The following is a 57,671-nucleotide window of genomic DNA, read 5'->3' as shown; positions in this document are numbered from 1 at the left end:
TATACGGTTATCGCGTCGCCAGAATTGGACTGCAATACCGCGTTGTTCAACCGGTCAGCTATCAAGGTGAACATATTGGGGTTGTCCAGTTCGGTCTAGACAATAATTTACTGTTGGATGCCATTTATGAAAAACTGAATATCCCTGTTGGTATCGTTATCCCCAACAAAAAGTTTGCGTTTGTCGACGAGGCTTCTGATGATTACCTTGTCGGGCCAAACCACACGATTAGGTCTGCGCAACTAGAGCTGTTCAGGGAAAGTTTTTCGCATATCGATTGGCGTCTTGATCAACAGGAATTCGTTTCTGGCGGGAAAACATACATTATTGCCAATGCGGTTGATCTGCTCAATTTTGAGCAACAGCCGGAAGCCAAAGTTTTTGTTGCTCTCGATATTTCTGCTGCACTGGAAAAGCTTCAGTCGCATATTATTTTTATCCTGTCGGTTTCAGCCGGCTTATTGCTTCTATCCTTTATTCTTCTGTACACAAGTTATGGTGCCCTGGTTCAGAAAATTGTCATGCTAAACGAGTCTCTTGAAGAAAATAACCGGGAACTTGAAAGGCGTGTTTCCGAGCGGACCACGAAGTTGGTAGAGAGCGAACAACGCCTGAATCAGATTCTTGACCATGCACCATTGGGAATACTGATTGCGGATAACGAGTCCCGGTCTTTTCAGTTCGCCAACCCGGCAATCTGTAAAATGCTTGGTTACTCACGGCAGGAACTGGAATCCGTGGGGGTCGAAGCACTTCATCCTGATGACAAAATCGACTTTGCAATAGAGTCTTTTACAGCTCAAGCGAGGGGCGAAAAATGGCTGACGACCGATATCCCGTTCAAAAGAAAAGATGAAGAAGTCGTTCTTGCAGATGTCTTTTCTGAACCGGTGACAATTAATGGTCGAGATTGTGTGGTTGGTTTTATCGTTGATCAGAGCGAACGAAAAGAATTGGAGCAAAAACTTAATCGGGCCCAGAAAATGGAAGCTGTTGGCACCATGGCAAGTGGTGTTGCTCATGACTTGAATAATATCCTGGCTGGTATCATCAATTATCCAGAGTTGCTCTTGAGAAAAGTGCCGGAAGAGAGTGGTTTGCGTCAATCTCTGGAAGCCATTCGCGATTCCGGACAGCGTGCCGCTGCAGTGGTTGCAGATCTACTGACTGTTGCCAGGGGAGTTGCCAGTGTCAGGGAAGCTCATGATGTTCATGGTCTGATACGAGAATATTTTGATTCCCCAGAGTGTGACAAAATCAAGGGCTCTCACCCTGAAATCCGTTGCGTTCAGGCACTTGACGCAAAAAACTCAGTTGTCGATTGTGCACCGATGCAGCTAAAGAAAGCCCTGATGAATTTGACCTTAAATGCTGCTGAGGCAGCAGGTGAGGATGGACAGGTTTCAATTGTCACTGCAAATGAGACGATTGAGGATTCTGAACAGGGGCTCGCTCCAGGTGAGTACTTGGTTTTATCAGTCATAGATAACGGGACGGGAATCGCTCAGGCTGACTTGGAACGCATTTTTGAACCCTTCTACACGAAAAAAGAGATGGGGCGCAGTGGGAGCGGGCTTGGATTGACGGTGGTCTGGAACATGGTGCAGGACCACAGAGGGAAGGTGCAGGTAGAAAGTAGTGAGTCGGGCAGTTGTTTTAAGATTTATTTGCCTTTAAGTACGGATCAGATTATCGCTGAGAAGACTGATGAAAATGTTGAATATCTGGTTGGCAACGGTGAGCGCATTCTGGTTGTTGATGACGAATCACATATGCGCGATATCGCTTGTCAAATGTTGAGTGAACTTGGATATAAAGCGGAATCTGTCTCTTCAGGCGAGAAGGCTCTTGAGTTCCTTAAAACGCATAAAGTGGACCTGATCGTTATTGATATGTTGATGGCACCTGGTATGAATGGACGGGAAACTTATGAAGAGATTATCAAGCTATACCCTGCACAAAAAGCTGTCATTGCCAGTGGTTACTCTGAAAGTGCTGAAGTTAAAGATGCCATGAGGCTTGGTGCTGGCGCTTTTATCGGTAAACCATATTCAATTTTTCAATTGGGTAAGGCGGTAAAGCAGATACTTGAAAATTAACGTTGGAATAAGCAAAAAAGAAAAGGCTTCACCGTACTTGGTGGAGCCTTTTCTTTTTGTACGCTATTTCAGGTTCTTCTTACTTCTTAACTGGCAGATCGTGTACGTCTAAGTGGCACATGAGGCAGTTCGGGAACTGCTCCAGCATCTGCGGGGCATGCCCCTTCGGAGCAACGTGGCACATGCTGCACTCAGGGATCTTGGCGTGTGCAGTATGGCACTCAGCGCAGCCCACCTGGGCGTGCTTGCTCTTGCCTCCCTGCCACTTCGCGTAAATGTCACCGTGACAGGCGTTGCAGGTTTCCAGCTCAATCTCGTTTTCAAAGACAATCGTGCGTGGCTGGTGAACCGGGTGGCAGGTCATACAGGTTGCTTCGGCCTGAGTGGCAAAGTGCGGTTGATGGCACTCGGCGCACTGCGGAATGTAGCCGTGGCGGTTGTGGTGACAGCTGTTACATGCCTGCTCAGTGTGTTTGCTTGGGAACTGCTGCAACTCCTGTGCTTCCGGAGTGTGGCAGTCAGCACAGATACCAGCCAACATATGGCTCATCTTGACGCTGGTCGGTGCGTGCGGGTTCTCGTGACAGTTCAGGCATTCAACATGCTTGGTGCCGTGAGGTTGACCATGGCAGGTGTAGCACTGTGGCATGATTTCCGCGTAATTTTTTTTCAGTGGGTTGTAGGCATGGAAAACTTCATGACATTCGCGGCAATCGAACTGGTGTTTTCCACCGGCGTTTTTGAGGTCACCGAAATGCTTAGTATGGCACTGCCCACACTGTGCCATAGTTAACGGCTGCGGGTCTTCAGCATAAAGGCTGGCGTCCTGCGGCGGCAGATCTTTTCTGGTCTGGGCCAGGGCGGTCGAAACCGCCCCGGCGAAGAGTAGAAAGACTGCGACAAGTGCGATAATTCTGATTTGATTTTGAATATTGCTACTCATCGGATGTCCTTATTTATATTTATTTTGCAAAGTTATTCAGGTCGTGACCAGTGTTGTGACAGCTGCCACATTCCGGGAACTTGGCGTGGATGCCTTCTGCGTGCGGCAGATCGTGACAATCACTACAGGCCGGAACGGTCTTGTGCTTGGTCGCGTGGCAGGCAACACAGGCAACGTCATGGTGCTTGGTCTTGCTGGCCATCAACTGATCGTAGGCAGTCTGGTGGCAGGCAGCACAGTGAATGTTCGGAGTGGTGTCCGGATATTCAAGCACCAGTGGCATGTGGACATCGTGACAGATGAAGCAGTCCTGCTGGGTCTGGGTCGGGGCATGAGATTCATGACATTCGGAGCATTGTGGAATGTTGCCGTGGGTGTCCGAGTGACAGAGGTTACAAGCGACGTCGGTGTGCTTGCTCGGGTTAGCGACAAGTTCTTCGTTCTGCTCGGTGTGGCAGGTCAGACACTCTGCTTTCAGATCGCCTTGGAGAACAACGCGCAACGGCTGGTGCGGATTGTGGCAGCTCATGCAATTCGCAAGCTCGTAGTGAGGTGTGCCTTCGTGGCACATGCTGCACTCGGGAATGTTGTTCGGGCTGCTCGGGCGGTGGCCAGTATGGCAGCCGAGACAGTCGGTATCGGTTTTGTGCTTCGCACCGGCTTCCTCAACTTCGGCCGGCTGTTGTTCGTGACATTTTGCACAGTCGTCAATGCTCAGCTCAGGTTGAGCAAAAGCAGGGGCTGCAGCCAGCAGAAGTCCGCAGACAACAAATGCCAGCAACGAGGTCAGGGATAAAGGTTTAGTACGCATTGTGCCTCCTGATGCAATGGATTGAGTCATGTAAATTCATGACGCGGATGTTAAAAATTACAAGATTTAATATACAGCTGCTTTTAAGTAGATGATGGCAATAAATTACATATACAAACGAAATTTATAGCAAGGCTGTGTGGTGAATTCAAGCTTTTTCAAGGTGTGGGTAACATCTTGTTTATATAGGATTTTTTATATATCGAGAGGCGGTTTAAAAGGGGTCGAAATTGTTGATTTTTTTGTATACAGTATGCATTGAGGGGAAAATAAAAGCGGCGGCGCTTTTAGGCGCCGCCGCTTGAGAATCAGGCTGCAGTATTGCTGACAACGTGAATGTCCTGTTGCGGGAAGGGGATGGAGATGCCTTCCTGGTCAAATCTTGTCTTTATTTCCTCTTGCAGTGTAAACAGGGTTGGCCAGTAATCACCGGTTTTGACCCAGGGACGCACCGCAAAGTTCACGCTGCTGTCAGCCAGTTCCAGCAGTCCGATGGTTGGCTCCGGATCTTTTAAAACCCGTTCTTCCTTGGCGAGCACATCTTCGAGAACAGCGCGCACTTTTTTCAGATCGTCACCGTATCCGACACCAATAACCAGGTCGATCCGGCGGGTATCTTTTGCCGAATAGTTAATAATCGTGCTGCCTGTGATTTGACCATTGGGGATGATTATTTCCTTGTTGTCACCCGACTTCATTTTGGTACTGAATATCTGAATTTCTTCGATGACTCCAGACTGGCCACCGGCTTCGACAAAGTCACCGACACTGAAGGGGCGAAAGATAATCAGCATGACACCTGATGCCAGGTTGCCGAGAGTGCCCTGCAGTGAAAGGCCGATGGCCAAACCGGCTGCCGCGATGATGGCAGCGAAAGATGTTGTTTCCACGCCCAGCTTGTCAAGCGCGGCGAGAATGACAAAAGCCATTAGGGCGATGTAGGCCAAGCTCTGGACGAATTTCACCAGTGTTTCGTCGACGCGACTTTTCACCATCATCTTGCCAACGATTTTCGTCAGTATTTTCGCGACGATCCGACCAATGATAAAAATGACCAACGCCCAAACCAGAGGAAGGGCATAGGTTTGAAAGAGAGAGGTGAGTTGTTCCGGGGTTAGGTTCTGAAGATCCATACGGCCTCCATTGCGGATAAAAGTTTATGGAATAAAAAAGCCTCCGCCAATGCTGATGACGGAAGCTCTAATGATAGCAGGAATAACCTGATTTTCAGTTTTACAGATCTGTTTTTTTATAAAAAAACTATCGTGCGTGTTTTTCAACAAAGGCTTTGATTTCCTCTGTTTTAGCAGCGATCACTTCAAGTTTTTTGGGTTTTTTCTCGATGCCCTGGAAAACAGTCGGCAACTCCGGGTCTTGGCCGATGGCAGATTTAACAGCACTGCCGAATTTTGCAGGATGTGCTGTCGATAGACAGACCAGTGGCAGATTCTTATCGCGGGTTCTGCAACCTGCCTCAACACCGACGGCAGTGTGTGGGTCTAAGGTATATCCAGTTTCTTTATGGAATTTGGCGATTGCCTCAATGGTTTCTTCGTCATTGACCGCAGAGGCCGTAAATGTGCTTTGAACCTGTTGCAGTTGCTCGTCGGTAAAATTGAGAATGCCACTCTTTTTGAAATCATCCATGGCTTTGCAAACTGCCTCGCTGTCTTTCCCGTACAAATAAAAGAGGTAACGCTCAAAATTGCTGGCAACCTGAATGTCCATCGAGGGAGAGAGTGACTGGTGAACCTCTGCAGCCGAGTAATCGCCGTCATTGACAAAACGGCTCAAGATGCTGTTGGCGTTGGTTGCCAGGATCAACCGTTTGATCGGAACTCCCATCTCTTTGGCAACGTAGCCGGCGAAGATGTCGCCGAAGTTGCCGGTCGGAACCGAAACCTCAATTTCTTTACAGCCAGTTTCCTTGTTGACCTGAAACCAGGCATAGAAATAGTAAACAACTTGGGCGAGGACGCGGGCCCAGTTGATAGAATTGACAGCACCAAGTGCATGCTTTTCTTTGAAATCGAGATCACCGAAGATTTCTTTGACGATCGATTGGGCATCATCGAATGTTCCTTCGACAGCCAGGTTGAAAACATTCTCGTCAGTGACGGTCGTCATCTGCAATTCCTGGATCGGTGAAACCCGGCCCTTTGGGTGCAATATGAAAATGTTGATGTTTTTACGCCCACGGACTCCATAAATGGCAGCGCTGCCGGTATCACCGCTGGTGGCACCGATAATGTTCATTCGGCACCCCGATTTGTCGAGCAGGTATTCGAACAGGTTGCCGAGAAACTGCAGAGCGACATCTTTAAATGCCAGAGTCGGGCCGTGGAACAGTTCAAGAATATAGATACCGTCCTGCTTGACGATTGGTGTTGTGTCCGGGTGCTCAAAGCTGCTGTAGGCCGTATCGATCAATTTTTTCAGATCAGCGGCTGGGATATCGTCGACGAACCGGGAGATGACTCGAAATGCGAGGTCAGGATAGGAGAGCTCACCCAGTTCAGCCAATTCGTTTGCTGAATAAGTGGGGATTTCTTCGGGCAAAAGCAGGCCGCCGTCGTCGGCAAGGCCCATCATAACCGCATCGCTGAAACTCAATCCTTTAACCTTGCCGCGGGTGCTGCAATATTTCATGGATACTCCTTTTATTCTGGATTCGGAGCGGCATCTTAGCAGGAACTGCAGTCGATTGGAAGTCCGGCAAAAAACGAAAAAAGAGGGAACGATCGCGACAGATCACTCCCTCTTTTTCGTGTTCATTGGAAATGAAGGTTAACGGTTGGCGGCATCCTGTGCATCAACCACAGCAACAGCTGCCATGTTGACGATGTCAGAGACGTCGTCACCACGTTGCAGAACATGAACCGGCTTCTTCATGCCCATCAGAATCGGACCGACAGCTTCAGCTTCGCCGAGCTTGTTCAGCAATTTGTAGCTGATGTTGCCCGAATTCAGGTCGGGGAAGATAAAGACGTTAGCGTCGCCTTTAAGGCCCGAGAAGGGGTACTGGGCCTCAGTCAGTTCCGGATCGAGTGCAACGTTAGCCTGGACTTCACCGTCGACGATCAGGTCGGGGGCTTGTTCCTTAACAAGAGCGGTTGCCTTTTTCACTTTCAGACATTGCGGATGATCGGAGCTGCCATAGTTAGAAAAGGAGAGCATGGCAACTTTTGGCTCAACGTCAAACTGCTTGGCTTTTTCTGCCGTCAGAATGGCTGTCTCAGCCAGTTCCTCTGCGGTAGGTTCAATGTTGACCGTGGTGTCAGCAAAGAAAACAGCTTGTTTTTTGGTGACCATCATGTAGACACCGTGGACTTTGGACAGGCCATCCTGTCGACCGATAATTTCAAGGGCAGGGCGGATCGTCTCGGGATAGTGGTGATTGATACCAGAGAGAACAACGTCGGCGTCGCCCTGGTCAACCATCATGGCTCCGAAATAATGACGGTTGTTTTTCATCTTGCCTTTAGCTTCGGCACGGGTAACACCCCTGCGCTGGCGTTTTGCAAACATGGCATCAATGTATTCGCTGCGTTTCTCAAACGTTTCCGGATCAACAATCTCAACACCATTGAGGTCAAGATTGAGCTCAGAAATCTTGTTGCGGATTTCAGCTTCATTGCCAAGCAAGATCGGCTTGGCGATGTTTTCGTCAACCAGAATCTGCGCTGCGCGCAGGATTTTCTCTTCGTCACCTTCCGGGAAGACCAGGCGCTTAGGATCGTTTTTCGCTTTGTTGATCATGCCGCGCATAATCTCTTTCGAACGTCCCTGCATGGCTTCGAGGCGTTCGAGGTATTTGTCCATATCTTCGATCGGGCGACGGGCAACGCCACTGTCCATTGCCGCCTTGGCAACAGCCGGAGCAAGGTAGAGCAGTACGCGCGGGTCGAAAGGTTTCGGGATCAGGTATTCGCGTCCGAACTTGATTTCTTCACCACCGTAAGCGCGACGTACAGAATCAGGAACATCTTCTTTGGCCAGTTTGGCCAGAGCATGAACACAGGCAAGCTTCATCTCGTCGTTGATTGCACTGGCATGGGTATCGAGTGCGCCCCGGAACAGGAACGGGAAACAGAGAACGTTGTTGACTTGGTTGTTGTAGTCGGAGCGGCCGGTCCCGATGATAACGTCGCCACGAACTGCCTTGGCCTCATCCGGGGTGATTTCCGGGTCCGGGTTTGCCATGGCGAAGACGATCGGATCCTTTGCCATCGATTTGAGCATGTTCGGGGTCAGTGCACCTTTTGCGGAGACACCGAAGAAGATGTCGGCATCTACCATGGCATCTTCTAGGGTGCGGGCGTCGGTTTCTGCGGCAAGGCGCTCTTTGTATTCGTTCATGCCGTTGGTGCGGCCTTTGTAGATAACGCCCTTAGTGTCACAAAGAATGACATTGTCTTTATTTATACCCATGGTGATCGCCAGATTGGCGCAGGCGATACCAGCAGCACCGGCACCATTGACAACGATCTTGACGTCTTTAATGTCTTTACCGATTATCTCCAGCGCATTGACCATGCCGGCAGCAGAGATGATTGCTGTACCGTGCTGGTCGTCATGGAAAATTGGAATGTCGCAGATCTTCTTCAGCTCTTCTTCAATATAGAAGCACTCCGGACCTTTGATATCCTCAAGATTGATCCCGCCGAAAGTCGGTTCGAGTAGTTTTACCGTGCGAATCAGTTCATCTGAGTCTTTTGTGTTCAGTTCGATGTCAAAAACATCAACATCGGCAAAACTTTTAAAGAGAACACCTTTGCCTTCCATAACCGGCTTGCCAGCCATGGCGCCGATGTCACCAAGGCCAAGGACTGCGGTTCCGTTGGAGACAACTGCAACTAGGTTGCCTTTTGCGGTATATTCATAAGCCATGTCCGGGTTTTTTTCGATTTCAAGACAAGGCTCAGCGACACCTGGGCTGTAAGCCAGGGAAAGGTCGCGGCTGGTATTGCAAGGCTTCGTGGTGATAACTTCGATTTTACCTTTTCGCCCTGTACTGTGATAATCAAGGGCTTCTTGACGTTTCGACATGGATCTCTGTCCTCCTACTAGGATATTTGGATTTGCTGCTAAAAAGATTGAAGGAGTGCTAGATAATTACGTGAGGTCTCTCTCCTCGGCCAAACACTGATATTTTATTCAGCGTTAAAATTTAAAGTTTGGATAAAAAAACTATAGTTGAGATAAATAAAAGTCAATTGGAATCGCACCTAATTCAGTAACTATATCCCTTTTTTTTGTAGACGCAATGCCAATGCCAACTTTCTTAAAACTTAAATAATCTAAAAAAAGCAGTAGTTTATAATTCACTGTAGAGATATGTGGTATTAATTGAGATGAAATTGACGTTGAAAATGGACAATATGCGGCGAAAAATCGCCAACAATCTGCCAACACTGTTTGTTCAGGCAAGCACAATATGGAATTTGGGAGCTTGAAATTGCTAGTAGGAGTTTTATCAGATACGCATCTGCATCGAGTGGATGAAGCAGAACGCCTGGCAGCCGTTTTGCTGCGGGGAGCTTTTGCCGAAGTTGAAGCGATTTTGCACGCAGGCGATGTCGTGTTGCCGGCTTTAGAAGATTACTTTTATCCTTTGCCCTGGTACGGAGTGCGAGGGAACATGGATCACTCGTTATCAGACCTGCCGATCAGCCGCATCGTAACTCTGCAAGAGAAACAAATTGGAATGATTCACGGATGGGGGAGTGGGGTCAATTTTGAGCAGCGGGTGCAGGCTCACTTTGCAGACAAACAGCTTGATGCCCTTGTTTTCGGCCATAGTCACGCACCACTCTGTAAAAGGGTCGGTGACCTTTTACTCTTCAATCCTGGAAGTGCAACCGACCGACGCAGCGCGCCAGAACATACAGTGGGATTACTGAAAATAGAAAAAGGACAACCGATCACTGGGCGTATTATCCCAATCGATTAGCACATTCTACTCTTGGTCGCTCAACCTCTTTGTGTTATCTTTTTTAAAATCTTCTGATGTTCCTGGGAATTGGTCGAAATGATTGAAATTTTTCTAAAAGGTGGACCGCTCATGTACCCGATCCTGATCTGTTCGGTCATCGGTTGGGCAATATTCCTGGAGCGGGTCAAGCATTTCTATACCATTCGCCGCACAATCGCGCCTTTGTTCAATGAAGTCAGCAGCTTGATAGACACACAAAAGTTTGAAGAGGCGACATTTCTTTGTCAGACACAAAAGAATTCACTGGCTAAAATATTGACAGTTGTTTTGATGAACCGTGGTGCAAACCGATTGCAGCTAAAAACAATGGCGGAAGAGGTCGGTAGCCGTGAAGCGGCTTCATTGCAATGTTATCTGAATTTGCTGGCCACTATCGCCAACATCGCTCCATTGCTCGGCCTGTTGGGAACCGTTTTGGGCATGATTGAAGCGTTCAACGTTATCGCGATGGAGGGGGTCGGTACCCCGATGACTTTGGGTGGTGGTATTTCAGAGGCTTTGATCACGACAGCAGCCGGGCTTTCCGTTGCTGTGCCGATGATTCTTTTGCATCGTTATCTGGCTAGCCGGGCAGAGAATATTCTGCTTGAACTGGAAGAGTCATCGATGAAGATTGTCGACCTGCTGGGGGAGTAAGTCATGGGCTTCAAACGCCGCAGCTTTGATTCTCCCCGGGTTGACCTGACCCCGATGATCGATGTCGTTTTTCTGCTGCTGATCTTTTTTATGATTTCCACGACATTTATCGAAAAGCCGGGCATGAAAATCGATCTGCCTGAAGCTTCCATGCAGCATTTAAACAGTGAAGATAAAGAGGTTCAGGTTTACCTGACAGCGGATGGCCAGATTTTTCTGCAGCGAGAGCCTGTGACTCTGGCCCAACTTGCAGATCATTTGTCAACTTATGGTGTGGCCGGAAAACAGATGACCTTTATGCTTATGGCGGATAAAGATGCTCTGCATGGAAAAGTGATTGCCTTGATGGATTTAGCAAAAACAGCTGGTTTCGGTAAATTGGCTATAGCAACGGACAAAGAAAAAGACAAAGTAGATGAGTAAAACTATTGCGATTTTAACAGGTGGCGGAGATTGCCCCGGCCTCAATGCCGTGATTCGTGGAGTGGTGCGTAGCGCTGTCAACAAAAACGGTTGGCGTGTTCTGGGCATCGAGGATGGTTTCGAGGGCTTGGTCGGTGAGATGCGTTATCGAGAGCTCACGCTCGATTCTGTGCGTGGTATTTTGCCACGTGGTGGCACTATTATCGGTACCAGCAACCGCGGTAACCCCTTTAGTTACCCTGTTGAAGTTAATGGAAAGCTTGAATTGCAGGATGTCTCAGATTCCGTCATTGAGGCATTTCGGCAGACTGGAGCCGAAGTTCTTATTGCTGTTGGTGGCGACGGAACTTTGAAGATCGCTCATGGATTGTATGAAAAAGGCTTGCCGGTCGTGGGTGTGCCCAAAACAATTGACAACGATCTGCGTGCTACCGATGTCACTTTTGGTTATCGTACAGCGGTTGCTATCGTCACAGAAGCCTTGGATCGTCTACATTCAACCGCGGAAAGTCACCATCGGGTTATGGTTGTCGAAGTTATGGGACGTGACGCGGGGTGGATAGCGCTTGAATCTGGAATCGCCGGTTCGGCTGATGCCATCCTGATTCCGGAAATTCCCTACAGTGTAGAACGTCTCTGCCAGGCGATAGATAAACGTCGGCAGCGCGGCAGCCGTTTTTCCATTGTTGTCGTCGCCGAAGGAGCGACGGTCGTAGATGGGGAAAAGGTGCTGCAAAAGAGCGCTGAAGAGAATCTCGGAGTTGAGAGACTCGGTGGAATCGGGCATGATGTAGCGCGGCAGATTGGTGGCTGTCTCGATATGGAAACCCGGGTCGTCACCTTGGGACACTTGCAACGGGGGGGATCTCCTGATGCTTATGATCGTATTCTGGCGTCACGCTTTGGCGTCAAGGCCGTCGAATTGATCGAGCAGCAGAAGTACGGCCGTATGGTTTCTTTACGAGGTCAGAATGTGGTCGATGTCGAGCTGGAAAAAGCCATTTCCAGTCAAAATCTGGTTGATCCGGCGGGTGAATTGGTACAAACGGCAGAATCGCTAGGAATCATGGTTGGACGCTAAAACCACAAAGGGCGGGTGACAGGACATAGTATGAACATCTTTTCCCTGATTATAGAAAAAAGCGGAGCCGGGGTATCCGGAAAACCTGGCAACTTTGATCGGAGTGTCATTTATGCGGTCGGGGGGTTGTTGTTGGGTATATCAGCGCCGATAGGCTGGATGCTGGTACGGACCATTCTGTTTTATAACGAACATCTATCGATTTGGTCACAGACCATCGGCAACATCCTGATTAACAGGCAGCAGCTTGCTCTCTTTGTTTACATGGGGGGCGGGACCGCGGTGGTGTTGGGGACGTTCGGCTATTTTATCGGCCGTGCAGCCGAACAGATTCACTCGCGCGCCGCTCGCCTGAATGAGATGAATCTGGCTGTCGAAAGCCAAAAAGAAGAGTTTGAACGCAAATATCGGGAATTGAATAACCGAATAACCGATTTTCACTCCATCAGTGCCCGTATCCAGAAGACTATGGACATCAAGGAACTGCTGAGTCTGACCGGGGACGGGTTGCATGAAGTTATCGACTTCGACCGGGTTAACATTTTACAGGTTAAGCATGATACGGATGAGATGGAGCTTGTTGTCAGCCTTGGAGACAATGCTGCATCAAATGTCTCTGCAATCTTGCCTTTGGATGATCGCGCTGGAGTGCTCTATAAAGCGGTGACCGAACAGCGTGATTATCTGGTCGATGATATCGACCTGATGCCCAATGATTTTCGCCTACGCCCACCTTGTGACGGGCTCAATGCGTTGCGTTCCAACAGCTTCCTGGTTTGCCCGGTCATTGTTAATGGTCTGGTTGAGTTGGTACTTGCAGTCGACAACAAATCATCCGGCCGCAAAGTTGTTGAAGATGATGCCGATACTCTGAAACTTTTTGCGGCGCAACTTTCAGCCAGCATCATCCGATTACGTTTGTTCAGTGCTGTTGACAGCCTTACGCAAGAACTGGAGCGGACTTTTACTCAGTTTATGAAGTATCGCCAAGACTACCAGTTGTTGCTGAAAACTCTGAAGCGTGCTTCTGCATCGACGATTAGGTTGGTCGCTGATATTGCCAACTCGGCAGACGTGGTTCGAGATGCAGTCAACTCGACACAGTCTGCGTCAACGCAGATTTCCGTTTCGATTGATGAGGTCGGTACCAATATCAATCAGTTGTCCGAATTCATGGACAAGTCGATTTCGGCCATGACAGAGATCGCTGCCACGATCAAGGAAGTTGACGATAACAGTGTCAGCTCACACAAGATGTCGGAACAGGTTCTGGAGCATGCCGAAGGTGGTGTCGATTCGGTTCAGGAAACGTTGGCTGGGCTGGATGGTATTGCCAAGGGGGTAGCAACGGCAGCTGAGACGATATATCATCTTTCAATCCATGGTGAGGAGATCAGCACAATCACTTCGGTTATAACGGAAATCGCGCAAAAGACAAACCTGCTGGCTTTGAATGCCGCAATTATCGCTGCCCAAGCGGGGGAGCAGGGTCGTTCCTTTGCGGTAGTCGCCGAAGAAATTCGCAGTTTATCGCAAAAAACAGCCAATTCCTCAGGTGCGATAGCTCAACTTATTCGTGATATGCATGCCAAGACAACGGAAGTCGTTTCACAAATTACCAATGTCGAAGCTCTGGTTACCCAAGGGGGAGTTCTGGGGGGCAAAACTGAGAAATCACTCAGCCAGATTCTTGCCAGTGCGACTTCGGCAAAAGACATGTCACAGAATATTCGTCATGCGACTCGCGAAGTGTCCCGGTCGGCTGAGTTTGTCACCCATTCAATCGAAGAGCTTGGTGAGATGACAGAGCAGGTCTCAACGGCCTCACGTGAACAGGCTCAAGGGACACACGGCATTGTCAGGTCGATTGAAGATATTCGCGACATGGCAGACGAGATGGCGAATGTTGCGATTCAGCAAAGGCAGGATAGCCGCGATATCGAAACTGCTGTCGAGTCGGTCGCCGACATGGCTGAGCGGATTTTTGATGAGATGGATGCACGTAGCGAGCAGAGCCGGATGGTCATCAACCAGCTGAGGCAGTTCAAGGAAACCGAATAAGTTTTACGACGATAAACGCAAAGAGGCAGGTCCGTACTATGTGGGCCTGCCTCTTTGCGTTTGGTCGTTTTTTCTAATTTGTTTTGGCGGGTTTGAATTTTAACAGCAGCAACGCCAGCAGGGTGAGGTTGGCAAACATCGCCACCAGCATGGCCAGCCCGGTAAAGAGACCGAAATAGATGGTCGGATTGAAGTTTGATAAAGACAAAATCGAAAAGCCGATAATGATGGTGATTGATGTGTAATACATTGCGCGGCCGACAGAGTCATGGCAACGCTTCATCGCCGCAAGATAATCGCCATCGACCTCAATTTCTTCGGTAAACCGGTGGACGTAATGAATGGTATCATCAACGGCAATACCGATGGTGATCGCTGCGATGGTGATCGTCATGATGTCGAGAGGAATGCCGAGCAGACCCATCAATCCGAGTACAGTCCCGGCCGAGATCAGGTTCGGGATGATGGCGATAACGGCCAATCGCAGAGAGCGGAACTGGATGACAAACATTCCCATGATGACCAGGAAGACCACACCGATGGTCATAATCTGTGAGCTGAACAAGCTCTGCAGCACGTTGTTGTAAAGCACGAACATTCCGGTCAGGTGAATCTGCTCATCCTTCAGGCCAAACTTTTCTGTCAGGTCGAGACGAATTTTCTGCAGAAGTTTGTTGCGCTGAAGATGCGGGTCGGAGTCGATGACCCGCAGGCTGAAGCGGAGTTGGTTGCCATCCTCCGACATGTAGGGATGAAAAAGGGCTGTGGCAATCTCATCCGGCAGTTTTTTGTGAATAACCGCGAGAGAAATGTTGTCGAGGGGCTGATCTTCATTGACCATCTGCATCATGTCCATGGTGGTCGCCATAGACAACACTTTTCCGCTTTCCGGCAATTGGTCCAGGTAGCTGTGAATCTTTTTCATTTCCGGTATCTGGTAGCTGTTGTACCAGTAACTGCTGCCTGAAAGCCCTGCATCCGCATCTTCGTCGGCGAAAAAATCATCGGCGAAAGGATCATCTTCTGCAAGCCCCTGATCCTCTTCTTTGGACGTGAAGAACTCCGGATCGGCATCGAGGATCAAATCGAGCGGGGTTGTCCCGCCCAGTTGCTGATCGATCAGCTCCATACCCTGATAGATTTCAGTTGTCGGCTTGAAATAGTCGATGAAACGGTTCTCAACTGTCAGCTTGCTGATGCCAATGATGCTTAAAACTGTAATGCCAACAAAAACTGCCGAGGTCAGTTTGGCGTTATGCTCAACCCAGCGTGCACAGCTGCGGGTGATGATTCCGGTGATGTCAAAGTGTGCAGTGAACTGGACCGGCCGTTTGAAAAGCATAAGCCCAGCGGGGAAAAGGGCGAAAGAGAGTAGCAGGGCAAAGCTGATGCCGATTGCCATCATCCAACCGAAATCGATAACCGGCCGAATGTCACTTGTCAGCAGAGAGGTGAACGCAACAATGGTCGTCAAAGCGGTATAGATGCTTGGAACCGCCTTGGTGCGGACCATCTCTCGAACCATGGTGAGCTGGTCTGCTCCCGGGATTTCATCAAATAGCTCATTGTAGCGCACGATCAGATGGACGCAGAGCGACAGGGTAATGATCAGCAGCAACGAGGTGAAGTTGGAGGAAACGACAGTGACCTTCCAGCCGATCCAACCCAGAAATCCAAACATGAACAGCACCGAAGCGGCGCAGCAGAACATTGGCAAAATGACCCAGCGAGGTTTGCGAAAAATCAGAATCAACATGGAGACGAGGAAAATCAGCACACCGATACCGAAAGATGCCAGGTCGTGGCGGATAAAATCGATCATGTCGGCGACGATCATCGGAACGCCACCGAGAAACAGCTGTGCATTGTCACGATGCTGATTCATGATACTGCGGACTTTTGCAATATCGATCGCTTCCTGTTCAGCCTGTTCACCCCTGTACTCATCGAAGGCCTTGACCGCCAAGTCGAGCTTGACTGTCTCTTCAGCAGATAAAGGCGCAAGCAACATTTTTTCACGCAGGCTATTTCGCTCCTGCAGCAGGCGATGATAGGTCTCATCCCGTTTGAAAATAACTTGCAGGGCTGTTGTGCTGCCGTCGGGGCTGACCAGCAGGTTGCTGTAATAGGGGCTGGTTTTGAATTCCTTGCGCACAAGTTCGACGTCAGTGCCGGGAGTTTCCAGCGTTCGCACCCCATTGCTCAGTTCACCAAGGGTCATGCGTGGGCTGTCGATCAGTGGGACGTCGAGAATGCTGAAAATGCTGGCGACGCGATCTATCTTCAGCAACTTGTCACGCAAAGAGCGCAGGTCATCAAGTGTCTCCGGCGCATAAAGATCGGTTTTCGGAGAATAGGTGATCACCAGAAAATCATCTGAGCCGTATTTTGCGCTGATTGCTCGGTAATATTTAAGGTCCTGATCGTTTTCCAGCAGCAGCGCATCTGCCGAGGCATCCAGACGGAAGTGCTGACTATATGAGCCGACCAGCGCTACCAGAATAAGCATGATGGCGATGGTCAGAATTGGGCGCTTTAGAACGATTCGTTCATAAAGCTTGAAAATTGATTGGCGCATGCAAAACCTTCCCGCAGAGGATTTGAGGAATACGCATTATAGCGGGGTCGAAAAGTGAATGAAACAGGACTTTTGTTTTGTTAAGTAGATTGATTGAGAAATGAAAAAGCCCCGCCAGGTGGGCGGGGCTTTTGTCGGACGGAATGACCTTTTTACTAGAGGCCCAACTTCTTGAAGAAGTCGTTGCCCTTGTCGTCCACCAGGATGAATGCAGGGAAGTCTTCAACTTCGATCTTCCAGACAGCTTCCATTCCCAGTTCAGGGAAGTCGATACACTCAACCTTTTTAATGTTTTCCTCTGCAAGAACCGCGGCAGGACCACCGATAGAGCCGAGGTAGAAGCCGCCGAATTCCTTGCAGGCATCAGTAACCTGCTGGCTGCGGTTGCCCTTGGCGATCATCACCATCGACCCGCCGTTACTCTGCAGCAGGCCAACATAGGAATCCATACGGCCGGCAGTGGTCGGACCGAAGGAACCAGAGGCCTTGCCTGCCGGGGTCTTGGCCGGACCTGCGTAGTAGATCGGGTGGTTTTTCAAATAGTCGGGCAGCGGCTTGCCGCTGTCGAGGATCTCTTTGAACTTGGCGTGGGCAATGTCACGGCCGACGACGATGGTACCTTTGAGCAGCAGCGGGGAACCGACTTCCAGTTTGCTCAGGTCGGCAAGGATTTCGCTCATCGGGCGGTCGAGGTCGATCGGTGTGCCCGGACTCTGCTTGCCACGGTACTGTTCTGGGATCAGGCGACCCGGATTGCGGTCCATCTCTTCAACGAAAAGTCCGTCTTTTGTGATCTTGGCCTTGATGTTGCGGTCTGCCGAGCAGGAGACTGCCATGCCGACCGGACAGGAGGCGCCGTGGCGGGGCAGGCGGACAACGCGAACGTCGTGGGCGAAGTACTTGCCGCCGAACTGCGCGCCGATGCCGAGCTCCTGGGCAGCCTTGAGGAGTTTTGCTTCCATCTCAACGTCACGGAAAGCCTGGCCGTGTTCATTGCCTTCAGTCGGCAGGCCATCGAGTTCCTTCGCGGTTGCCAGCTTGACGGTCTTCATGCAGGCATCCGCTGAAGTGCCGCCGATAACGAATGCCATGTGGTATGGCGGGCAGGCCGCGGTACCGAGGGTCTTCATTTTGGCGACCAGGAAGTTGTACAGGCTGTCGGGGTTGAGCAGCGCCTTGGTTTCCTGGTAAAGCATGGTCTTGTTGGCGGAACCGCCGCCTTTGGCCATGAACATGAACTTGTAAGCCATGCCTTCGGTCGCCATAATGTCGATCTGCGCCGGCAGGTTGGTGCCGGTGTTTTTCTCGGTATACATGTCGAGAGCGACAGTCTGGCTGTAGCGCAGGTTTTCCTCGGTGTAGGTTTTGAAGACACCTTCGGAAATGCGCTCTGGATCGTTGCAGCCGGTCCATACTTGCTGCCCTTTTTTGGCAACAACAGTCGCTGTACCAGTGTCCTGGCAGACCGGCAGTTCAAAGTTGGCGGCGATTTCAGCATTACGCAGGAAAGCCATGGCGACGCCTCGGTCATTCTGGGAAGCATCCGGGTCACTGAGGATTTTTGCGACCTGCTCGTTATGCTCCGGGCGCAACATGAAAGAAACGTCACGCATTGCGTTGTTTGCGAGCACGGTCAACGCTTCCGGCTCAACTTTAAGGACTTCGTTGCCGTCGAATTCGACAACCTTGACGAATTTTTCCGAGCCTTCAATCTTGTAGTACTTGGTGGTGTCCGCGCTCAGCGGCATGGGATCCTGATACTTGAAGTCGGGCATGTTATCACTCCTTGTGCATAGGGACGGAATAGTGACCAAATGGCCAATAAATAAAACGCACGTATTATAAGTGAATTGTATACAGTTGTCGACTGCTATCACTTTAATTTTGATGAGGGGCCGCTGATTGTCGTGTCGCTATTGCTGGGCGAGCAGATCGCTGCCGTGGAAAAACAGGTCCGTACGGTTTTCTCACGGCTGTTATTGCTCTTCTGATCTTCCAGTTTTTGTTTGTGGTTGCGTTGTTATGGGTGGTGGCAACATGTTAGGATGATTGGTATATTTTCTGCTTTTCAACTGTTGATCTGTGCATAAATCAAACTCTTTTGCAGGCAGGCTTCCCCATGTCGGATGTCGTACTCGTTTTACATTCGAATCCAGTGACCAGCGCATCGTTCGCGTCGACTCTTGATGAAATCGGCTTTACGGCGACCTTGGCAAACGATGCAGAGGCCGCATGCAAGATGATTCGAATTTCTCGACCTGATGTTATTCTGCTTGATGGAGAAATGGCTCTTTCTGATCCGACCTTGTGTCGCAGACTGCGGACCTGCAGTCCTGAGAAGCGTTTGCCACTTATACTCCTGATACCGCAGGGAGCAGAAGACGTCAGTCGTTATTTGTGTGGTGCAGATGCCGATGATTATCTGTGTCAACCCTGCCAGATCAGCGAGCTACAGGCGCGCTTGATGCTGTGTTTGGCAGCGAACGAGAGGGTAGATGTTCGGCCTTTGCCGCATATCGATTTTTCTTTTCTGTGTGATCTCTCCAACCTCGCATTGTCTGAACTCAGCCACAGTGAAATCATGCAGCAGGTTGTCAGCGCTGTAGCTGGGCAAATAGAGGTCAATCGCTGCTCAATACTTTTGCTTGGACAAAACAGTGATGACGCTATGGTGATGGCCTCGAGTGATGACCTTGGTGTTAATGGCTTGCATGTTGTGCTTGATCGTTACCCGGAAATCAGGGAGGCCATAAAATCCAGGCGACCGCTTCTGATCGACAATGTGTTCGAACATCCGCTGATGGAGGCTGTGAGACAGCATCTACAGCATGGGGTGACCAATTCGATTCTGGTGTTGCCTATGATTGACAGGGAGCACATCGTGGGTGTGATGGTGTTGCGTTCTGCGCGGCCGATATCCGGATTCTCTGAAGACGAGGTCAATTTCTGTCAGCTGGTTGCGAATATGGCAACAAGTGCCTTGCGCATGGCTGATGTGAGCGCTCTTGATGGGAAAGTGCGTAGCCGTGTTCCCGTGTCGACAACAGTATCGAACGACGGTCATGTGTCTCAACTCGATATTGCGGCTAAGGATTTGCGGGTTCTGGTTTCTGTCGTGGATGGCTATTGCATGCTTTTCAACGAAACTGCCGATCGGGTTGCACCCGGTCAGAACGAAATCATCAGTGGCCTGATGGCAGGGAATCGAAAGTTGGTCGATATGGCAAGTGATCTGCTCGATTTCTCACAACTGAATTCCGGTAGCTATCGTTTGGATTTCGCAGAGCATGATATCTGTCAACTGCTCGGGGCCGTTGTTCAGGAACTCGCGCCTATCATGTCGCAGGGCAACATTCATTTGCTGAATGATTGTTTGAACCAGGAAAAGATGGTTGTCTGCGATGAACACGCGATAAAGCGTGTTTTTTATAACATTCTCAATAATGCCATCAAGTACACTCCTGAGGGGGGCGAAATTTGTCTTGGCTTACGTGAGCTTGATGGCGAAGTCAGGATTTTTGTCCGGGATAACGGTCCGGGTATTGAACCTGAAAAGATAGCGAGCCTGTTCGATGAGTACACCACGGTTTCATCGTCTGATCCCAAAGCCGGCAGTGGTCTCGGGCTGGCGATCTGTGAAAAGATTATCAGTGCCCACCATGGCCGAATCTGGGCGGAAAGCTTTTTGGGGCAGGGGAGCTGCTTCACCTTTTGTCTGCCGACCTGACCATTATACTTTCACTATCCCTCCACTATCTTTTCTTTTTGCTTTTATCGTATCCTGAAAATACCTGACTAAAATGATAGCTTAAATAATTGACAGAAAAGATCAGGTATGATAATCCTAACCGCACTTGTCGGGAAACAAAAAGGATTCCCGATATTTGAACTATTTAGGGCTGCTTGTTTCCACTGGCGAACTGGTCAGCATCAGGGAGGTTCAATAGCATGTTTTCCAATCTGAAAGGTGATCTGAAAGCGGTTTTCGATCGTGATCCGGCGGTGCGTAGCGTGTTCGAGATTTTTTTCTGCTACCCCGGCTTTCACGCCATGCTGTTTTACCGCCTGTCCCACTGGCTGTGGAATCATAAGCGGACTTTCATGGGCCGTTTCGTTTCCCATGTCGGCCGCTTTATGACCGGCATCGAAATCCATCCTGGTGCCAAGATCGGACGTGGCTTCTTTATTGATCATGGTATGGGAGTCGTTATCGGCGAGACTGCTGAGATCGGTGACAACTGCACCCTCTACCACGGGGTGACTTTGGGTGGTACCTCTTGGGCGAAAGAGAAGAGGCACCCAACCCTGGGGGATAACGTAGTCATCGGTTCAGGGGCTAAGATTCTTGGCCCATTTACAGTCGGTAGTAACAGTAAAGTCGGTTCAAATTCGGTTGTTGTCAAAGAAGTCCCTGAAAGCGCAACTGTTGTTGGCATTCCCGGCCGTGTGGTTCTTTCCGGTGAAAAGAAAACCGGCGTCGACCTTGAACATGGTGACCTGCCTGACCCGGTCGCTAAGGCCTTTACCTGTCTGGTCGAGCAGATCGGTCGGCTGGAAGATCAGGTTTCGAGTCTGAAAGAGGAACAGGAAGAATTGAAAGCAGAGCTTGCACAGCGTGATAGCGCTGTTGAAAAGGCGGTTGGCTGATGCGCATGTCGACCAAAGCACAGTATGCGGTCCGCGCGCTTGTCAGTTTAAACCTGACCAGTTGTGGTGACCCTGTGTCGATAAAAGATATATCTGCACGTGAGCATATATCACTCAATTACCTTGAACAATTATTCGTCAAGTTACGCCGTGGTGAAATTGTTCGTAGCGTCAGAGGGCCCGGCGGCGGTTATGTTCTGGCTCGTTCGGCGGCAGATATTCGTGTAGATGAAATTATCGATACGGTTGAGGAAACCCTGGTGCCGGTCTCCTGCATGGACGCTGACGGTAGCTGCAAGTGTAATTCGGAGTGTGCCACCCAATCGGTTTGGCAAGGCCTTGGCAACCAGATACGCAGTTTTCTCGCTTCAATGACATTGGAGGACTTGACCAACGAAGGTCGTCAGCGTCTTGAGCGTTCTGAATCAAATCAGTGTTGATTTAATCATTTGAAAAGGTAGTTGGAGGAAAAAGTGAAACAGATTTACATGGATAATAATGCGACCACACGGGTCAAACCAGAGGTGCTCGACGCGATGTTGCCTTTTTTCAAGGAGCAGTTTGGTAACCCGTCCAGCGTTCATTGGGCTGGTCGTATGGTCAGCGGTGCGGTTGAGAAAGCCCGCCAGCAGGTCGCTGATTTGATCAACTGCTCTCCGGCAGAGGTTGTCTTTCTTTCCTGTGGAAGCGAGGGAGATAATTACGCTATCAAGGGAACCGCTGACGCGCTGAAAGAGAAGGGCAACCACATTATTACCACCGCTGTCGAACATCCGGCCGTGCTGGAAACCTGTGAGCATCTGGAAAAGAACGGTTACGATGTTACTTACCTGAAAGTCGATCGTGACGGTATGCTCGATTTGCAGGCACTGGAAGATGCCATAACTGACAAGACAATTTTGCTCTCGGTGATGTGGGCCAACAACGAGACCGGCAACCTGTTTCCGATTGAAGAGATCGGCAAGATCGCCAAGAAATACAAAGTGCGTTTCCATACTGACGCCGTCCAGGCCGTTGGCAAAATACCTGTCGATGTGCAGGCGTGTAATGTCGACATGGCAGTTATTTCTGGTCACAAGATCGGTGCTCCTAAAGGTGTTGGTGCTATGTATATTCGCCGCGGCACCCGCTTGACCCGCTTTATGCATGGTGGGCACCAGGAGCGCAACCGTCGTGCTGGAACACACAACGTTGCTGGAATCGTCGGTTTGGGCGTCGCTTGTGAGCTGGCTAAAAAGAACCTTGAAAGCGAATACGAATATGTCCGTAAGCTGCGCGACAAACTGGAAAAAGGCATTCTGGAGACAGTGCCCGATGTCAAACTGAATGGCCATCCAAACCCGGATCTGCGTTTGCCGAATACATTGAACGTCAGTTTCAATTATATCGAGGGCGAATCCTTGCTTCTTTATTTCGATATGAAAGGGATCGCGGCATCGTCGGGTTCGGCTTGCACCTCCGGTTCACTGGAGCCGTCTCACGTTATGGGGGCCATGTGCGTTGACGTTGTACTGGCGCATTCCAGCACAAGATTCAGCCTTGGCGCTGACAACACAGAAGAAGATATCGATTATGTCCTGCAGGAGCTGCCACCGATTGTGCAGCGGTTGCGGGAAATGAGTCCATTGTACAACCGTGATGATGAAACCCCGCTGACATGCGATGAATGCCGGGTTATCAGACGGGTCTAAAAAGCAAAAGTAGATATTTGAAACAATAAAAAGGAGTCAGAGCTATGTATACCGATAAAGTTATGGACCACTTCTCCAATCCCCGCAATGTTGGGGAGATCGATAACGCCGACGGAGTCGGCGAGGTTGGCAACGCGTCCTGTGGTGACATCATGAAGATTTTCCTCAAGGTTGAGGACAACATCATCAAGGACGTCAAGTTCAAGACCTTTGGCTGTGGCGCTGCTATCGCAACTTCCTCAATGGTGACAGAAATGGCTATCGGCAAGACGATTGACGAGGCGCTGATTCTGACCAATGAGGCAGTCGCTGAAGCTCTTGATGGCCTGCCGCCGGCAAAGATGCATTGTTCCAACCTGGCCGCTGATGCACTGCACGAAGCGATCAAGGACTACAAGGAACAGCACTCTTAACTAGCAACAGTTAAGGATTTACTTTAAAAATCAGGAGGGCATCGACTAGTTCGGTGACCCTCCTTTGTCTGTTTCAGGAGACAGGGTGAACAGAAAGCCTGTAGTCGTCGCTATGAGCGGCGGCGTCGATTCATCGGTCACAGCAGCACTGCTCCAAGAGCAAGGACACGAAGTCATCGGTGTTACCATGCAGCTCTGGGATCAATCTTCGGGAGTCAGTTGCTGTTCCGCGGACAATGTGCGTGATGCGCGCCGCGTAGCAGAACAGCTTGATATTCCGTTTCATGTGGTTCATTTCGAGGATGAATTCCAATCGCAGGTGATAAAGACCTTCTGCGATGAGTATTTCATCGGCCGCACACCGAACCCCTGTGTTGTCTGTAACCAGATTCTCAAGTTTGATCTGCTTCTGCGCAAGGCCCGCGAGCTTGGGGCTGAAAAAATGGCGACTGGGCACTACGCCAATATTGTCGAAAAAGATGGTCGCTATCTACTGCAGAAGGGGGTTGATCGCCATAAAGATCAAAGCTATTTTCTCTTCGCTTTAACCCAGGAACAGCTGTCTTGTAGCCTTTTCCCCCTCGGTTCCATGAGCAAAGACGACGTTCGCAGTCATGCAGAGCGTTTTGATTTACAGGTCGCACAAAAGGCCGAGAGCCAGGACATCTGCTTTATCCCAGACGGCGATTACGTCAATTTCCTTGAAGAACAGCGCGGCCATGGCCAACTCGATGGTGATATCGTTCATGTCTCGGGCAAGGTGCTTGGTAAGCATAAAGGGATTTATCGCTACACCGTCGGCCAACGCAAAGGACTCGGTATCGGTTGGACGGCCCCTTTGTTTGTTGTCGGAATCAATGCGGAAAACAAGCAGGTAATCGTTGGCGAGCGTGAGCATCTCAGTCGCAAAGAACTGGAAATTGACGGCTGTAATTGGAGCATAGAAGAACCTCAGGAAACCTTCAAAACATATTGCCGCATTCGCTATCGGCATCATGAAGTTCCGGCGACCGTACAACCACTAACGAACCGTCAGGCACGTATTGTTTTCGAGGACGCGCAAAAAGGGATCACGCCAGGCCAGGCTGCTGTTTTTTATGCTGATGACCTAGTTCTTGGCGGAGGCTGGATCAAATGAGCCAGACTGTTTCCATTGTCACCCTCGGCTGTAAAACCAACCAGTTTGAATCTGCGGCGATGAGTGAACAATTGCTCAAATGCGGTTATCGCCAGATCGATTTCGATGACGGAGCTGATCTGGTCATCGTCAATACTTGCACGGTGACAGCGGCAACCGATTCGCAGTCGCGTAACCTGATTCGCCGGGCGCGGCGGATTAACCCGATTTGCCGGATCGTTGTTACTGGCTGCTATGCACAAGTCGACCCTGAGACTCTGGCAGAACTGCCGGGAGTTGCCCTGGTGATTGGCAATGAGGAAAAACGTGATTTTCTCGAACGCTTGGCTGATCTTGATACTGATCACATACAGGTTTCTGTCTCTGATATCCGCAAGGTCGACTCGGCAGAAATTCTGCCGCTTAGCAGTTTCGAGCAACGCAGCCGCGCCTTCGTGCAGATTCAGAACGGCTGTGACGCTTTCTGCTCCTATTGCATCATTCCTTATGCGCGGGGTCGTAGCCGCTCGGTATCGGTTGCAGATGTCATAAAGCAGGTTGAGGCCCTTTCCGATTCCGGATATCCAGAAATTGTGCTGACAGGTATTCACATCGGTAACTACGGACAGGATCTACATCCGAAAATCGATTTACTTTATCTGCTGCAACAGATCGAAAAGGCCGGCTTTGGTGGGCGTTTGCGTCTCGGGTCAATCGAACCGACGGAACTGCCGAGTCAATTGCTGGATTATATTGCTGCTTCAGATTGGCTTTGTCCGCACTATCACATCCCTCTGCAAGCAGGGAACGACGTGATTCTCAAGCAGATGAACCGCCACTATACAACAGCTTTTTTTCGGCAGTTGCTGGAATCGATAAGACAGCGACAACCCTATGCTGCTATTGGTCTTGATATCATCACCGGTTTTCCCGGCGAGACTAGACAGCAGTTTTTAAGCACCTGTGAGTATCTGACGGACTTGCCGTTTTCCCACTTGCATGTTTTCCCCTACAGCCGTCGTCCTGGCACTCCGGCAGCAAAAATGAAAGATCAGCTGCCTGGCAATATTATCAAAGAGCGGGCAGCAGAATTGCGTCAGATCGGTGAAGACAAATTGAAGGAATACGCTGAGCAGTTTGTCGATAAAGAACTGCAGGTGGTTATCGAGGGTGGCAAGGATAAGGGTTTTAAAAAAGGTTTGTCGCAAAACTATCTGCAGGTTCGTGTTATTTCCGAGAACTTACAGCAGGGTCAGTGCTGTCGAGTTAAAATAGAGAGAGCCGAGCAGGGAGTTCTTTACGCCTCAACCCTCTAAATTGAAAGCAGGTCGTGGTGAAACCTTCATTTCCATTCCGCAATCTGGTGCCGACCTTTTTCTCCGGCCTGCTTGACGACCCCATCCTGCTTCTGCGTATTCGCCCTACCGGGCATCATTTAATGTTCGATTGTGGCCAGGTTCACCATTTGGCCAAGCGCACCTTTACCCATCTCGACGCCATATTCATCAGCCACGCCCATATGGACCACTGGATGGGAATCGATTCCGTCGTTCGTCAGCTGATCGCCGCAGACAAAACTGTCGATATTTATGGGCCTCCCGGCATTGCCGATAAATTTGAACATCGCCTGCGCGGCTATGACTGGAACCTTGCAGAAGATTACTGGAGCAGTTTTCGCGTCCATGAAATTTATCCCCAACGTCTTGACCGCACTCTCTTTTCCGGGCCGGACAGTTTTGACCGCATCCCGCTAGATCCGTCAACGCGCGAAGGGGAGGTCGTCTATGGTAATAAATATCTCGAAGTTTGTGCTGATAGCTGTGATCACCGTGTCGAGAGTGTGATCTATCGCATCAACGAACGGCCGGTTTATCTGATCGATGATACCAAACTGGACGAACTGAAGTTGAAACCGGGGGCATGGCTTGGTAAACTGAAGAGTTGTTTTCTGCACCAGCGTGATTTCCCGGCAGAGTTGAAGCTGACCCAGATAGACGGGGAAGACGAACGAGAAATAGTTGTCTCCGATGTGCCCGGTCTGGTGAGAAAACTGAGCAAGCCACAAACCTCACATTCTATCGGCTATATCAGCGATACAGGCTTTACTCCGGAGAATAAAGAAAAAATCCTGCGTTTGATGCAGGATGTCGATCTGTTGATTTGTGAGTGCACTTTTTTACGCGAAGCGAAAGATCGCGCGCGAACGTCCTGGCATCTTTGTACTGATGATGTCAACGAGTTGTTGGCTGCTTTGCAGCCAGCTTATTTTCTGCCGATGCATCTCTCCCGCAGCTACAGTCGCCGTAGTGAAGAATTGTACCGCGAGTTGAAGCCGCCAGAAAGAACCTGTTTGCTGAAGCTGCCGTTACAGCTAACTCCACGGCCTCTTTTGGCAAACGAAATTAAATGGCAGGAATATTCCGAAGATGAGTGATTTAGCTCAGTTGTTTGCCGCTTCTGCCAGTGTGCGGGCACGTTTTACGTTGACCAGAAGGAGGAGCATTCCGCCGAGGATGAAAAAACTGCCCAAAGCCAGGATTGAATTGCGTGAACTGCCGGTAAGGTCGGCGATCAAAGCGAACAGCAATGGGCCAAAAATCGAGGCAAAGCGGGAGCTGATAGTGAAAAACCCGAAAAACTCGGCGCTTTTGTGTTTCGGCACCATACTGGCGTAAAGCGAACGACTGAGTGCTTGGCTGCCGCCGAGGATAATGGCGATCACACCGCCGAGCAGCCAGAATTCAAGTGCCCCGGTCATGCGGTAAGCAAAGACGCAGACCAAGGTGAAAATGACCAGACTGAGAAGGATCGCATTGGCTGTGCCCATCTTCCCTGCCAGTCGCCCGAACAGGAGTGCTCCCGGCATGGCGAGAAACTGAATCATCAAAAAACAACCGATAATGGTTGCCTGGCCAAGCTGTAATTCCTCGCGCGCAAATATGGCAGAAACACTGATGACGGTTTGAATGCCGTCGTTATAACAAAGGAACGCAAGCAGAAAGATACAGAGGTCGCGATATCCAGCCAGTTCTTTGAAAAGAGAGAAATACTCTTTTAAACTGAATGAATCCCCGTTGATCGTAGCTTTATCCGTTTTCGGTAAAAAGTAAAATGTTGGCAGTGAAAACATCAGCCACCAAACCCCTGTCAGCATAAACCCGAAACGGGTCGCTTGCGCGGCATCTGAAAAGCCAAAACTCTGGTGCTTGCTGATCAGCAGAAAAACCAGTGCCAGCAGCAGCCCTCCACCGATATAGCCGTAAGCAAATCCCCGTGCAGAAAGACGATCGGTCTGCTCACCTGATACCAGCAATGGCAGGTATGAGTTGTAAAGAACGTTGCTTCCAGCAAAACCAATATTGCCGAGGACAAACAAGGTTGCTGCAAAAAAGTAATCACCGCTACCTGTGAATCCAAGCAGTACGGTTGCTGAACAGCCAAGCAGGCAGAACCACCACAACATCGATTTGTGCCATCCTTTGCGGTCTGCGAGTGTTCCCAATGCTGGAGCGAGGACTGCGATGATCAGCATGGACAGGGAAATACTGTAGCCCCAGAGGCTGCTGGCTGAAAACTTGTGGCTGGTGAGAAAGGGAAGAGAGGCTCCGTCCTGAGGGACCAGCGAGACAAAATAGACAGGTAAAACCGCCGCGAGAACGACGGTAGCAAAGGCTGAATTGGCCCAGTCGTACATGCACCAGCCGAATTCAACCTTTCTGTTTTCTCTCTTCATTTTGGGCCCTGTAGAAAAAGTCGCTGACAGCATAGCCAATTTTACCCGATCTGAATATCAGATAATCAGAGCGCTCTGAGAATCATGTTTTGTACGGGTTTTTTTGAGAGAATATTCTCAATGCATTAAATTCAGTCATGAAAAAATGGCTATGTTCTGTTATGATCTTCAACCATCGTGATATGTAATAGTCTGATCAACACCCTGTAACTATATTTTTGCCGAGATCGCCTGGTTTCGGACTTTATCTGAATTTGCAGCGTGCTTTGTAAGTGTTTGCTGCGTGGAGAGAGGGCTGGAATGAAGATTTCTTTTCTGTTGCGTGCATTTGTCCTGTCTGTCTGTCTATTGATCTGGGGGAGTTCGAATCTGCTGGCTGCTGACATGAGCCGGTTGATTGAGCGTGACTGCACCCGCTGTCACAAAAAGGTTCTGTCAAAACTGGAAAAGTCGGGCGGTCAGCACGCCGTTGCGGTCGTTTGCCAGGATTGTCACCAGACTCACCCGAAACAACGTGGTTCGGAATTTGAGGTTGCTGCTTGCACCACTTGCCACGATCCCGACGACAGCAAACATTTCGCCATTGGCAACTGTAAAGAGTGCCATCATGCTCACTGGCCGCTGGAAATCGATCTTGACCAGTTTGAAAAGCCTCTCAAACAAATTTGTTTGAGCTGTCATGACAATCCTTACGGAAAAGGCTCAACAGCTCATTCCGATGGTTTGAGATGTACAGAGTGCCACAGCAATCACAACTCGGTACCAAGCTGCACAGATTGTCACGAAGGCCACACTGATGGCTCAGTAGAAGAACCCTGCCTGAGCTGTCATGCAGCGCACAATCCTTTGCCGCCACTGAAAGCAGAAGGCCTGACAGCGAAACTCTGCACTGCCTGTCATGCCAAAACCAGCAAGGCGATGGCCAAGAGTGATGCTGCCCACGCCCAGATGAGCTGTGACGAATGCCACCTGCAGCATAAAGATCAGCCTGATTGTCTCAACTGCCACGAAGGCCACAACCCGAAGATGCAGAAGGCTGATTGTGCCGGTTGCCACGGTTCCCACGAGCCAATGCCACCGGTGATCAAGTCCAGCGTCAATGCAAACTATTGCAGCGATTGTCATGAGGGCATTGGCGTTGAATTCGATGTGGCCGGTGCTGCGCACAAAGAGAATCTCTCCTGCGCTGATTGCCATAAAACCCACCCGCCAGCTGACGTGGAGATTGCTGACTGCAGCAGCTGCCACGATAAAGACGATAATGCTCATTTTGCGTTAGAGAGTTGTTCCCAGTGTCATAATCCGCACAGCCCGAAAACTGAGAACCTCGATTTAAGTAATCTGGAAACCGCCCGTCCGTTCTGTGCCAGCTGTCACGAGGATGTGATCGCTGTTATGGAAAAGCAACCAACGGCACACAGTGAAGCTGTCGATTGCAACCAGTGCCACAGTGTTCACGGCCAATCTCCGAGCTGTCTCGACTGTCACGAAGGCCATACGGAAGAGATGAAGGCTGATGATTGCACCAAGTGCCACAATCATCACGCTCCTGCGCCAGTGACTTTTGCCGAAGGAACTTTTTCAGAATACTGCGTCAGTTGTCACGAAGAAGCCTTTAGTGCTTTGGATAAAGGCGGCCGCGCACACAAGAAACTTGGTTGCGTCGAATGCCATCAGGCTCACCCGCCTGCTGAAAATGCAATCCCCGAATGTTCAAGCTGTCACGACCCTGATGACAACGCACACTTCAGCAGCCCGAACTGCGTTGGTTGTCACGACCCGCACCAGCCTTTGAAAGACGACATCTCAGGATTCCATGGTTCACGTCAGATTTGTGCCGGCTGCCATGAGGAAGTCGAGGCGGAGCTGACCAGTGGACATCCGAGCGCTCATGATCGTGACTGCGTCGCCTGCCACCGGACCCACATCGGGGCACCATCCTGCCTTGGTTGCCATGATGGTCATGACGAACAAATGACCAACAAGGACTGCGCCCTTTGTCACAATGCTCACGCTCCGCTGCAAATTGATCTCTCTGCGGAGCCCCCCTCGCAGCAGTGTTCTGCCTGCCACGAAGATGTTTCAGCTGAAGTGGATGAGAAGGGTGGAGCGCACCGTGACGCGGTTGAGTGTTCATCCTGTCATCAGCAACATCCGGAATCTTCCTGTACCAGCTGTCATGCCGAGCACCCGCAGCAAGGGATTGGTATCCCGGAATCCTGCTTCCTCTGCCATAACCCGAGTGATCACGAACACTACACTGTGGGTGATTGTTTGTCCTGTCACTCGCCGCATCAACCACTCGTGTTGAATCTGAAAGACTACAAGCCGCATGCGCCTGTTTGCACCAGCTGTCACAAGCAGGTTGAGACCGATTTCGCAGAGATGCCGAGTGCGCACAGCGAGCAAGACTGTACGAGCTGTCACAGCAACCACACTACGACCCGTATTTGTCTTGATTGTCATGATGGTCACGACAAATCGATGAAACGTGAAGACTGTTCACTTTGTCACCTGCCGCACCAACCGCAGAATATCAGTCTGCATAAAGATGCTGAAATTCCAGCCCAGTTCTGTGCCTCATGTCACCAGGAACAGGCAACTGCTCTGGATGCCAAAGGGGCTGCTCACAAGAAAGATTTAGGCAGCTGTGTGGCCTGCCACCCGGAACATAAACCGAATGGCAAGACGGTGACTGAAAGCTGTAACAGTTGTCACCCGAAAGCACGTCGTCGCCATTTTGTGCTCGACAATTGCTCCAGTTGTCACGACCCTCATCAGCCACTGGAGATGGACCTGGGCAAGTTGGGTGAGGTGAAGCCTGTTTGCCTTTCCTGCCACAATAACCAGGAGCGTCTGCATCAGCAGTATCCGAACAAGCACACCTCTTTCGATTGCAGCAAGTGCCATGTCGGTGATCATGGGTCATCGAAGCAGTGTCTTGATTGTCACAAGCCGCATATCCCGGACATGACACATGGGGATTGTCTCAAGTGTCACCCGCCGCATCTGCCGCATATGATCAAGGCGCGGCCGACCCAGTCCGGTCCGGTTTGTGCTTCCTGTCACAAAGATGCGACCGGCAACCTGAAAGAGAATGGCGGCAAACACAGCAAGCAACCCTGCATCAGCTGCCACCGGACTCACCCACCGTTTGGTGAGGATGTTATTCCGAGCTGTGTGAGTTGCCACGAGCCGAACGAGGGGGCACACTTCACGGTTGGTAATTGTGAGCAGTGTCACCAGGCGCACCATCCGCTCGGACTCGATCTATCAAAGGCCCAAAATGCAAATCCTGCCTGCACGTCGTGTCACACCGTTGTTCGTGAAACCTTTGCCGCAACGCCGAACATGCATGCGGAACAGGATTGTAATAGCTGTCACCCGAAACATGGCGTTGCGCAGAAGTGCTCAGAATGCCACGAGCCTCACAGCCCGGACATGGACTATGCTGCTTGCTTGAGTTGCCACAGCTCGCCGCATGCGCCGAATGTTGTTGCTTTTTCCGCTTCAATTCCGTCCGGTCATTGTCAATCCTGCCACTCTGATCAGGTTGACGCCCTGGCTTCGAGTAAAGCTGCTCACAACCAGGTCAACTGTGTTGAATGTCACAGTGGTGATCATGGCAGTACACTGAGCTGTGCTGATTGTCATGAGAGGCCACATGATGAAGCCCTGCATCAGAAGTTCCCGGATTGTCTAAAGTGCCACAACGATCCACATGATCTCGCCGATTGGCGCGGTAAACCTGAGGAGCCGGCACCTGTGCCGGAAGCGCAACCTGAAAACAATACCGATAGTCAGGCGGCTGAAGCAGCTGCCAGCAGTGAGGGTCAATGATGATGAAATATAATGGGATGGTTAAATGTCGTAGCCTGGTGCTGGCTGTCACAGTACTGCTGGCCTGTGCCGGAAGTCTTTTTGCTGCTGATGTCTATCAGCAACAGGTACCGGAAATGACAACTCTTGAGTGCGCAAAGTGTCATGTCCAGGTGTTCGAGGCGTTACGCGATGCAGGCGGTCTGCACCAGCAGGAATGCCGAGATTGCCACGACAAGTTTCATACCTTTACTCCGGGAGTTGCCTGGGAGGATCGGGTGCCTTCGTGCGCGAGCTGCCATGAGCATCCTCATGGAGAAGAGCTGATTAAGTGCCTTGACTGTCACCAGAATGCCCATGCACCCATTGAAAGCCTTGTCGTCGCTGATGCTTTGGCGGAGATGTGCGGTCAGTGTCATCAGGGAGAGACGGAGCAGCTGCAACAAAATGTCAGCGCTCACACGGAAATGGCTTGTGCTGAATGTCACCAGGGAGAAAAACATGGCGCCCGACCGGCATGTACGCTTTGTCACGAAAAGCCGCATACTGAATACGTTGATAATGCCGGTTGCGCCAGTTGCCATCCACCTCATGCACCACTGGTGATCAAGTATGACAATAAAGTTCAGAGTTCCATCTGTGCAGGCTGTCATCCGGACCAGCGCAAATTTCAGGAATCCTCTGACCTTAAACACCGGACGCTTGCCTGTGTCGTTTGTCATGCAGATGAGCATGGCAATATCCATGATTGCCAACATTGCCATGGATATGGACCGCATAATCCCGAATTGCTGAAAAATTTCAAAGGATGTGTTGATTGTCATGGTGACCCGCACAGTTTGAACCTGTAAAAACTAGCGAATTGGCAAACTTGCTTGGTGACGGGCTCGGTCATATGATCGGGCCCGTTTTTTTTGAGATGTGGAAACTGACCGGAAAAAGGCAAAAAAATGCCTCGGACCAGGAGGGGGGGGAGATCCGAGGCGAATTAGCAATAGATTTATTTATACAGCAGGGACTATGCCAAGTCTATCCACTTAATTCTGGAATCACAATATATTGAAATTGCTCAAAGGATAGCTTCATTCCGCGCCAAGGCGAATTGAAGTTGTGACTAGGTGTGGCTAAAAATAGCCACACATGGCGAAAATTGTAGCCTACAGGTTTAAGTGTTTCCTGTAAGCGCAGTTTAGAGGGAGCCAGTCAAGACCTGCGAGATTGTCTGGGGTCAGTTTGATGCAATCTTCTTCGGCTTGAAGTCGTTGATGATAGATACGGCAATTGCGGGTGTGGATATCGAGGAAGCGACAGGGGACAGATGTCGTGAGAACGGTTCCCTTTTTGTCGATCTTTTTTTCGAAACAGCATTCGCCGCAGCGTTGGCAAATCTGTTCCCAATGCTGATTGTCATCCATTTTTTTAGGCTTTTTTGACGAATTCCGACTTTAACTTCATCGGGCCGATACCATCAATCTTGCAATCGATGTCGTGATCGCCTTCAACCAGTCGAATATTGCGAACCTTGGTGCCGACCTTTACAACAGAAGAAGACCCTTTAATTTTCAGATCTTTGATGACGGTTACGGTGTCACCATCTTCAAGAATGTTGCCATTGGCGTCTCGGTACACGGGGCCGCCTTCATTCTTCTCTTGAGCGGCATCAGCAGTCCACTCATGGGCACATTCTGGACAAACCAGGAGGCCCCTGTCCTCATAGGTGTAGACTGAATCGCATTCCGGGCAGTTTGGTAACTCACTCATTTTAACCTCGTCTCTTTTGGTGTCGGGCAACAGTGAGAGGAGGTTATAGCATCTTTGGAGAAATCTTTTTAGTTGAAACTACTGTTTGGGCGAGTTCTTGTAAATAACGTAGATAGAGCAGATGATGCCGCCAATCAGAAACATGGTGGTTGTTACAGCGTTGGTCTGCTGGTCAACTGTCAGGCCGAGTCCGGCAAAGAACAGAAGAAGTTTGGCAAGGACAAAGAAAATTGTGACATTGACAATGGTGAAGATGATGTTGATTTTAAGGTTTTTTGCACTCATGAGCTTCCCCCGGAGAATGATCGGATAAAAATTATCAATTGATATTATAACCGGAAAACGGATTTCGACACCTTGCTTTCCCCATTTGGAGCTCGAAACGTGAATGTCGCCATGTTCTCTTCGGCTACTGGTGCTTGCGTCGTATCGTCTGAACAACCTCGTCAAGCTTCTGAAGAAAGCGGGAGCGATCACTGTTTTTCAACGGTGGAGGGCCACCTGTTATTTCTCCTGTATCACGAAGGTCTGCCAGCAGGTCGCGCGTCGCAACAGAGTGACCAATGTTGTCTTCAGTAAAAGGTTTCCCTGTTGTGCCAATAACATGGGCCTTCTTTTTCAGGCACCGGCTTGCCAGCGGGATGTCGGCAGTGATCACAATATCGTCAGGTTGCACTTGCTCGACGATCCAATCGTCCGCCGCGTCAGGGCCGGAGTCAACAACCTGTAGCACAATTCGTACATCCGCTGGGACACGCATCCAGGAATTGGCAACCAGGGTCACGCCAAGCTTGTAACGCTCAGCGACACGATACACTTCTTGCTTAACCGGGCAGGCATCGGCATCGATGAAAATATGTAACAAGTCAAATCCTTTCCGTTGCAGAAGAAAAGGGGACGGCAAGTCGCCTTGCCTGTCCCCTTGGTCGAATCACTGTCAAGATATACGCTAATGCATTCTAAAGGTTACGCGCATTCCGAATAGCCACAAGCGTGACAAACACAACAGCCGCCTTCATGCTCGACCGGGCCGCCACATTCGGGGCAGGCCCCGCCGTTGGTGACGTGCTGCATCATGACTTCGTCGTCGCCTTCGTTCAGCATGTGCAGTTCAATAGCTTTGGCGACGGCGTCGGCACAAGAGGTGATGCGGTTTTCGCCGAATCCAGCAGGCTTGTGGCAGGTGATCCCGATCATTTGTTTGACCGCCTGCCGAGCCTGGACTCCACTCCGCCATGCCAGCGAAACCAGGCGCCCGATCGCCTCACATTGAGAAGCTGCGCAACCACCTGCTTTGCCCATGGTGGTAAACAGCTCAAACAGGCCTTTTTCGTCCTGATTTATGGTGATATACAGTGGGCCACAGCCAGTCTCCATCTGGTAGGTGGATCCGCGCAAAGCACGTGGCCGCTCACGTTTGCGCGATGGTTTTTTGCTCTCCATCGGCATTGCGTCAACGGTTTCCTCGGAAGACTTCTCTTCCTTTTTGGCCACCGAAAGGACCTGCATATCGCGTGACCCATCGCGATAGATGGTTACACCTTTACAGCCCTGCTTGTAAGCGAGTCGGTAAACGGTGGAGACATCGTCGCGGGTAGCGTCATTGCAGAAGTTAACGGTTTTGGAGACAGCGTTGTCACAGTGTCGCTGGAAAGCCGCCTGCATCAGCACGTGGTCTTCCGGGGTGATGTCGTGCGAGGTGACAAAGATGCGGCGAATATCCTCCGGTACTGCATCGATCCCCTGAACGGTGCCTTTTTCAGCGATCTCCTGCATCAGGTCTGCACTGTAAAAACCGCGTTCTTTGGCAATTTTTTCAAAGATCGGGTGGACTTCAATCAACTTGTTGTTGTCCAGTACCTGGCGCACGTAAGACACCGCGAACAGCGGCTCGACACCACTGGAGCAGTTGGCGATAATCGAAATAGTACCGGTCGGGGCGATCGTGGTGCAGGTTGCGTTGCGGATCGGCTCACTGCCTTTTTTGTCGTAGATGCTTCCCTCGAAGTTGGGAAACGAACCACGTTCGGCTGCCAGTCGGATCGACTCTTCGTGTGACTTGTCGTTGATGAACTTCATCACTTTTTCGCCCAGATTAATGGCATCACGGCTGTTGTATGGGATACCGAGCAGAATCAGCATGTCGGCCCAGCCCATGACCCCGAGGCCGATCTTGCGGTTGGCGCGGGTCATTTCGTCAATTTCGGGCAGCGGATAATTGTTAGCCTCGATAACATTGTCGAGGAAGCGGGTCGCGAGTTTGACGGTTTCTTCCAGTTTGTTCCAGTGAACGTCGTTGCCTTTGACCATATTGGCCAGATTCAACGAACCGAGGTTGCACGACTCGTAAGGGAGCAGAGGCTGCTCGCCACAGGGGTTGGTGCTTTCAATTTCACCGATATGTGGAGTCGGGTTGTCTCGGTTGAGACGGTCGAGGAAGATGATCCCCGGTTCGCCGTTGCTCCACGCCATGTCGACAATCTGATTGAATACTTTTGCGGCGTTGAGCTGTTTAATAACTTTTCCATCTCGTGGATTGATAATGTCATAATCGGCACCTTTCTCAACGGCCTCCATGAAGGCTTCTGTCATGCCGACGGAGATGTTGAAGTTGGTCAAAACGGTCTGATCCCGTTTGGCCATGATGAAATCCATGATATCAGGATGGTCGACCCGCAGGATGCCCATGTTAGCGCCACGGCGAGTACCTCCCTGCTTGATGGTTTCTGTTGCAGCGTCGAAAACCGACATGAAGGAGAGGGGACCCGAGGAAACACCACTGGTCGACGCGACAACATCATTCGCAGGGCGAACACGGGAGAATGAAAAACCGGTGCCACCACCACTTTTATGTATCAGTGCGGTGTTTTTGATTGCCTCGAAGATGCTTTCCATCGAGTCGCCGACAGGCAGAACAAAGCAAGCCGACAGTTGGCCCAACTCACGCCCTGCATTCATCAGCGTCGGGGAATTCGGCAGGAAATCCAGCTCGGTCATCATCTGGTAGTAGCTCTTTTCGAAGGAGGCTTTTTTGCCTTTGCCCTTCGGCTCTGCCGCGTCAATGGTTTTAGCGACGCGTTTGAACATATCGACCGGTGTTTCTAGTGGATTGCCGTCGATATCGCGCTTGAGGTAACGTTTAGCGAGAACGGTCATGGCGTTCTTCGACAGCTTGAGCAGATCGCTCTCCTGTGCTTGACTCATGGAAAACCCTTTCGTTTTTAACCATTTTGATGTTTTATAAAGATGACAATGGCGGTAGTCATTAAATACAATATTTATGTATCGAGAGAATATAAAGCACTACATATGGTGTCTGTCAAGAGGCGAAATGATTAAAATCGAAGATATGATGTTCTTTATTAAGGTGTCGTCGAAAAATATTTTTAAGCCATTCGTAAAGCTGACTGCTGTTTTTTTAATCCACCTGAAAAACCGGTATTCGGATATGCCTCCAGGCACCTTAATATTGGTTGCAAAGCAGTGTTCATCAGTGTTACTTGTGACCTTGCTCTGTCTTGTTATGCGCCGAATAATGGTTTGAAAGTTTCCGCAGGATGAATGATCTGATCTATCTCGACAACGCTGCGACCAGCCACCCAAAACCCGAAGCTGTTTATCTCGCTGTTGAACGTGCTTTACGTCAGGGAGCCAGTCCCGGGCGGGGCAGCTACCAGCAAGCATTGTCCGCCGAACGTCTGGTTTTCGATACCCGCGAGTCTATCGCCGAGCTTTTCAATGCTCCTGATTCTGAGCGGATCATTTTCACCGCCAATGCGACGAATGCTATTAACCAGGCCTTGTTTGGTCTGTTGCAACCGGGCGACCGGGTCGTAACGACCAGTATTGAGCACAATGCTGTGACCCGTCCTTTACGGGCTTTGCAGGATAATGGTGTTGATGTTGTCAAAGTTGCTGCTGATTCTCGAAGTGGGCTGGTTGAGGAGAATGCTCTAAAAGATGCTTGCCTGGAGAAAACGACCAAGCTTCTTCTGGTGAACCATTGCTCGAACGTCTTTGGTGGGATGCAACCAGTCGAAGGTTTGGGAGACTGGTGTCGGGAAAGAGGCATTTATTTCATGATCGATGGCTCCCAATCAGCGGGCAGTCTGCCGATCGATTTTCAGCAGCTTCAGGTCGATCTGTTTGCTGCTCCCGGGCATAAAAGCTTGCTCGGCCCGCAGGGAACGGGGTTTCTTTATGTCGACAAAGAGATTGCCCTGAGACCCTTGGTTTACGGCGGAACCGGAGCGAATTCCCATTCCGACTTGCCTCCTGAAGATCTTCCGGAACGATTGGAGTGTGGCACCCTCAACCTGCCTGGTTTGGCTGGTTTGCAGGCTGCTGTACAATTTTTGTTGCAGACCGGAACTGTGAACATCCGTGAGCATGAGCTGCAGACCCTGAGTTATCTACTTGATGGTCTACGTTCGATTGATGGTGTTGTTCTTTACGGTCCCGAAGATATTGAAAAACGTGGTGCAGCGGTTTCTTTTAATATTACAGGTCGTGACCCGGCAGAAGTCGGTTTCTACCTTGACCATGAAGCGCAGATCGCTGTCCGGGTCGGCTTGCAGTGCGCTCCGGACGCGCATCGCACTATCAATACATACCCGCATGGGACAGTTCGAGTCAGTCCCGGTTTTTTTACCACGCAAGCCGAATTGGACACATTCCTCGCTGCAATCCGCAATATTGCACAGCGCGACGCTTAAAACTGCTGCTGTCTGGTCTTTGATGTGATAAAGTTCTAATGCAGGTTGTTCGATGATGTTTCTTTTTTCAAACGCTAATCCAAACCACATTCACTGAAAGTACGGTTGATATGAAAACATATGTTTTGGATACCAATGTCCTGCTGCATGATCCCCAGGCCCTGTTCAAATTTGAAGACAATCAGGTCATTCTCCCGTTGACGGTGATTGAGGAGATCGACCGTTTCAAAAAAGAGCAGAGCGAAACAGGTCGCAATGCCCGCCAGATCTCACGCATGATTGACGGCTTTCGTAAAAAGGCAAAGCTTTTTGAGGGTGTCCCGCTCGATAACGGTGGCAATTTCAGGGTTGCGATTTATCACGAGGAGTTTTTGCAGAAACTTCCTCCGGAGCTTCAGGTTGACCAAGGTGACAACCGTATCATTGCTGTCGCTAAGGATTTGCAGGAGAATTCGGCTGAGGGCACGGTGATTTTCGTCACCAAAGATATCAACTTGCGGATCAAGGCCGACACGATTGGCATGATCGCAGAGGACTATCAGAACGACAAGATCTCTGTCGACGATCTTTATACTGGAACCACTGAGCTGATGGTCAGTAAAGATCAGGTCGATCAGTTTTACGAACTGGGCAGCATCGACATTGAAGGCGAGTTTAATGCCAATCAGGGAATAACGCTGATCGATGAGACTAATCCGTCTCACTCGGCGATCGGTCGCTACGATGCGATAGCACAACAGGTTAAGCCGCTGCTTCGTGTGCCCAAAGAGGGGGTTTGGGGCATTCATGCACGCAACCGCGAACAGCAGTTCGCTTTTGACCTGCTGCTGAACGACGATATTCAGCTGGTTTCCCTGGTCGGTAAAGCCGGTACAGGTAAAACCCTGCTGGCGATTGCCGCCGGCCTGTTGAAAACTGCAGACGAAAGCGTTTACAGTCGCTTACTGGTGTCGCGCCCGGTCTTCCCGATGGGCCGAGACCTCGGTTTTTTGCCCGGTGATGTTGAAGAGAAGCTGGCCCCCTGGATGCAGCCGATTTTCGATAATGTTGAATTGCTGCTGTCCAGCGTCGATGAAGGTGGTAAACGCAAACGAGGCTACCGCGAGTTGATCGATTTGGGGTTGATGGAGATTGAGCCGTTGACATATATTCGCGGTCGTTCGATTCCTCGTCAGTATATGATTGTCGATGAAGCGCAAAACCTGACGCCACACGAGATCAAAACTATTATAACCCGTGCAGGTGAGGGGACTAAGATTGTCCTGACTGGCGACCCGTACCAGATCGATAATCCTTATGTCGATTCTGCAAGTAATGGTTTAACTTATGCGGTCGAACGCTTTAAAGGGCAAGAGATTGCAGGGCATATGACATTGACCAAAGGTGAGCGGTCTTCGCTGGCAGAACTGGCTGCGAACCTGCTGTAAACAAATTATCATTCGTCGGCAAAAAAGATGTTATTACTTGCTTTAGAAAGTTCTTGTGACGAAACCGCAGCGGCGGTGGTTCGTGACGGAAAAGAGATCCTTTCCAATCTGATCTCTTCTCAGATCGACGTTCATGCTGCCTACGGCGGGGTTGTTCCGGAACTCGCGTCACGTCGTCACCTGGAAGTGATCAACCCACTGGTCGACGATGCTTTGCAACGTGCAGGTGTGGAAAAAAATCAGCTCGACGGCGTTGTTGTCACTCGTGGTCCCGGATTGATTGGTGCCCTGCTGGTTGGCCTTTCCTTTGCCAAAGCCTTCGCCTATGCCCAGCAGATCCCGGTCATTGGCGTGCACCATATCGAAGGGCACATTCTGGCAATCCAATTGGAAAAACAGGTTGAGTATCCTTTCCTGGCATTGGCTGTTTCCGGTGGGCACACTCATTTGTTTCGTGTTGACGGCATAGGTCAGTATCGTTTACTCGGTCGCACCGTTGACGATGCCGCCGGGGAGGCTTTTGATAAGGTTGCGAAAATGCTTGGGCTTGGCTATCCCGGAGGACCGATCATCGACAAACTTGCCCAGGAAAGTGATGATGGAGATATTGTCTTCCCACGGCCTTTGCTGAAAAAAGACAATTACGATTTCAGTTTTTCTGGCATGAAAACAGCCGTACTGAATTACCTGAACAAACTGGACGCTGAGCCAGACAAGGAGCAGCTGGGCCAGATCTCATCGGCATTTCAGACGGCGACAGTCGATGTCCTGACGAAAAAGGCACTGCGCGCCGCTGAAGCAGAAGGCCTGACCCGGATTGTTGTTGCCGGTGGAGTTGCCTGTAACAGCGGACTGCGAAAGCGTTTTGCAGAATTGGCCGAAACGGAAAGGCTCGATGTGTTCTTCCCGTCACCGATCCTTTGTGCAGATAACGCGGCCATGCTTGCGGTCGCCGGTCATCATTACCTGCAGCAGGGACATCGTTCCAATCTTGATCTCAATGCTGTTTCCAGTTGGCCGCTTGAGCAGGCAGGCATTTTCAGCGGGTAATATTTTTTATGACGTGGAAGCGGTTCGGTTTTTTCAGACAGTTCAAACTCAACCTTATCAGGTTGATTCGTTTGCGCGTTGAGCCTGATGAAATCGCCCGTGGTATGGCATTGGGACTGTTCATCGGAATGACACCGACTTTCGGTGTCCAGATGTTCATCGCTTTGTTCTGCGCGATGTTGCTGCGACAGAATAAAATTGCAGCGTTGATCGGGGTCTGGAACACCAACCCGCTGACAGCTCCGATCATCTATGGAATGGAATACGAGGTTGGTCGTTTGCTGCTGGGGTTACCGCGGCCAACAACACAAATCGAATTCACTTACGAGGCGATGAAAGAGTTAGGCTGGATGCTGGCGTCTCCACTTAGCCTGGGCAGCTTGGTGCTCGGTATCCCTGTGGCAGCTATCGGTTATGCCTTGACCCTGCATTTTATCCCTGTCATGCGCCAGTGGCGGGTTCCTCGCTGGCCACGTCCCCGACGGAAAGAGAACATTACAGAGTGAAACAGGGTGGATACAAAACCAAAAAACGGTTTGGTCAGCATTTTCTGCACGACCAATCAGTTATAGATAAAATTCTTGCAGCGGCAGAACTTTCTGCCGACCAGGAGGTTGTGGAAATCGGCCCAGGTTTAGGTGTTTTAACTGATCGTCTATTGCCTGAAACAGCCCATGTGCATGTGATGGAAATCGATCGTGACCTGATCGAACTTTTGCAGGCACGGCAGGATTCCCGATTAAGCGTGCACGCTGGTGATGTATTGAAGACCGATTGGACTGCTTCTCTGCCGCAACCCCCTTACGTTCTCGTGGCAAACCTGCCGTATAATATTTCCAGCCAGATTGTCTTTAAACTACTCGAACACAGGCCGTTGTTTACGCGCATGGTATTGATGTTTCAACGGGAGGTTGGTGAACGTCTCGTTGCAAGCCCCGGCGGGAAAGATTACGGCATCCTTTCTGTCCTCTGCCAGCTCTGGTACGATATCAGCGTCGTCTCTCTCGTTAAACCGGGCGCGTTCAATCCTCCTCCCAAGGTTGATTCCATTGTTCTCAAGTTTGTTCCACTGGCACATCCGCGTGTCGATCCGATTAACGAAGCGATGTTTCAGCAGGTCGTCAAAGCAGCCTTTACCCAGCGCAGAAAGACGTTGCGTAACAGCCTTCAGGCTGCTGGCTTCGAACCGGAACTGGTGGCTGAAATGCTTGCCTCAACCCAGATCGATCCAACCCGCCGTGGTGAAACTCTACAGTTACAGGAATTCTCCGACCTGACCCGTGTTTTCTGCGCTGGAAAGTCTTAAAAATTCACTAATCTCGCCTTGCGAAGCCTTATAGCATGGGCTATGCTTCTCACTGATCGTTGACGGCAAATTGCCTGCAATGACTGGTTTTATCTGAAAATCCAGAGACGCAAGGGAGCGTTGAATGAAAGTGACTGTGATGCGTGGCGGGCGAGACGCCGGAGAGCAGAATGTTACTCTTCAGCAGACTGAAATCGAACAGGCGTTGATTCGCCATGGACAAGTGGACAACACAGGTTTGTTCGCGACCTTCGGTGAAATTCTGAGGCAGCAGGTGCCGGCCAATTTTCTTGCCGGACTCTCCCTTGAAGAACTGGTGAAAAACCTTCTTCTGGCCGCTGAGTTTGTCAGTAACAGGACCACTGATATCAAGGTGGAAATGTATCCCTTGCAGAACGCCGGTCACTATTATCTTTTAGCCAACGCACTAGACGCTAATCATATTTTCTCCTCTGTTCAGGAGTTTTTCCATCTCCGAGCATTAAACTTCCGTGTCATCTGCCATCCGATTCTCTCGGTCAGTCGCGTCGATGGCAAACTGCAGAAAATCTGTGAGGGGGATCAATCCTTAGAGCAGGAATCTTTTATTTGGCTGGAACTGGAATTGGTCCCACGGAGGATGGTTGCCGAGCTGCAAAAAGGTGTAGAGAAAATTATCGCCGCAGCACTGAAAGTCAGTCGGGCGCGAAACAAGAATGTCGAAAAAATTGCCGCCCTAGCTGAGATCGACAACCTGCGAAAATTTGCCGACCTGTTTGACTGGCTTCAGGATGACAACTTCGTCCCGGTCGCAAGTCGCAGCTTCCTGTACCACCAAGACACCCCAGAGCAGATCAGGGAGGTGGAAGAGGACGCTCTTGGGCTGACCCGTTTTTATCAGCAACCTTTCGATGGTTTGTCGAAGCCGATTCCTTTGCGTGCTCCTGCAGTCGGCAGTATGCATGCACTCGGCAACGACGTGGCACTGGAGAAAACGGAGCTGCGTTGTCCATTGTATCGATTTGAGCGTCTTTCCTATCTCGGTTTCCGTCAGCCACTGGAAGATGGAAATTACCGTGAACATTCTTTCTGGGGTTTTTATACCCAGAAAAGTATCGATGTGAATACGTCCTCGATCCCGGCGCTGCGCAAACGGATAGAAGAGGCCCAGCGACAACTGAATATCCCGCACCACAGCCACAATTACCGTAAAACGATTCAGATCATCAATACGTTCCCAAAGGTCGAACTGTTCTTGATGGGAGATGATGAGCTGAGGCGAATGCTGCGCTCTTTCACCCAGATGCACAGACAAGCCGGGGTTAAAGTGGTCGTCGCGCCGAGCTTGTCAGAGTCGGACTTGACACTGCTGCTGACGATGCCAAAAGAGTTCTATTCAGCAGATAAAATCACCCGGCTGGAAACCTACATTAAGCGTTACCTGCGTGCTGGTTCGGTCGATTCGCACCTGATTCATTTGTCATCAGATTATCTTAGCTTGCACGTTAATCTGCGCATGAAGCAAAAAGAAGTCACGATCGACTTGCAGCAGTTAGAGCAGGGATTGACCCGGTTGACGCTGCCGTGGGAGCTGAAGTTTCGTGCTTTGATGGAGAAGAGCTTCGGCGCTGAATCCTTTGATTTGTGGGAACGCTTCATCAATGCCTTCGACCAGGAGTATCGCTCTCGGACACATCCGCGTTTCGCTGTTCGTGATGTCCGCAATATCGAAAAACTGTTGCATAAGCAGCAGGATGCTTTCGATTTGTGGGGCCCGTTCCATGATGATGACGATTATTATCGTCTCCAGTATTACAGCTTGCGTGAAAGCTATCTGAATGAATTGATGCCGTTTATGGAAAATCTCGACCTGAGCGTTATCGAAGAGGTCGACTTTTCTTGTGATGTGTCAGGGCAGCGAGTCTTTATTAAGAGTTTTGCCATCCGCCCGAACTCTATCGGGTTAATTCCTTTCAAAGAACTGAAAGAGCTATTGCTGAATGCTTTGCTGGTGATGAGCAGGGCCGAGGTAGAAAACGATTATCTCCATCGCCTGTTGCTGCTTACCGGTTTGGATTGGCAGGAGATCGATGTTTTCCGCGGCTACCGCAATTACTATTTCCAGCTCGGCTGTCCGTTTACCAAAAAGCGCGTCGCATTTGCCCTGATCAATAATGCCAATGTCGCGCTACTGCTGTATCGCTACTTTGAAGGACGTTTTAAACCGAACGTCGACTGGTCCGATCCGATGATTCGCGAGCTTGAAGTTCTGTCGCCCATTCGTCAGCAACTTGTCGAGGCGTTGGAGGAGGTCAGTGATACCAATGAGGACCGCATTCTTCGCACCTTGTTCAACCTGATCGATTCAACGGTACGGACCAATTTCTTTATTCGCAAGGACAGGGCCGATTACTTCTTCTCCTTCAAAATCAGTTCTCTCGGTGTTATCGACATGCCTGCTCCGCGCCTTCTGTACGAAGTTTACGTGCATTCGGCGACCATGGAGGGCATCCATCTTCGCGGTGGTAAGGTCGCACGTGGCGGTATCCGCTGGTCGGATCGGCCAGACGATTTCCGCACTGAGGTGCTTGGCCTGGTCAAAGCACAGATGACAAAGAACGCCGTGATCGTTCCGGTCGGGTCCAAGGGGGGCTTTATCACAAAGCTGAGCAGCCCGGACCGTGAAGAGATGGGCGAAATTGTCAAAAATGCCTACCAGAGCCTGATGCGTGGCCTCCTCGACCTGACAGATAATCGAACTGGGGCTGGCGTCGTCCGTCCAGACGGAATCGTCGCTTACGATGATGAAGATCCCTACTTGGTAGTTGCCGCAGATAAGGGAACCGCGCACCTGCCGGACACCGCCAATGCGGTCAGTAAAAGTTATGGTTTCTGGTTGGGAGACGCTTTCGCAAGTGGTGGATCTCACGGTTACGACCATAAAAAGCTTGGCATTACTGCTCGTGGAGCTTGGGAAAGTGTTAAACGCTTGTTCCGAGAGCGGGGCCACAACACCCAGGAAGAGCCATTCACTGTTGTCGGTATCGGCGATATGAGCGGCGATGTTTTCGGTAACGGCATGTTGTTGTCACGGAAAATCAAACTGCTGGCTGCGTTTAACCATATGCATATTTTCCTTGATCCGAACCCCGATCCGGAGGCGTCATTCAAAGAACGGGAGCGATTATTCAATCTGCCGCGTTCTACATGGGACGATTACGACAAAAGCTTGATTTCCGAAGGCGGCGGGGTGTTTTCCCGCACACTGAAAGAAATCCCGCTGTCGCCGCAGGTAGCTACGTGGCTCGGCGTGCGACAAAAAACGATTGATGTGCCGGGGTTGATTCAATTGCTGCTGAAAGCAGAGGTTGATCTTCTCTGGAATGGCGGTATCGGAACCTATGTAAAAGCGACAACTGAAACCAACGAAAACGCCGGTGACCGCGCCAACGATGCTGTACGTGTTGATGCCACTGAATTGCGCGCCAAAGTGGTGGGTGAAGGCGGAAACCTTGGTATGACCCAGTTGGCTAGGATCGAATACGCCAAGTGTGGCGGCCGTTTGAACACCGACGCTATTGACAACTCTGCAGGCGTTGACAGCTCCGACCATGAAGTCAATCTGAAGATTCTGCTGCAGGTATTGCTGCAGGAGAAACAGCTGCCGGACATGGATGCTGGTTACAAGCTGCTGGAAGAGATGGAGGAAACTGTCTGTCAGGACGTCCTGAACAACAACTATATGCAAACGCAGTCGATCTCGCTTGATGAAATCCGCTGCCGGAAAGATGTCGAACCCTACCTTGAGTTGACGGATCGCCTCGGACGGTCCGGCCTGCTCGATCGTCGCGATGAGTATCTGCCATCACGCAAAGATGTCGCAGCCCGAGCGGAGAACAGCCTTTTGAGACCCGAACTCTCGGTTCTGCTTGCCTATAGCAAAATGTTCCTCTACCGCGCTTTGCTCGATTCCGATGCGTTCGACAACCGGATCGTTAAGCAGTTGCTGTACGATTATTTCCCGGAGCAGGCCGTTGACCGTTACATAGACTCAATCAGCCGTCACCCGCTGGCAAAAGAAATCACGGCAACGATGATGACCAACCGTGTGATCGATCAGGCCGGCAGCGCTTTCTGCCAGACTCTCAGCCGCCTGACCGGTCGCAGCCAGGTAACAGTGGCAAATTATTACTTGACCTATGACTATCTGCTTGATGGCAGCAAGTTGCGGCAAGCTATTTATGCCATGGATAATCGGATTGCAGCTGATGAGCAGTACCGTTTGTTGATGCGGCTTGAAGACACCTTGTTCAGTTTCTGTTCTTTTGCGCTGAGTAACGGCATGGACTTGCCAGAAAACGAGCAAAGCCTGGAAGCAATCCACCAGAAGTTGCAGCAATACGCACACCTGCTGCCACAAATTTTGCCGGAGGAAAGCTGGCAGATCAGTCAGGCGGAACAGGAACGCTTGATTGCTGAAAACTTCAGCGAAGATGTTGCGCTCAGCTTTGTCACTCTCGATTATCTGACCGATTTCCTGCCGCTGATTTGCATGTCCCAGGTCTCCGGGGTTGAGTTGGAGAAGTTGGCTCGGATGAAGGTTCTGGTCGATAAAACCCTCTCACTGGATGCAATCATCAATCTGCTGAATAAGGTGCAGCTACGGGACGCTTGGGATCGTCGGGCAAAAGAATCTTTGCTCGGCTCATTGCACTCTGTTATGGTTCGAATTGTTCAGCAGGTTGCCTTGGACTCAGCGGAAGACCCGCAGCAGTTTTTTGCGCAACGGCGGCAAAAGCTCAAAGCATTTGAAGGGTTGCGTCAGTCTCTCAGTAGCGAGGTGCCACGCAATTTTCATCCGTTTACCGTTTTGCTGCGATCACTGGACAACTTTCTCGCCGGATAACGCGTGAACTATTATCAAGACTAGCGGGGCAGGCATTGAACGTCTGCCCCGTTTTTTGTCATTACTGAAGGAGCTTTTATGCTGAAACGTCAACTCGGTCCCTGTGTCACCTATTTCCCTCAGCCAACGTCAATTATTACCAGTGTTAATTCGGAAGGAACTGCCAACCTGATGACGGCATCCTGGGTCGGAATTGTCAGTAAAACACCTCCAACCATGGCAATTTCGCTGAACAAAGGGAGACAAACCTACGACAATATAAGCAAACAGAAAGAATTTGTCGTTAACATGGTGCCAGCGTCACTCGCTGTTGAGGCAGATTTTTGTGGCATCCGCAGCGGCAAAAACCACGATAAGCTCGAGCAGGCAGGCCTTTCACTGCAACCAGCAGAATGTGTAAAGGTTCCACTGTTAAATGAATCTCCGTTGAACGTTGAGTGCCGACTGGTTCAGGAGGTCGAATTGGGGGACTATCGTTTATTGATGGGAGAAATTCTGCAGATTCATGCGGCAGAATCCGCCTTTGATGAAGCAGGGAAAATGGACGTGCGCTGCTTCGATCCACTGGTTTACTTGGGGGGCGTGCGAGAATATTGGGATCTCGGAAATATGCGTGCGGCGGCCTATGCTGATGGTCAGCGACTTGTTGTCGATAAATAGGATCGTTTTTCATGAAAAGAAAGCATCAGCTATCATGAAAAGGTGGTAGACAATTAAAACTACGCTGTGATATACCGTAAACGCCTAAAACAGGTGGCCCGGGACTCGTACCGGAGCCGTAAACCTGTCGGCAAAAACTGATACCGCCTGGATCGTTAGACCGGGACGGAAGGTGATACGCCAACTTCGGAGCTTTTGCTCTTCGATATATAAATGCCTTTCGTTCATGACGAAGGGCATTTTTTGTTTAAGCCTAGGAAATTACTCGTGAATAAGCAAAAAACAATACTCGACATAGCGGCTATGAAACAACAGAGGGAAAAAATTTCTGTGCTGACGGCCTATGATTATCCCTTTGCAAAGTTGATGGATCAGGCTGGAATTGACATGATTCTGGTTGGCGACTCGGTCGGTTCAGTGGTTTCCGGTTACGACAATACTCTGCCGGTGACGATGGAGGAGATGATCTATCATACCAAGGCTGTGGCTCGGGCAAGCGAGCAGGCCCTGATCATTGCAGATATGCCTTTTATGAGCTATCAGGTCAGCGTTGCCGAAGCGCGGATGAATGCCGGTCGTTTGGTAAAAGAAGCGGGCGCGCACGCCGTCAAACTGGAAGGTGGACAGCCCGTTGCCGAAACCATAGGTGCCATTGTTGCCATCGATATTCCGGTCGTTGCCCATATCGGCCTGACACCTCAATCGATCCACCGCATGGGTGGGTTCAAAGTGCAGGGTCGTCAGGAAGAACAAGCAAAACAGATTCTTGCCGACGCCAAGGCGGTAGAAGACGCTGGGGCATTCGCTGTTGTGCTGGAAGGCATCCCGCGCGACCTGGCTAAAGAAGTGACCGAGTCGCTTTCGATCCCGACCATTGGCATTGGAGCTGGAGCCGACTGTGACGGCCAGGTTCTGGTGATTCACGATATTCTCGGTTTGTGTGACAAGTACTCCCCAAAATTCGTCAAACGCTTTGCCGACATCTCCGGCACTGTCAGTCAGGGGATCAGCGATTATATCGATGAAGTCAAATCGGGTGATTTCCCGACCATTGACCATTCGTTTAAATAGAGGTCAGCATGGACATCATTACATCACCGGAAACCATGCAGCAGCGAGCGCTGGCAGAGCGGTCCGAAGGGCGCAGGATCTCTTTTGTTCCGACCATGGGCTATCTGCATGCTGGCCATATCTCTCTCCTGGAAGAAGGGCGTAAACGTGGCGACCTGCTGGTCCTCTCGATTTTTGTCAACCCGACCCAGTTTGGCCAGGGAGAGGATTTCGAAGATTATCCGCGTGATTTGCAGCGCGACGCTGAGTTAGCTGATGAGGCTGGTGTTGATATTATCTTCGCCCCGGTGGCAAGCGCCATGTACCCCAAAGGTTACGCAACCTATGTTTATGTAGAAAACATCACCGAAGGTCTATGTGGTGCCAGCCGACCTGGCCATTTTCGCGGTGTGACAACAGTTGTCAGCAAGCTGTTCAATATCGTTCAGCCGCATGTGGCACTGTTCGGCAACAAGGATTTTCAGCAGTTGGCCGTTATCCGCCGGATGGTGCTTGATCTGAATATGCCGATTGAGGTCGTCGGCATGCCGATCTTCCGTGAAGAAGACGGTCTGGCGATGAGTTCGCGTAACGTTTACCTGTCAGCTGAACAGCGCAAACAGGCGTTGGCGCTGTCGCAGGCGTTGACAACTGCGCGCAATCTTGCCGCTGTCGGAGACCTTGATTGCGCGGAAATCATTTCAACGATTTCTGAAGATATCGCCAAGCAGCCAGATGCAAGGATCGACTATATTAAGATCTGTCATCAACTGACGCTGCATGAACAGAGTGCTGTTGACCAAGACTCCGTTCTGCTGCTGGCGGTTTATATCGGCAAAACCCGTTTGATTGACAATGGTTTTCTTCTCGTTCCAGCTTGAGCCTTGGTATTGAATTTATTTGTTCTGGAGATGGTAGGCAGATGACGAAGAAAGAAATGGCCCAGGCCAACCTGGAGAATCTTTATCGCATTTTTACCGTTCCTGAAGCGCCCGATTCCACTCTCGGGCAGATTGATCACGCCATTACCGACAACGTGACCGGTTTCCTGCAGGAACACGTTGTTGCCCTGCAGCGCGAGATGGAAGAAATCGAGAAAGATTTCACCAATCCGTGTATCCCGGAAGAGCCAACCTTCGTTTCTGAATACACTGAATTCGTCAAAGACAAGCTGGTCGCACAGTCTGTTCACACTGCAGCGCCAAGCTTTGTCGGTCACATGACGTCGGCTTTGCCCTATTTCATGCTGCCGCTGTCACGGATCATGATCGCACTTAACCAGAACGTGGTTAAAGTCGAGACTTCCAAGGCGTTCACGCCCATGGAACGGCAGGTCCTGGCGATGCTGCATCGACTGATCTACAATTTTGATGACAACTTTTACCCGGAGTGGATCCACAAAAGCCAGTATGCACTTGGCGCATTCTGCTCGGGTGGCACGATCGCCAATATCACGGCTCTCTGGGCGGCTCGCAACCGTCTTCTTGGACCTTCTGGCGATTTCAAGGGTATTGCGCAAGAAGGCTTGTTCAGAGCCATGCAGCACTTGCAGTGCAACGGCCTGGCGGTGCTGGTTTCTCGCCGTGGGCACTACTCTCTTGGCAAAGCGATTGATGTTCTTGGTCTCGGACGTGAAAACCTGATCGCTGTCGATACCGATGAAAACAATCGCATCGATATGAAGCAGCTTCGTTACCAGTATGCTCTGCTCAAAGAGAAGGGCATTCGTCCAATCGCGCTGGTTGGAATTGCCGGAACGACCGAAACCGGCAACGTCGATCCGCTTAACGAGATGGCAGATTTTGCCTCAGAAATTGGTTGCCATTTTCACGTTGATGCAGCCTGGGGCGGACCAACACTGTTTTCCGAAAAGTACAGACACTTGCTCAGCGGGATAGAACGTGCAGATTCTGTAACGATCGATGCGCACAAGCAACTTTACGTGCCGATGGGGGCAGGGATGGTGCTGTTTAAAGATCCGACAGCACTCTCGGCAATCGAGCATCATGCCGCTTATATCCTCCGGCATGGATCAAAGGATCTCGGTAGCCATACACTGGAAGGCTCCCGCCCGGGCAAGTCGATGCTGGTACATGCCGGTTTGTCAATCATCGGCCGTAAAGGTTATGAGCTTTTGATCGATATGGGGATAGAAAAGGCGAAGATGTTTGCCGAGAAAGTCAACCAGCACCCCGATTTCGAACTGATCAGCGAACCGGAACTGAACATTTTGACCTATCGCTACAACCCGAGTTGGCTGCAGCTCGCCATGTCACAGGGATCTGCCGAGCAAGTCAGTAAAGCAAACCAGCTGCTCGATCAGGTCACGCGACTGGTGCAGAAGCATCAACGGGAAGCGGGCAAGTCGTTTGTGTCGAGAACGAGCCTGCGGGCCAAAGCCTACTGCGACGAGACCCTGACCGTGTTCCGGGTGGTACTGGCCAACCCGCTGACAACGGATGAAATTTTATCTGCCGTGCTTGAAGAACAATGTGCTATCGTACAAGGCAAAGAAATTCAACAGTTACTTCAAGATGTAAAAAATATTTTCAGTGATTTTGAACAGCGTCAAGCCTGTTAGTTCGATGGATAGTTGATTTGGCCACAATTTACAGCGCGAAATATCTGCTTCCAATAGACGCCCCGCCGATTGCCGGTGGGGCGTTGCTCGATCTGGACGGTGAAATAGCCGCTGTCGGCTCTTTAAAGCAGTTACGGCATGAGTTCCCGGCAGCTGATGTTGTCGAGTATGCGGAAGCGGTCATTACGCCGTTGCTGATTAATGCTCATACTCACTTGGAGTTGACCGATTTTCCTGTCTGGGCTGGAAAAGCTGGTGAAACGGAAAAGCTGAACGATTTTGTCGATTGGATTCTCAAGTTAATCCGGGTTAAGCGGTCACTGGGAAAAAAGGATTACCACCAATCGATTGAAAACGGCATCCGTCTTTCCCTTGCAGCAGGAACAGGCGCTGTCGGAGATATTCTATCGCAGTACGCTTGCCGCAAAGCTTACAAAAAGTCGACTCTTCAAGGCATCGTTTACCTGGAAAGCCTCGGTCACGATCCGGGCATCATCAGTAAAGTTCGGCAGGAGCTGCGTTCTGTCCTGGCAGAAGAGCAGGTCGGCAATTTACGCTTCGGTTTGTCACCGCATTCTCCCTACACAATAAGTTCAGAGTACCTGCAGGACATTTTCAGCAAATGTCGGCGCCAAGGACTGCCTTGTAGCACTCATCTTGCGGAGTCGCCTGCTGAGGTGGAGTTTATCCAACAGGGCAGGGGGGATTTGGCAGAGAAACTCTATCCCTTTGTTGGTTGGGAATATCTGGTGCCTGATGGGAGCAGCCTCAGGCCAGCAGCTTATCTGCAAAGTCAGGGGGGACTGTTTCCAGGAAACTTGCTAGTCCATGGTGTCCAGTTAGTTGATAAAGAAATTGACCTTTTAAAATCGAAAAAAATGGCGCTTGCGCTCTGTCCGCGTTCCAACGCCAAGCTCTCCGTTGGAAAGGCTCCGGTTCAACAACTCATGCGTGCTGGCATCAAGCTTTGCCTTGGTACCGACAGCCTCGCAAGTAATGATAGCTTGTCAATTTGGGATGAAGCTGCTTTTGCCCACAGCTGGTTTGCTGGAGCCATTGATGCGCCGAGCTTGTTGCGAATGGCGACACGGCATGGCGCGGAAGTGCTGGGGGTCGACAAACGGCTCGGTTCGCTGGAAAAAGGAAAAGATAGCAGCTTTCAAGTGATTCACATTGATTCTTCTGTTGCTGAAAATGAACTTTATGATTATCTTGTTGCTCCTGGCGTTACAGAGAATATCCTGCAGGTTGTCCATCAGGGGCAAACGATGTTGGTTTGAAAGATGTGTCTGAATGATTGAAGAAGTCGGAACAGTTGTCGAATTGAAAGAACAGCGGATCGCTGTTGTCATGTGTAAGCGAAACAGTGCCTGCGAACATTGCCCATCCTCAGGGGCTTGTTCGATGGGTGACAACAGTGAAACCATGCTGGTTGATGCAATTAATATGATTCGTGCACAGGTTGGCGATCAGGTTAAGGTTGTTGCCAGCACAAAACACTTTCTGCAGTCTTCTTTTATGCTTTACATCGTTCCGATAATAGGGCTATTGATTGGTGCCCTGATCGGTGAAAGTGTTGGCAAAAGAGCTTCGTTGGGAATCGATCCTTCGTTGATGTCCGCATTGACAGCGGTCGCTTTTCTGGTGGTCACCTTCATTTTAATCAGACTGGCGACCATGCGCTTGAAGCGTGAAGCCTTCATGCCGCGCATTATTGCAAAACAGGCCGGTTGAACGGACGTTGTATGGGCGTTAAAATTATTGCAACAAATAAAAAAGCCTATCACGATTATTTTATAGATGACACCTTTGAGGCTGGTATCGTTCTGACGGGAACCGAAGTGAAATCGATCCGACTGGGCAAGGTCAACCTGAAGGAATCATTCTGTCGAATCAAGGACGGTGAAGTCTTTATCAATAATATGAATATCAGCCCTTATGATTTCGGCAACCGGGAAAATCATGATCCAACCCGGATGCGTAAACTGCTTCTGCATCATGCCGAAATCGACAAGCTGATTCGCCTGACGGAACAGAAAGGTTTAGCCTTGGTGCCGACCAAGCTCTATTTTAAACGCAACTACATCAAACTGGAAATCGGCATCGGGCGCGGGAAGAAATTGCACGACAAGCGACAGACAATCAAGCAGAAAGAAGCTGATCGGGAAATGTCGAAAGCGATGAAGCAAGCTTATAGATAGCTTGGAATGTGCCTGGAAAAATGAGATAATACTTCTAGGTCGACAATTTAACTAACTGAAAAATAAATAAAAGGGGGTGTCAAGGTTTCGACGGGGGACGGAAACGAAGGTGGCATGCCGAGGTGGGCTGGCCTCGTAAAAAGCCCAACTATAACTAAACGCAGACTCTGACGTTAGTTACGCACTGGCCGCTTAATTAAGCGACCACGTTTCATGCTTTATCGCCCATGTAGAGTATGGAACGTACAAGAAGTGGGATAGTTTCAGCGAGTGTCTGTGGCGCTGAGGCGAAACTTAAGCAGACTCGCCGGTTGGATATCCTGTCTGTGGGAGCTTCACCCGGTTAATTCAATACACAGACTACGCATGTAGAAGCCTTACGTGGAAAGCTTTCGGACGCGGGTTCGATTCCCGCCACCTCCACCAATTCACACGTAGTGAAAACAAGGGGTTACGGTTCTTTTCTGTACCTTGCAGAAAGGAGATATGCCGTGCCCCTTCTACGTATTGCAGTTCCCACCTACGCAAGAAATTTCTTTCACATCACAGAGATCAAAAGACAATTCGTTAGTAAGGATGCTGCTGATCAATGTAGACTCATGGCCAAGTCTTTATTTAGGAGGATACGGTACATGGCTTTAAGTCCAGCCGAAATACAACAGCTCGTTGATCAATTTTATGATTCATTGACTGAAGAACAGCATAGACAGATGGCGCAAGGTGATGGAACTCTTATGCCTACCACTGCTGGTATGCATGCTCAGAGGCTTCTGGAAAATCGAAATGACATCGACCCAATGGACATTGTTCTTTTGAGCTCTGAGCTTCTAAGGGCAGCGGGCTATTCGAGGCGGTCGCCCGGTCGGTACGGACGCTCTAATTTGCCCTCTGAGGGACGATCTCTGGCCGATCCTGCCCACGCTATGGGCGCTGGGGTGCCGCGCCCTGTGGCGGAGTCTGCTAGTGGCGGCATGCTGCTATCTGAACTGTGCGAGCTAAGAATAAAAAGTATGATGGCTCAAGAAAGAGCACCTAAAACAATCAGTTCCGAAAAGAGCAAGCATAAGCATTTCATCGAAATTTTAGGAGATAGGATGATAAATGCTTTTACACTTCAAGACTTCTTAAGCTTCCGTGAAGAGATGATCGCTTCAGGGCGTGCAGAGCAGACGGTACACAATACTTGTGTTTCATTGAGTACTCTTTTCAACTTTGCTGTTGAGTCTGATTGTCTTGAGAAGTCACGGGTTCCTCGCTGGAAGAAGTCTAGAGAATTGAAACGCAGTACAGGGTGGGATGAGTTTGGTGAAGATAATGTCAAAGCACTGCTAGAATCTCCATGGTATTCAAAAGGAAAGCCACTCGACTACCGTGGGTGGATACCTATAATTTCTTTATACTCTGGCCTTAGGATAGATGAAGTCTGCCAACTTCATAAAAGTGATTTGTTAGAGGTCGATGGGGTTCTTTGCCTGTCTGTTAATGATGATGGAAACAAAAAGGTCAAGACTGATACCAGTATCCGCAAGGTTCCAGTTCACTCAGAGTTAGTTCGTTTAGGGCTGACACAGTATGTTGATAAGCAAGACGGAGAGCGGATGTTTCCTGCATTGCAGAATAACGGCCATGGCTATGGTTCCGCATACGGTAAAGTTTTTGGACGGTATTTGAGAAAACATATAACCAAGGAGAAGAAGGTAGTCTTCCATTCAATACGTAAAAGTTTTGCTAGCAAGCTATCTGAGCAATCAGTATCGGAAGAGCTTATCGGAGCTCTATTGGGACACTCTCCTGAGAATGTGGTCACTTCGCTATATATTGGAGAGAGGTCTATTTCGGTACTAAAGGGTGCTGTTGATAAGATACCTGTTTGGAAATGATGATATTTAAGAAGATATAGATATAGTGTAAGTTGTTGAATTGATAATGATATTGTTCTTTTGTTTATAGCAGTCCGTTGCCTTTATGTGCTTTTTTGATACAGATACCACAAATTGCACAAGTGACTGTTTTGTGGGTACATATGGACGTCTGAATGTGTAGCTTTCTTTATACTAATAGGGTGGGGTAATCCTAAGTGTCCGATATCTAGTTATTAATATTTGTTCTGCTAGGTGCCGTATGGGGGAAAGCAAAATTAATGCTTAGTTGATTGTGGCAATGGGGAAGCAGGGCATGTTTGATATCCTTAGTATAGATAAAAGCTAGTATATTCAATTGGTTTGAGATATATTTAAAGTATGGGGGGAGCCGATAGACATAAATGATAACGCTTGCCGTTGCTGCCTGTAAGGGTGGTAACGGCTTTTTTTGTTTGTAGCCAAAGATAACTGTGGAGGTATGTATGTCAGGTGCAAAAGAGGGGTTGGGGCAGTTGTTTAGTGGTACATTTATGATTTTTTTTATGATCGCATATATTGGTAGTTTGCCACTTGCGATTATATTTGGAGATAAGTGGGATGTTGTGTTGTCTCTCTTTATTCCTACTTATGGCTTTTGGGTAATGTTAAAGGCGGTAATGTGATGAGAAGGCTGCTAATTATAACGGCTATCCTCTTATATGTTCTGCCTAGCGTTTGTGTTGCCAAAGACAACTATTTACCGCAAAAGGTTGTCGAGAGTTTTCAGGTTCTTTGTATGGAAAGTAAGGCAAATATAGAGGTGCTTGATAGTAAAGTAAATCTGAATCGCCCCGGTTTTCCCGGAGACAGTTTTCGTTTGAGTCAAGCCGCCTTACTTGACTCCTCCAGCCGATAATACTCTTTCTCTTTTTCTGCAGGTGGAATATTTCCAATTGATTCCAGCAATCGGCGATTGTTAAACCAATCTACCCATTCCAAGGTTGCGTATTCAACAGACTCACGACCTTTCCAAGGGCCGCGATGGTTGATAACTTCCGTTTTGTAGAGGCCGATGATTGTCTCGGCCAAAGCGTTGTCGTAAGAATCTCCAGTTGTGCCGACAGAGGCATTGATTCCGACCTCGGACAGACGTTCTGTATAGCGAATCGAGAGATACTGACTGCCCCGGTCGCTATGATGAATCAACTCCCGGCGGTTCTTGCGTGCCCACAGTGCCTGCTCCAGTGCGTCCAGAACGAGCTCTGTCTTCATCGATGTCGAAACACGCCAGCCAACAATACAACGTGCGTACACATCAATGACGAAAGCAACATAAACAAAACCGGACCAGGTGGCGACATAGGTAAAATCAGCTACCCAGAGCTGATTCGGGCGACTCGCCTTAAAAGTCCGTTTCACCAGGTCAGGGGCACGGTTCTGCTTTGGATCGCTGATCGTTGTGATCTTTTTCTTGCCGCGCACAACCCCTCGCAGCCCCATCTCACGCATCAACCGTTCAACGGTACAGCGGGCGATCGGTATCCCTTCGCGGTTTAACTGCCGCCAGACTTTACGAACACCATAAACCCGTAAGTTCTCGTTCCAAACCCTCTGAATCTCAGGTTTCAATAATTGATCCCGCCAGTATCGTGACGGAACTTTGCTAGGATCGTCTTGGCGCGCCTTGTGGTGGTAGTACGTTGATGGGGCGATCGGTAACTGGCGACAGATCGGCTCGACCCCGTATTGGCTTCGATGCTCATCAATAAAAAACACCATTACTTCGGTTTGCGGTCGAGCTCCGCCTGGGCGAAAAAAGCAGCAGCTTTACGCAGGATCTCATTGGCGCGTTTCAGCTCCCGGTTTTCCCGCTCCAACTGCTTCAATTGCTCTTGAGCCGTTTGATCCTTAGAGCGGCTCTCTTGAGATCCCCCCGCTTCTTTGCACCATCGACGTAACGTTTCTGGCGTACACCCTATCTTTTCAGCAATAGAACAAATCGCTGACCAGCGGGAGGAATATTCTCCCTGCTGTTCCGCTACCAATCTGACCGCTCGCTCTCTGACCTCAGGACTGTATCTCTTGTTTGTATTCATGACCCCATACTCTCAAAGTTTGGAGTCTCCGACAATCCCGGGGCGATTCAA

The 57,671-nt window shown here is 50.0% G+C and carries 45 protein-coding genes, 1 other RNA gene and 1 other annotated feature (1 of these 47 running past the window's edge); of the genes, 32 read left to right on the top strand and 14 right to left on the bottom strand.

The annotated features are described in order from the left end of the window. Nucleotides 1-2,099, top strand: partial view of an ATP-binding protein gene (locus BUB13_RS00245; RefSeq protein ID WP_072904749.1) — the 3' portion only. 454 nt of this gene lie to the left of the window's left edge; 2,099 of the gene's 2,553 nt are visible here — the last part of the coding sequence; its start codon lies off the left edge, out of view; it ends in the stop codon at nucleotides 2,097-2,099. A gap of 79 nt (nucleotides 2,100-2,178) precedes the next feature. On the opposite strand, the gene BUB13_RS00240 is transcribed toward BUB13_RS00245, so the two are convergent. The 5 genes from BUB13_RS00240 to pta form a co-directional block, all read right to left on the bottom strand. Beyond that, a complete protein-coding gene (locus BUB13_RS00240) occupies nucleotides 2,179-3,042 on the bottom strand; it encodes a hypothetical protein (protein WP_072904748.1) in 864 nt (287 codons plus the stop codon). A 19-nt stretch (nucleotides 3,043-3,061) separates the two neighbouring features. Continuing rightward, nucleotides 3,062-3,853 carry a hypothetical protein gene (locus tag BUB13_RS00235; RefSeq protein WP_072904747.1) on the bottom strand — a complete coding sequence of 264 codons (792 nt, stop codon included), beginning with the start codon at nucleotides 3,851-3,853 and terminating at the stop codon, nucleotides 3,062-3,064. Nucleotides 3,854-4,161: 308 nt separating this feature from the next. Continuing rightward, a complete protein-coding gene (locus BUB13_RS00230; protein ID WP_072904746.1) occupies nucleotides 4,162-4,986 on the bottom strand; it encodes a mechanosensitive ion channel family protein in 825 nt (274 codons plus the stop codon). A 127-nt stretch (nucleotides 4,987-5,113) separates the two neighbouring features. Further along, entirely contained in the window at nucleotides 5,114-6,502 is a 1,389-nt protein-coding gene (gene thrC / locus BUB13_RS00225; protein WP_072904745.1) for a threonine synthase, read from the bottom strand. Nucleotides 6,503-6,640: 138 nt separating this feature from the next. Continuing rightward, nucleotides 6,641-8,902 (bottom strand): phosphate acetyltransferase, encoded by a 2,262-nt coding sequence (gene pta / locus BUB13_RS00220; protein WP_072904744.1) that lies wholly within the window; start codon nucleotides 8,900-8,902, stop codon nucleotides 6,641-6,643. Nucleotides 8,903-9,311: 409 nt separating this feature from the next. Here pta and BUB13_RS00215 point away from each other — a divergent pair, with 409 nt between their 5' ends. The 5 genes from BUB13_RS00215 (at nucleotide 9,312) to BUB13_RS00195 (ending at nucleotide 14,049) form a co-directional block, all read left to right on the top strand. Further along, complete coding sequence (locus BUB13_RS00215; protein WP_072905305.1) at nucleotides 9,312-9,806, top strand: metallophosphoesterase family protein; 495 nt, start codon at nucleotides 9,312-9,314, stop codon at nucleotides 9,804-9,806. Between the two features lie 78 nt (nucleotides 9,807-9,884). Then, entirely contained in the window at nucleotides 9,885-10,484 is a 600-nt protein-coding gene (locus BUB13_RS00210) for a MotA/TolQ/ExbB proton channel family protein (RefSeq protein ID WP_072904743.1), read from the top strand. A gap of 3 nt (nucleotides 10,485-10,487) precedes the next feature. Further along, complete coding sequence (locus BUB13_RS00205) at nucleotides 10,488-10,907, top strand: ExbD/TolR family protein (RefSeq protein ID WP_072904742.1); 420 nt, start codon at nucleotides 10,488-10,490, stop codon at nucleotides 10,905-10,907. Beyond that, nucleotides 10,900-11,988, top strand: a complete 1,089-nt coding sequence (locus BUB13_RS00200; protein WP_072904741.1) for a 6-phosphofructokinase — start codon at nucleotides 10,900-10,902, stop codon at nucleotides 11,986-11,988. Before BUB13_RS00205 ends, BUB13_RS00200 begins: the two co-directional genes overlap by 8 nt. Before the next feature lie 30 nt (nucleotides 11,989-12,018). Further along, entirely contained in the window at nucleotides 12,019-14,049 is a 2,031-nt protein-coding gene (locus BUB13_RS00195) for a methyl-accepting chemotaxis protein (protein ID WP_084091608.1), read from the top strand. Between the two features lie 73 nt (nucleotides 14,050-14,122). Here the strand turns inward: BUB13_RS00195 and BUB13_RS00190 are convergent, their stop codons facing one another. Continuing rightward, the gene (locus tag BUB13_RS00190; protein ID WP_072904740.1) at nucleotides 14,123-16,627 is read right to left on the bottom strand and encodes an efflux RND transporter permease subunit; all 2,505 of its coding nucleotides are present in this window, start codon (nucleotides 16,625-16,627) and stop codon (nucleotides 14,123-14,125) included. Between the two features lie 155 nt (nucleotides 16,628-16,782). Then, nucleotides 16,783-18,402 (bottom strand): fumarate hydratase, encoded by a 1,620-nt coding sequence (locus tag BUB13_RS00185; protein ID WP_072904739.1) that lies wholly within the window; start codon nucleotides 18,400-18,402, stop codon nucleotides 16,783-16,785. 344 nt (nucleotides 18,403-18,746) lie between these two features. Between BUB13_RS00185 and BUB13_RS00180 the strand changes: the two genes are divergently transcribed. The 8 genes from BUB13_RS00180 to BUB13_RS00145 all read left to right on the top strand — a co-directional run bounded on the left by BUB13_RS00180 (nucleotide 18,747) and on the right by BUB13_RS00145 (nucleotide 26,929). Next, nucleotides 18,747-20,354 (top strand): ATP-binding protein, encoded by a 1,608-nt coding sequence (locus tag BUB13_RS00180; RefSeq protein ID WP_072904738.1) that lies wholly within the window; start codon nucleotides 18,747-18,749, stop codon nucleotides 20,352-20,354. A gap of 221 nt (nucleotides 20,355-20,575) precedes the next feature. Further along, nucleotides 20,576-21,274, top strand: coding sequence for a serine O-acetyltransferase (gene cysE / locus BUB13_RS00175; RefSeq protein WP_072904737.1), 699 nt, complete (start codon nucleotides 20,576-20,578; stop codon nucleotides 21,272-21,274). After that, complete coding sequence (locus BUB13_RS00170; protein ID WP_072904736.1) at nucleotides 21,274-21,714, top strand: RrF2 family transcriptional regulator; 441 nt, start codon at nucleotides 21,274-21,276, stop codon at nucleotides 21,712-21,714. The genes cysE and BUB13_RS00170 overlap by 1 nt, the downstream gene beginning before the upstream one ends. A 33-nt stretch (nucleotides 21,715-21,747) precedes the next feature. Further along, entirely contained in the window at nucleotides 21,748-22,965 is a 1,218-nt protein-coding gene (gene nifS / locus BUB13_RS00165) for a cysteine desulfurase NifS (RefSeq protein WP_072904735.1), read from the top strand. Between the two features lie 44 nt (nucleotides 22,966-23,009). Next, nucleotides 23,010-23,378, top strand: a complete 369-nt coding sequence (nifU, locus tag BUB13_RS00160) for a Fe-S cluster assembly scaffold protein NifU (protein WP_072904734.1) — start codon at nucleotides 23,010-23,012, stop codon at nucleotides 23,376-23,378. 85 nt (nucleotides 23,379-23,463) lie between these two features. Continuing rightward, entirely contained in the window at nucleotides 23,464-24,516 is a 1,053-nt protein-coding gene (gene mnmA, locus BUB13_RS00155; protein ID WP_072904733.1) for a tRNA 2-thiouridine(34) synthase MnmA, read from the top strand. Continuing rightward, entirely contained in the window at nucleotides 24,513-25,811 is a 1,299-nt protein-coding gene (gene mtaB, locus BUB13_RS00150; protein WP_072904732.1) for a tRNA (N(6)-L-threonylcarbamoyladenosine(37)-C(2))-methylthiotransferase MtaB, read from the top strand. The genes mnmA and mtaB overlap by 4 nt, the downstream gene beginning before the upstream one ends. Nucleotides 25,812-25,828: 17 nt before the next feature. Next, nucleotides 25,829-26,929 carry an MBL fold metallo-hydrolase gene (locus tag BUB13_RS00145; protein ID WP_072904731.1) on the top strand — a complete coding sequence of 367 codons (1,101 nt, stop codon included), beginning with the start codon at nucleotides 25,829-25,831 and terminating at the stop codon, nucleotides 26,927-26,929. 6 nt (nucleotides 26,930-26,935) lie between these two features. On the opposite strand, the gene BUB13_RS00140 is transcribed toward BUB13_RS00145, so the two are convergent. Next, nucleotides 26,936-28,228, bottom strand: coding sequence for an MFS transporter (locus tag BUB13_RS00140; RefSeq protein WP_072904730.1), 1,293 nt, complete (start codon nucleotides 28,226-28,228; stop codon nucleotides 26,936-26,938). 300 nt (nucleotides 28,229-28,528) lie between these two features. Here BUB13_RS00140 and BUB13_RS00135 point away from each other — a divergent pair, with 300 nt between their 5' ends. Beyond that, a complete protein-coding gene (locus BUB13_RS00135; protein WP_072904729.1) occupies nucleotides 28,529-32,068 on the top strand; it encodes a hypothetical protein in 3,540 nt (1,179 codons plus the stop codon). Next, nucleotides 32,068-32,898 carry a hypothetical protein gene (locus BUB13_RS18715; RefSeq protein WP_139249258.1) on the top strand — a complete coding sequence of 277 codons (831 nt, stop codon included), beginning with the start codon at nucleotides 32,068-32,070 and terminating at the stop codon, nucleotides 32,896-32,898. The genes BUB13_RS00135 and BUB13_RS18715 overlap by 1 nt, the downstream gene beginning before the upstream one ends. A gap of 306 nt (nucleotides 32,899-33,204) precedes the next feature. On the opposite strand, the gene BUB13_RS19425 is transcribed toward BUB13_RS18715, so the two are convergent. The 5 genes from BUB13_RS19425 to BUB13_RS00100 all read right to left on the bottom strand — a co-directional run bounded on the left by BUB13_RS19425 (nucleotide 33,205) and on the right by BUB13_RS00100 (nucleotide 37,012). Further along, on the bottom strand, nucleotides 33,205-33,462 hold the full coding sequence (locus BUB13_RS19425) for a YkgJ family cysteine cluster protein (RefSeq protein WP_072904726.1): 258 nt from the start codon (nucleotides 33,460-33,462) through the stop codon (nucleotides 33,205-33,207). 4 nt (nucleotides 33,463-33,466) lie between these two features. Further along, complete coding sequence (locus BUB13_RS00115) at nucleotides 33,467-33,808, bottom strand: zinc ribbon domain-containing protein YjdM (RefSeq protein WP_072904725.1); 342 nt, start codon at nucleotides 33,806-33,808, stop codon at nucleotides 33,467-33,469. Nucleotides 33,809-33,886: 78 nt separating this feature from the next. After that, nucleotides 33,887-34,093: a hypothetical protein gene (locus BUB13_RS00110; RefSeq protein WP_072904724.1), complete on the bottom strand. Its 207-nt coding sequence runs from the start codon at nucleotides 34,091-34,093 to the stop codon at nucleotides 33,887-33,889. Nucleotides 34,094-34,217: 124 nt separating this feature from the next. Further along, on the bottom strand, nucleotides 34,218-34,673 hold the full coding sequence (locus BUB13_RS00105; RefSeq protein WP_072904723.1) for a YaiI/YqxD family protein: 456 nt from the start codon (nucleotides 34,671-34,673) through the stop codon (nucleotides 34,218-34,220). Nucleotides 34,674-34,774: 101 nt separating this feature from the next. Continuing rightward, on the bottom strand, nucleotides 34,775-37,012 hold the full coding sequence (locus BUB13_RS00100; protein ID WP_072904722.1) for a vitamin B12-dependent ribonucleotide reductase: 2,238 nt from the start codon (nucleotides 37,010-37,012) through the stop codon (nucleotides 34,775-34,777). 353 nt (nucleotides 37,013-37,365) lie between these two features. Between BUB13_RS00100 and BUB13_RS00090 the strand changes: the two genes are divergently transcribed. The 16 genes from BUB13_RS00090 to BUB13_RS00015 all read left to right on the top strand — a co-directional run bounded on the left by BUB13_RS00090 (nucleotide 37,366) and on the right by BUB13_RS00015 (nucleotide 56,207). Continuing rightward, a complete protein-coding gene (locus BUB13_RS00090) occupies nucleotides 37,366-38,523 on the top strand; it encodes an aminotransferase class V-fold PLP-dependent enzyme (protein ID WP_072904720.1) in 1,158 nt (385 codons plus the stop codon). Nucleotides 38,524-38,633: 110 nt separating this feature from the next. After that, a complete protein-coding gene (locus BUB13_RS00085) occupies nucleotides 38,634-39,950 on the top strand; it encodes a PhoH family protein (protein ID WP_072904719.1) in 1,317 nt (438 codons plus the stop codon). Nucleotides 39,951-39,977: 27 nt separating this feature from the next. Beyond that, nucleotides 39,978-41,000: a tRNA (adenosine(37)-N6)-threonylcarbamoyltransferase complex transferase subunit TsaD gene (gene tsaD / locus BUB13_RS00080; RefSeq protein WP_072904718.1), complete on the top strand. Its 1,023-nt coding sequence runs from the start codon at nucleotides 39,978-39,980 to the stop codon at nucleotides 40,998-41,000. Nucleotides 41,001-41,008: 8 nt separating this feature from the next. Next, the gene (locus BUB13_RS00075; RefSeq protein WP_072904717.1) at nucleotides 41,009-41,506 is read left to right on the top strand and encodes a DUF2062 domain-containing protein; all 498 of its coding nucleotides are present in this window, start codon (nucleotides 41,009-41,011) and stop codon (nucleotides 41,504-41,506) included. After that, nucleotides 41,503-42,306, top strand: a complete 804-nt coding sequence (gene rsmA / locus BUB13_RS00070; RefSeq protein ID WP_072904716.1) for a 16S rRNA (adenine(1518)-N(6)/adenine(1519)-N(6))-dimethyltransferase RsmA — start codon at nucleotides 41,503-41,505, stop codon at nucleotides 42,304-42,306. Before BUB13_RS00075 ends, rsmA begins: the two co-directional genes overlap by 4 nt. Nucleotides 42,307-42,430: 124 nt before the next feature. Then, complete coding sequence (locus tag BUB13_RS00065) at nucleotides 42,431-47,191, top strand: NAD-glutamate dehydrogenase domain-containing protein (RefSeq protein WP_084091600.1); 4,761 nt, start codon at nucleotides 42,431-42,433, stop codon at nucleotides 47,189-47,191. A 78-nt stretch (nucleotides 47,192-47,269) separates the two neighbouring features. Next, entirely contained in the window at nucleotides 47,270-47,851 is a 582-nt protein-coding gene (locus BUB13_RS00060; RefSeq protein WP_072904715.1) for a flavin reductase family protein, read from the top strand. Between the two features lie 267 nt (nucleotides 47,852-48,118). After that, nucleotides 48,119-48,922, top strand: a complete 804-nt coding sequence (gene panB, locus BUB13_RS00055; RefSeq protein WP_072904714.1) for a 3-methyl-2-oxobutanoate hydroxymethyltransferase — start codon at nucleotides 48,119-48,121, stop codon at nucleotides 48,920-48,922. A gap of 8 nt (nucleotides 48,923-48,930) precedes the next feature. Next, nucleotides 48,931-49,782, top strand: a complete 852-nt coding sequence (gene panC / locus BUB13_RS00050; RefSeq protein ID WP_072904713.1) for a pantoate--beta-alanine ligase — start codon at nucleotides 48,931-48,933, stop codon at nucleotides 49,780-49,782. Nucleotides 49,783-49,823: 41 nt separating this feature from the next. Beyond that, on the top strand, nucleotides 49,824-51,482 hold the full coding sequence (gene panP, locus BUB13_RS00045) for a pyridoxal-dependent aspartate 1-decarboxylase PanP (protein WP_072904712.1): 1,659 nt from the start codon (nucleotides 49,824-49,826) through the stop codon (nucleotides 51,480-51,482). Nucleotides 51,483-51,499: 17 nt separating this feature from the next. Beyond that, nucleotides 51,500-52,762, top strand: coding sequence for an amidohydrolase family protein (locus BUB13_RS00040; RefSeq protein ID WP_161947596.1), 1,263 nt, complete (start codon nucleotides 51,500-51,502; stop codon nucleotides 52,760-52,762). Nucleotides 52,763-52,775: 13 nt separating this feature from the next. Beyond that, nucleotides 52,776-53,216 carry a SoxR reducing system RseC family protein gene (locus tag BUB13_RS00035; RefSeq protein ID WP_072904710.1) on the top strand — a complete coding sequence of 147 codons (441 nt, stop codon included), beginning with the start codon at nucleotides 52,776-52,778 and terminating at the stop codon, nucleotides 53,214-53,216. Nucleotides 53,217-53,227: 11 nt separating this feature from the next. Then, nucleotides 53,228-53,683: an SsrA-binding protein SmpB gene (gene smpB / locus BUB13_RS00030; RefSeq protein WP_072904709.1), complete on the top strand. Its 456-nt coding sequence runs from the start codon at nucleotides 53,228-53,230 to the stop codon at nucleotides 53,681-53,683. Between the two features lie 72 nt (nucleotides 53,684-53,755). After that, nucleotides 53,756-54,109: a transfer-messenger RNA gene (ssrA, locus tag BUB13_RS00025) on the top strand. A gap of 206 nt (nucleotides 54,110-54,315) precedes the next feature. Beyond that, the gene (locus BUB13_RS00020; RefSeq protein WP_161947595.1) at nucleotides 54,316-55,563 is read left to right on the top strand and encodes a site-specific integrase; all 1,248 of its coding nucleotides are present in this window, start codon (nucleotides 54,316-54,318) and stop codon (nucleotides 55,561-55,563) included. A gap of 464 nt (nucleotides 55,564-56,027) precedes the next feature. Then, nucleotides 56,028-56,207, top strand: coding sequence for a hypothetical protein (locus BUB13_RS00015; RefSeq protein ID WP_072904707.1), 180 nt, complete (start codon nucleotides 56,028-56,030; stop codon nucleotides 56,205-56,207). Between the two features lie 199 nt (nucleotides 56,208-56,406). On the opposite strand, the gene BUB13_RS00010 is transcribed toward BUB13_RS00015, so the two are convergent. Then, nucleotides 56,407-57,620 (bottom strand): IS3 family transposase gene (locus BUB13_RS00010; RefSeq protein ID WP_139249257.1). Its coding sequence is split into 2 segments (ribosomal slippage): nucleotides 56,407-57,335 and nucleotides 57,335-57,620, totalling 1,215 coding nucleotides; the frame shifts between segments, so codons are not numbered across the junction. Next, nucleotides 57,229-57,345 (bottom strand) — a sequence feature (AL1L pseudoknot). It overlaps the preceding gene by 117 nt. Nucleotides 57,621-57,671 lie beyond the last annotated feature (51 nt).

Source organism: Malonomonas rubra DSM 5091 (assembly GCF_900142125.1).
Lineage (GTDB): Bacteria > Desulfobacterota > Desulfuromonadia > Desulfuromonadales > Geopsychrobacteraceae > Malonomonas > Malonomonas rubra.
Note: the sequence above shows the minus strand (reverse complement) of the source record. Positions and strands in the feature narration are given on the sequence as shown.

Excerpts from the sequence above, each read along its gene's own strand:
- BUB13_RS00185 (WP_072904739.1), bottom strand. The coding sequence starts at position 18,402 with ATGCCCGACTTCAAGTATCAGGATCCCATGCCGCTGAGCGCGGACACC.
- BUB13_RS00060 (WP_072904715.1), top strand. The coding sequence starts at position 47,270 with ATGCTGAAACGTCAACTCGGTCCCTGTGTCACCTATTTCCCTCAGCCA.
- BUB13_RS00065 (WP_084091600.1), top strand. The coding sequence starts at position 42,431 with ATGAAAGTGACTGTGATGCGTGGCGGGCGAGACGCCGGAGAGCAGAAT.
- BUB13_RS00195 (WP_084091608.1), top strand. The coding sequence starts at position 12,019 with ATGAACATCTTTTCCCTGATTATAGAAAAAAGCGGAGCCGGGGTATCC.
- tsaD (WP_072904718.1), top strand. The coding sequence starts at position 39,978 with ATGTTATTACTTGCTTTAGAAAGTTCTTGTGACGAAACCGCAGCGGCG.
- BUB13_RS00100 (WP_072904722.1), bottom strand. The coding sequence starts at position 37,012 with ATGAGTCAAGCACAGGAGAGCGATCTGCTCAAGCTGTCGAAGAACGCC.
- BUB13_RS00135 (WP_072904729.1), top strand. The coding sequence starts at position 28,529 with ATGAAGATTTCTTTTCTGTTGCGTGCATTTGTCCTGTCTGTCTGTCTA.
- BUB13_RS00170 (WP_072904736.1), top strand. The coding sequence starts at position 21,274 with ATGCGCATGTCGACCAAAGCACAGTATGCGGTCCGCGCGCTTGTCAGT.
- BUB13_RS00210 (WP_072904743.1), top strand. The coding sequence starts at position 9,885 with ATGATTGAAATTTTTCTAAAAGGTGGACCGCTCATGTACCCGATCCTG.
- BUB13_RS00085 (WP_072904719.1), top strand. The coding sequence starts at position 38,634 with ATGAAAACATATGTTTTGGATACCAATGTCCTGCTGCATGATCCCCAG.
- BUB13_RS00200 (WP_072904741.1), top strand. The coding sequence starts at position 10,900 with ATGAGTAAAACTATTGCGATTTTAACAGGTGGCGGAGATTGCCCCGGC.
- panC (WP_072904713.1), top strand. The coding sequence starts at position 48,931 with ATGGACATCATTACATCACCGGAAACCATGCAGCAGCGAGCGCTGGCA.
- BUB13_RS00015 (WP_072904707.1), top strand. The coding sequence starts at position 56,028 with ATGTCAGGTGCAAAAGAGGGGTTGGGGCAGTTGTTTAGTGGTACATTT.
- BUB13_RS18715 (WP_139249258.1), top strand. The coding sequence starts at position 32,068 with ATGATGAAATATAATGGGATGGTTAAATGTCGTAGCCTGGTGCTGGCT.
- BUB13_RS19425 (WP_072904726.1), bottom strand. The coding sequence starts at position 33,462 with ATGGATGACAATCAGCATTGGGAACAGATTTGCCAACGCTGCGGCGAA.
- BUB13_RS00190 (WP_072904740.1), bottom strand. The coding sequence starts at position 16,627 with ATGCGCCAATCAATTTTCAAGCTTTATGAACGAATCGTTCTAAAGCGC.
- thrC (WP_072904745.1), bottom strand. The coding sequence starts at position 6,502 with ATGAAATATTGCAGCACCCGCGGCAAGGTTAAAGGATTGAGTTTCAGC.
- BUB13_RS00205 (WP_072904742.1), top strand. The coding sequence starts at position 10,488 with ATGGGCTTCAAACGCCGCAGCTTTGATTCTCCCCGGGTTGACCTGACC.
- BUB13_RS00075 (WP_072904717.1), top strand. The coding sequence starts at position 41,009 with ATGACGTGGAAGCGGTTCGGTTTTTTCAGACAGTTCAAACTCAACCTT.
- BUB13_RS00230 (WP_072904746.1), bottom strand. The coding sequence starts at position 4,986 with ATGGATCTTCAGAACCTAACCCCGGAACAACTCACCTCTCTCTTTCAA.
- BUB13_RS00090 (WP_072904720.1), top strand. The coding sequence starts at position 37,366 with ATGAATGATCTGATCTATCTCGACAACGCTGCGACCAGCCACCCAAAA.
- smpB (WP_072904709.1), top strand. The coding sequence starts at position 53,228 with ATGGGCGTTAAAATTATTGCAACAAATAAAAAAGCCTATCACGATTAT.
- BUB13_RS00035 (WP_072904710.1), top strand. The coding sequence starts at position 52,776 with ATGATTGAAGAAGTCGGAACAGTTGTCGAATTGAAAGAACAGCGGATC.
- BUB13_RS00115 (WP_072904725.1), bottom strand. The coding sequence starts at position 33,808 with ATGAGTGAGTTACCAAACTGCCCGGAATGCGATTCAGTCTACACCTAT.
- BUB13_RS00235 (WP_072904747.1), bottom strand. The coding sequence starts at position 3,853 with ATGCGTACTAAACCTTTATCCCTGACCTCGTTGCTGGCATTTGTTGTC.
- BUB13_RS00110 (WP_072904724.1), bottom strand. The coding sequence starts at position 34,093 with ATGAGTGCAAAAAACCTTAAAATCAACATCATCTTCACCATTGTCAAT.
- BUB13_RS00140 (WP_072904730.1), bottom strand. The coding sequence starts at position 28,228 with ATGAAGAGAGAAAACAGAAAGGTTGAATTCGGCTGGTGCATGTACGAC.
- BUB13_RS00020 (WP_161947595.1), top strand. The coding sequence starts at position 54,316 with ATGGCTTTAAGTCCAGCCGAAATACAACAGCTCGTTGATCAATTTTAT.
- BUB13_RS00240 (WP_072904748.1), bottom strand. The coding sequence starts at position 3,042 with ATGAGTAGCAATATTCAAAATCAAATCAGAATTATCGCACTTGTCGCA.
- BUB13_RS00180 (WP_072904738.1), top strand. The coding sequence starts at position 18,747 with ATGTCGGATGTCGTACTCGTTTTACATTCGAATCCAGTGACCAGCGCA.
- mtaB (WP_072904732.1), top strand. The coding sequence starts at position 24,513 with ATGAGCCAGACTGTTTCCATTGTCACCCTCGGCTGTAAAACCAACCAG.
- cysE (WP_072904737.1), top strand. The coding sequence starts at position 20,576 with ATGTTTTCCAATCTGAAAGGTGATCTGAAAGCGGTTTTCGATCGTGAT.
- pta (WP_072904744.1), bottom strand. The coding sequence starts at position 8,902 with ATGTCGAAACGTCAAGAAGCCCTTGATTATCACAGTACAGGGCGAAAA.
- nifU (WP_072904734.1), top strand. The coding sequence starts at position 23,010 with ATGTATACCGATAAAGTTATGGACCACTTCTCCAATCCCCGCAATGTT.
- panP (WP_072904712.1), top strand. The coding sequence starts at position 49,824 with ATGACGAAGAAAGAAATGGCCCAGGCCAACCTGGAGAATCTTTATCGC.